This window comes from Rubrivivax gelatinosus (assembly GCF_004340905.1).
GTDB classification, from domain to species: Bacteria; Pseudomonadota; Gammaproteobacteria; order Burkholderiales; family Burkholderiaceae_C; genus Rubrivivax; species Rubrivivax gelatinosus.
In genome coordinates, this window is record NZ_SLXD01000011.1 from 1 (window position 1) to 56,170 (window position 56,170).

The 56,170-nt window shown below is 71.3% G+C and carries 51 protein-coding genes and 1 pseudogene (1 of these 52 cut by a window edge); 23 read left to right on the plus strand and 29 right to left on the minus strand.

Translation table 11 applies throughout. The features are described 5' to 3' along the window. The 6 genes from EV684_RS16675 to EV684_RS16700 all read left to right on the plus strand — a co-directional run. A partial coding sequence (locus EV684_RS16675; protein WP_165908517.1) for a proton-translocating transhydrogenase family protein occupies positions 1-129 on the plus strand: 129 nt, incomplete at its 5' end. Then, a complete protein-coding gene (locus EV684_RS16680) occupies positions 126-1,547 on the plus strand; it encodes an NAD(P)(+) transhydrogenase (Re/Si-specific) subunit beta (protein WP_132648425.1) in 1,422 nt (473 codons plus the stop codon). The genes EV684_RS16675 and EV684_RS16680, both read left to right, overlap by 4 nt. Before the next feature lie 133 nt (positions 1,548-1,680). Beyond that, positions 1,681-3,348 carry a long-chain-fatty-acid--CoA ligase gene (locus EV684_RS16685; protein ID WP_132648426.1) on the plus strand — a complete coding sequence of 556 codons (1,668 nt, stop codon included), beginning with the start codon at positions 1,681-1,683 and terminating at the stop codon, positions 3,346-3,348. A gap of 30 nt (positions 3,349-3,378) precedes the next feature. Beyond that, the gene (locus tag EV684_RS16690) at positions 3,379-3,867 is read left to right on the plus strand and encodes a hypothetical protein (protein WP_132648427.1); all 489 of its coding nucleotides are present in this window, start codon (positions 3,379-3,381) and stop codon (positions 3,865-3,867) included. Between the two features lie 49 nt (positions 3,868-3,916). After that, positions 3,917-4,645, plus strand: a complete 729-nt coding sequence (locus EV684_RS16695) for a 16S rRNA (uracil(1498)-N(3))-methyltransferase (protein ID WP_132648428.1) — start codon at positions 3,917-3,919, stop codon at positions 4,643-4,645. Between the two features lie 42 nt (positions 4,646-4,687). Further along, on the plus strand, positions 4,688-6,190 hold the full coding sequence (locus EV684_RS16700; protein ID WP_132648429.1) for an amidase: 1,503 nt from the start codon (positions 4,688-4,690) through the stop codon (positions 6,188-6,190). On the opposite strand, the gene EV684_RS16705 is transcribed toward EV684_RS16700, so the two are convergent. From EV684_RS16705 to argS, 8 genes are all read right to left on the minus strand, one after another. Further along, positions 6,191-6,829 (minus strand): DsbA family oxidoreductase, encoded by a 639-nt coding sequence (locus EV684_RS16705; RefSeq protein ID WP_132648430.1) that lies wholly within the window; start codon positions 6,827-6,829, stop codon positions 6,191-6,193. Next, positions 6,826-8,061 (minus strand): THUMP domain-containing class I SAM-dependent RNA methyltransferase, encoded by a 1,236-nt coding sequence (locus EV684_RS16710; RefSeq protein ID WP_132648431.1) that lies wholly within the window; start codon positions 8,059-8,061, stop codon positions 6,826-6,828. Before EV684_RS16710 ends, EV684_RS16705 begins: the two co-directional genes overlap by 4 nt. Positions 8,062-8,116: 55 nt before the next feature. Beyond that, entirely contained in the window at positions 8,117-9,619 is a 1,503-nt protein-coding gene (locus tag EV684_RS16715; protein ID WP_132648432.1) for an RNA polymerase factor sigma-54, read from the minus strand. Between the two features lie 10 nt (positions 9,620-9,629). Then, entirely contained in the window at positions 9,630-10,388 is a 759-nt protein-coding gene (lptB, locus tag EV684_RS16720; protein WP_132648433.1) for an LPS export ABC transporter ATP-binding protein, read from the minus strand. Continuing rightward, the gene (gene lptA, locus EV684_RS16725) at positions 10,388-10,966 is read right to left on the minus strand and encodes a lipopolysaccharide transport periplasmic protein LptA (RefSeq protein ID WP_243651197.1); all 579 of its coding nucleotides are present in this window, start codon (positions 10,964-10,966) and stop codon (positions 10,388-10,390) included. Before lptA ends, lptB begins: the two co-directional genes overlap by 1 nt. 157 nt (positions 10,967-11,123) lie before the next feature. Continuing rightward, complete coding sequence (locus tag EV684_RS16730) at positions 11,124-11,771, minus strand: thiol:disulfide interchange protein DsbA/DsbL (RefSeq protein ID WP_132648435.1); 648 nt, start codon at positions 11,769-11,771, stop codon at positions 11,124-11,126. A 64-nt stretch (positions 11,772-11,835) separates the two neighbouring features. Next, positions 11,836-12,453 (minus strand): SPOR domain-containing protein, encoded by a 618-nt coding sequence (locus EV684_RS16735; protein WP_132648436.1) that lies wholly within the window; start codon positions 12,451-12,453, stop codon positions 11,836-11,838. Beyond that, on the minus strand, positions 12,450-14,150 hold the full coding sequence (argS, locus tag EV684_RS16740; protein WP_132648437.1) for an arginine--tRNA ligase: 1,701 nt from the start codon (positions 14,148-14,150) through the stop codon (positions 12,450-12,452). The genes EV684_RS16735 and argS overlap by 4 nt, the downstream gene beginning before the upstream one ends. Positions 14,151-14,243: 93 nt before the next feature. On the opposite strand from argS, the gene EV684_RS16745 reads away from it, so the two are divergent. Then, on the plus strand, positions 14,244-15,599 hold the full coding sequence (locus EV684_RS16745; RefSeq protein ID WP_132648438.1) for a serine/threonine-protein kinase: 1,356 nt from the start codon (positions 14,244-14,246) through the stop codon (positions 15,597-15,599). A 39-nt stretch (positions 15,600-15,638) separates the two neighbouring features. Here EV684_RS16745 and EV684_RS16750 read toward each other — a convergent pair whose 3' ends face one another. Beyond that, positions 15,639-16,556 carry a sigma-70 family RNA polymerase sigma factor gene (locus tag EV684_RS16750; RefSeq protein ID WP_132648439.1) on the minus strand — a complete coding sequence of 306 codons (918 nt, stop codon included), beginning with the start codon at positions 16,554-16,556 and terminating at the stop codon, positions 15,639-15,641. 135 nt (positions 16,557-16,691) lie between these two features. On the opposite strand from EV684_RS16750, the gene EV684_RS16755 reads away from it, so the two are divergent. Continuing rightward, positions 16,692-16,979, plus strand: coding sequence for a PsiF family protein (locus EV684_RS16755; protein WP_132648440.1), 288 nt, complete (start codon positions 16,692-16,694; stop codon positions 16,977-16,979). Position 16,980: 1 nt separating this feature from the next. On the opposite strand, the gene EV684_RS16760 is transcribed toward EV684_RS16755, so the two are convergent. Continuing rightward, on the minus strand, positions 16,981-17,895 hold the full coding sequence (locus EV684_RS16760) for a LysR family transcriptional regulator (RefSeq protein ID WP_132648441.1): 915 nt from the start codon (positions 17,893-17,895) through the stop codon (positions 16,981-16,983). Positions 17,896-18,056: 161 nt separating this feature from the next. Between EV684_RS16760 and EV684_RS16765 the strand changes: the two genes are divergently transcribed. Beyond that, entirely contained in the window at positions 18,057-18,746 is a 690-nt protein-coding gene (locus tag EV684_RS16765; RefSeq protein WP_132648442.1) for a haloacid dehalogenase type II, read from the plus strand. 11 nt (positions 18,747-18,757) lie between these two features. After that, positions 18,758-20,947 carry a malate synthase G gene (locus tag EV684_RS16770; protein WP_132648443.1) on the plus strand — a complete coding sequence of 730 codons (2,190 nt, stop codon included), beginning with the start codon at positions 18,758-18,760 and terminating at the stop codon, positions 20,945-20,947. Positions 20,948-20,949: 2 nt separating this feature from the next. On the opposite strand, the gene EV684_RS16775 is transcribed toward EV684_RS16770, so the two are convergent. After that, positions 20,950-21,207 (minus strand): molecular chaperone DnaK, encoded by a 258-nt coding sequence (locus EV684_RS16775; RefSeq protein ID WP_132648444.1) that lies wholly within the window; start codon positions 21,205-21,207, stop codon positions 20,950-20,952. A gap of 31 nt (positions 21,208-21,238) precedes the next feature. On the opposite strand from EV684_RS16775, the gene EV684_RS16780 reads away from it, so the two are divergent. The 3 genes from EV684_RS16780 to EV684_RS16790 are packed head-to-tail and all read left to right on the plus strand — an operon-like array spanning position 21,239 to position 24,994. After that, positions 21,239-22,465 carry an NAD(P)/FAD-dependent oxidoreductase gene (locus EV684_RS16780; RefSeq protein WP_165908519.1) on the plus strand — a complete coding sequence of 409 codons (1,227 nt, stop codon included), beginning with the start codon at positions 21,239-21,241 and terminating at the stop codon, positions 22,463-22,465. A gap of 5 nt (positions 22,466-22,470) precedes the next feature. Then, on the plus strand, positions 22,471-23,238 hold the full coding sequence (locus EV684_RS16785) for a class II glutamine amidotransferase (protein ID WP_132648446.1): 768 nt from the start codon (positions 22,471-22,473) through the stop codon (positions 23,236-23,238). 58 nt (positions 23,239-23,296) lie between these two features. Further along, entirely contained in the window at positions 23,297-24,994 is a 1,698-nt protein-coding gene (locus EV684_RS16790; RefSeq protein WP_132648447.1) for a M14 family metallopeptidase, read from the plus strand. A gap of 79 nt (positions 24,995-25,073) precedes the next feature. Here EV684_RS16790 and EV684_RS16795 read toward each other — a convergent pair whose 3' ends face one another. The 5 genes from EV684_RS16795 to bchE all read right to left on the minus strand — a co-directional run bounded on the left by EV684_RS16795 (position 25,074) and on the right by bchE (position 32,628). Beyond that, positions 25,074-28,031: a PAS domain-containing hybrid sensor histidine kinase/response regulator gene (locus EV684_RS16795; RefSeq protein WP_132648448.1), complete on the minus strand. Its 2,958-nt coding sequence runs from the start codon at positions 28,029-28,031 to the stop codon at positions 25,074-25,076. Between the two features lie 15 nt (positions 28,032-28,046). Beyond that, positions 28,047-28,868, minus strand: coding sequence for an orotidine-5'-phosphate decarboxylase (gene pyrF / locus EV684_RS16800; RefSeq protein ID WP_132648449.1), 822 nt, complete (start codon positions 28,866-28,868; stop codon positions 28,047-28,049). Continuing rightward, positions 28,865-30,235 (minus strand): adenylosuccinate lyase, encoded by a 1,371-nt coding sequence (gene purB / locus EV684_RS16805; protein ID WP_132648450.1) that lies wholly within the window; start codon positions 30,233-30,235, stop codon positions 28,865-28,867. Before purB ends, pyrF begins: the two co-directional genes overlap by 4 nt. 141 nt (positions 30,236-30,376) lie before the next feature. Next, entirely contained in the window at positions 30,377-30,964 is a 588-nt protein-coding gene (gene bchJ / locus EV684_RS16810; RefSeq protein WP_132648451.1) for a bacteriochlorophyll 4-vinyl reductase, read from the minus strand. After that, entirely contained in the window at positions 30,961-32,628 is a 1,668-nt protein-coding gene (gene bchE, locus EV684_RS16815; protein WP_132648452.1) for a magnesium-protoporphyrin IX monomethyl ester anaerobic oxidative cyclase, read from the minus strand. Before bchE ends, bchJ begins: the two co-directional genes overlap by 4 nt. A gap of 200 nt (positions 32,629-32,828) precedes the next feature. Here bchE and EV684_RS16820 point away from each other — a divergent pair, with 200 nt between their 5' ends. Together EV684_RS16820 and EV684_RS16825 are read left to right on the plus strand one after the other, a co-directional pair. Next, positions 32,829-33,818 carry a BMP family protein gene (locus EV684_RS16820; protein ID WP_132648453.1) on the plus strand — a complete coding sequence of 330 codons (990 nt, stop codon included), beginning with the start codon at positions 32,829-32,831 and terminating at the stop codon, positions 33,816-33,818. A 114-nt stretch (positions 33,819-33,932) separates the two neighbouring features. Continuing rightward, the gene (locus EV684_RS16825; RefSeq protein ID WP_132648454.1) at positions 33,933-34,358 is read left to right on the plus strand and encodes a hypothetical protein; all 426 of its coding nucleotides are present in this window, start codon (positions 33,933-33,935) and stop codon (positions 34,356-34,358) included. 16 nt (positions 34,359-34,374) lie between these two features. On the opposite strand, the gene EV684_RS16830 is transcribed toward EV684_RS16825, so the two are convergent. Next, a complete protein-coding gene (locus EV684_RS16830; protein ID WP_242478673.1) occupies positions 34,375-35,328 on the minus strand; it encodes a DUF3667 domain-containing protein in 954 nt (317 codons plus the stop codon). A gap of 7 nt (positions 35,329-35,335) precedes the next feature. Here EV684_RS16830 and EV684_RS16835 point away from each other — a divergent pair, with 7 nt between their 5' ends. Genes EV684_RS16835 through EV684_RS16845 form a run of 3 tightly spaced genes read left to right on the plus strand, consistent with a single transcriptional unit; the run spans position 35,336 to position 38,815 of the window. Then, a complete protein-coding gene (locus EV684_RS16835; RefSeq protein WP_132648455.1) occupies positions 35,336-36,832 on the plus strand; it encodes an ABC transporter ATP-binding protein in 1,497 nt (498 codons plus the stop codon). Then, entirely contained in the window at positions 36,822-37,880 is a 1,059-nt protein-coding gene (locus tag EV684_RS16840) for an ABC transporter permease (protein ID WP_132648456.1), read from the plus strand. Before EV684_RS16835 ends, EV684_RS16840 begins: the two co-directional genes overlap by 11 nt. Beyond that, positions 37,880-38,815, plus strand: coding sequence for an ABC transporter permease (locus EV684_RS16845; protein ID WP_029718888.1), 936 nt, complete (start codon positions 37,880-37,882; stop codon positions 38,813-38,815). The genes EV684_RS16840 and EV684_RS16845 overlap by 1 nt, the downstream gene beginning before the upstream one ends. Before the next feature lie 181 nt (positions 38,816-38,996). On the opposite strand, the gene EV684_RS16850 is transcribed toward EV684_RS16845, so the two are convergent. From EV684_RS16850 to deoC, 4 genes are read right to left on the minus strand one after another with little or no spacing between them, the layout of a single operon-like run. Beyond that, positions 38,997-39,650, minus strand: a complete 654-nt coding sequence (locus tag EV684_RS16850; RefSeq protein ID WP_132648457.1) for a phosphoribosylanthranilate isomerase — start codon at positions 39,648-39,650, stop codon at positions 38,997-38,999. Next, positions 39,647-40,975: a thymidine phosphorylase gene (locus EV684_RS16855; protein ID WP_132648458.1), complete on the minus strand. Its 1,329-nt coding sequence runs from the start codon at positions 40,973-40,975 to the stop codon at positions 39,647-39,649. Before EV684_RS16855 ends, EV684_RS16850 begins: the two co-directional genes overlap by 4 nt. 11 nt (positions 40,976-40,986) lie before the next feature. After that, the gene (locus EV684_RS16860) at positions 40,987-42,660 is read right to left on the minus strand and encodes a bifunctional metallophosphatase/5'-nucleotidase (RefSeq protein ID WP_132648459.1); all 1,674 of its coding nucleotides are present in this window, start codon (positions 42,658-42,660) and stop codon (positions 40,987-40,989) included. Then, positions 42,660-43,400, minus strand: a complete 741-nt coding sequence (deoC, locus tag EV684_RS16865) for a deoxyribose-phosphate aldolase (RefSeq protein WP_132648460.1) — start codon at positions 43,398-43,400, stop codon at positions 42,660-42,662. Before deoC ends, EV684_RS16860 begins: the two co-directional genes overlap by 1 nt. Positions 43,401-43,920: 520 nt before the next feature. Between deoC and EV684_RS16870 the strand changes: the two genes are divergently transcribed. The 3 genes from EV684_RS16870 (at position 43,921) to EV684_RS16880 (ending at position 46,914) form a co-directional block, all read left to right on the plus strand. Next, the gene (locus tag EV684_RS16870) at positions 43,921-44,700 is read left to right on the plus strand and encodes a hypothetical protein (protein ID WP_132648461.1); all 780 of its coding nucleotides are present in this window, start codon (positions 43,921-43,923) and stop codon (positions 44,698-44,700) included. Between the two features lie 101 nt (positions 44,701-44,801). Beyond that, positions 44,802-45,398, plus strand: coding sequence for a hypothetical protein (locus tag EV684_RS16875; RefSeq protein ID WP_132648462.1), 597 nt, complete (start codon positions 44,802-44,804; stop codon positions 45,396-45,398). A 613-nt stretch (positions 45,399-46,011) separates the two neighbouring features. Continuing rightward, positions 46,012-46,914, plus strand: a complete 903-nt coding sequence (locus EV684_RS16880; RefSeq protein ID WP_132648463.1) for an amino acid ABC transporter substrate-binding protein — start codon at positions 46,012-46,014, stop codon at positions 46,912-46,914. A gap of 81 nt (positions 46,915-46,995) precedes the next feature. Here the strand turns inward: EV684_RS16880 and EV684_RS16885 are convergent, their stop codons facing one another. From EV684_RS16885 to EV684_RS16910, 7 genes and pseudogenes are all read right to left on the minus strand, one after another. Then, on the minus strand, positions 46,996-47,805 hold the full coding sequence (locus EV684_RS16885) for a purine-nucleoside phosphorylase (RefSeq protein WP_132648464.1): 810 nt from the start codon (positions 47,803-47,805) through the stop codon (positions 46,996-46,998). After that, positions 47,802-48,227: a cytidine deaminase gene (gene cdd / locus EV684_RS16890; protein ID WP_132648465.1), complete on the minus strand. Its 426-nt coding sequence runs from the start codon at positions 48,225-48,227 to the stop codon at positions 47,802-47,804. The genes EV684_RS16885 and cdd overlap by 4 nt, the downstream gene beginning before the upstream one ends. Continuing rightward, on the minus strand, positions 48,227-49,195 hold the full coding sequence (locus tag EV684_RS16895) for an ABC transporter permease (protein ID WP_132648466.1): 969 nt from the start codon (positions 49,193-49,195) through the stop codon (positions 48,227-48,229). The genes cdd and EV684_RS16895 overlap by 1 nt, the downstream gene beginning before the upstream one ends. Further along, complete coding sequence (locus tag EV684_RS16900; protein WP_132648467.1) at positions 49,188-50,288, minus strand: ABC transporter permease; 1,101 nt, start codon at positions 50,286-50,288, stop codon at positions 49,188-49,190. Before EV684_RS16900 ends, EV684_RS16895 begins: the two co-directional genes overlap by 8 nt. A gap of 550 nt (positions 50,289-50,838) precedes the next feature. Next, a complete protein-coding gene (locus EV684_RS24600; RefSeq protein ID WP_310733568.1) occupies positions 50,839-51,717 on the minus strand; it encodes an ATP-binding cassette domain-containing protein in 879 nt (292 codons plus the stop codon). A 141-nt stretch (positions 51,718-51,858) separates the two neighbouring features. Further along, positions 51,859-52,377 (minus strand): annotated as a pseudogene (locus EV684_RS24425) (ATP-binding cassette domain-containing protein); the annotation flags it as partial. Next, the gene (locus EV684_RS16910; protein ID WP_132648468.1) at positions 52,377-53,345 is read right to left on the minus strand and encodes a BMP family lipoprotein; all 969 of its coding nucleotides are present in this window, start codon (positions 53,343-53,345) and stop codon (positions 52,377-52,379) included. The gene EV684_RS16910 and the pseudogene EV684_RS24425, both read right to left, overlap by 1 nt. A gap of 107 nt (positions 53,346-53,452) precedes the next feature. On the opposite strand from EV684_RS16910, the gene EV684_RS16915 reads away from it, so the two are divergent. Then, positions 53,453-54,505 (plus strand): adenosine deaminase family protein, encoded by a 1,053-nt coding sequence (locus EV684_RS16915; RefSeq protein ID WP_132648469.1) that lies wholly within the window; start codon positions 53,453-53,455, stop codon positions 54,503-54,505. A gap of 97 nt (positions 54,506-54,602) precedes the next feature. Next, positions 54,603-55,631: an SGNH/GDSL hydrolase family protein gene (locus EV684_RS16920; protein ID WP_132648470.1), complete on the plus strand. Its 1,029-nt coding sequence runs from the start codon at positions 54,603-54,605 to the stop codon at positions 55,629-55,631. A gap of 15 nt (positions 55,632-55,646) precedes the next feature. On the opposite strand, the gene EV684_RS16925 is transcribed toward EV684_RS16920, so the two are convergent. Beyond that, on the minus strand, positions 55,647-56,170 hold the 3' portion of the coding sequence (locus EV684_RS16925; protein WP_132648471.1) for a BMP family lipoprotein. It continues 439 nt past the right edge of the window; only the last 524 of its 963 coding nucleotides appear in the window; the start codon falls outside the window, past its right edge; it ends in the stop codon at positions 55,647-55,649.

Genomic DNA, 56,170 nt, shown 5'->3' on the forward strand with positions numbered 1-56,170 from the left:
AAGACCATGGGCGTGCTGGCCGTGGCGCTGTGCGCGGTGAACGTCTTCGGCGGCTTCCTGGTGACCCGGCGGATGCTGGAGATGTTCAAGAAGAAAGACCGCAAGCCGGCGGCGGAGGCCAAGAAGTGAGCCTGAATCTCGTCACGCTGCTCTACCTCGTCGCGAGCATCTGCTTCATCCAGGCGCTCAAGGGCCTGTCGCACCCGACCACCTCGATCCGCGGCAACCTCTTCGGCATGGTCGGCATGACCATCGCCGTGCTGACCTCCGCGGCGCTGATCGTCAAGCTCGCCGGTTCGCCGCTGGGCATGGGCTGGGTGCTGCTGGGTCTCGTGATCGGCGGTGGCGCCGGCACGCTGATGGCCAAACGCGTCGAGATGACGAAGATGCCCGAGCTGGTGGCCTTCATGCACAGCATGATCGGCCTGGCCGCGGTCTTCATCGCCGTCGCGGTGGTGGCCGAGCCCTGGGCCTTCGGCATCATCAGCCGCGGCGAGCCGATTCCCGTCGGCAACCGCATCGAGCTCTTCCTGGGCGCGGCCATCGGCGCGATCACCTTCAGCGGCTCGGTCATCGCCTTCGGCAAGCTCAGCGGCAAGTACAAGTTCCGCCTCTTCCAGGGCGCGCCGGTCACCTTCAGCGGCCAGCACATGCTCAACCTGGTGCTGGGGCTGTCGACGGTCGGCCTGGGCCTGGCCTTCGCGGCCACCGAGAGCTGGCCGGCGTTCTTCGCGATGCTGGCGCTGGCCTTCGTGCTCGGCGTGCTGATCATCATCCCGATCGGCGGCGCCGACATGCCGGTGGTGGTGTCGATGCTCAACAGCTACTCGGGCTGGGCGGCGGCGGGCATCGGCTTCTCGCTGAACAACAGCATGCTGATCATCGCCGGCTCGCTGGTGGGCAGCTCGGGGGCGATCCTCAGCTACATCATGTGCAAGGCGATGAACCGCTCGTTCTTCAACGTCATCCTGGGCGGCTTCGGCGGCGAAGGCACGACGGTGGCGGCCGGTGGCCAGGCGCAGCGCAGCGTCAAGAGCGGCAGCGCCGACGACGCGGCCTTCATCCTGGGCAACGCCGAGACCGTGATCATCGTCCCGGGCTACGGCCTGGCGGTGGCGCGCGCGCAGCACGCGGTGAAGGAACTCGCGGCCAAGCTGACGGAGAAGGGCGTGACGGTGAAGTACGCCATCCACCCGGTGGCCGGGCGCATGCCGGGGCACATGAACGTGCTGCTGGCCGAAGCCGAGGTGCCCTACGACCAGGTCTTCGAGATGGAAGATATCAACGCCGAGTTCGGCCAGGCCGACGTGGCGATCATCCTGGGCGCCAACGACGTCGTGAACCCGGCCGCGCACGTCAAGGGCAGCGCGATCTACGGCATGCCGATCCTGGAGGCCTACAAGGCCAAGACGGTGATCGTGAACAAGCGTTCGATGGCCTCGGGCTACGCCGGCCTGGACAACGAACTCTTCTACATGGACAAGACCATGATGGTCTTCGGCGACGCCAAGAAGGTCGTCGAGGAGATGGTCAAGGCCGTCGAGTGACGGCCGTGCACGCCGGCCCCGCCCCGAGGCCGGCGTGCCCAGCACCCCCGGGGCAGGCGTGCCTGCTCGGAATCCCGGATAACGCGGACGTAAGGCAGCCGACAGAATCCCGCGTTCCACGGAGAAGAGGTGCATGGAGAAGATCTGGCTGAAGCAGTACCCGGCGGGCGTGCCCGCCGAAGTGAGCGTCGAGCTGTACCCTTCGCTCGTCGCGTTGCTCGAGGAGAGCTTCGGCAAGTATCGCGAGCTGCCCGCGTACAAGTTCATGGGTCGCACCGTGAGCTTCCGCGAGGTCGACGAGCTCTCGCGTGCCTTCGCCGCCTACCTGCAGTCGCTGGGGCTGGCGCGCGGTGACCGCGTCGCGATCATGATGCCCAACGTGCCGCAGTACCCGGTGGCCGTCGCGGCCATCCTGCGGGCCGGCTACGTCATCGTCAACGTCAACCCGCTGTACACGCCGCGCGAACTGGAGCACCAGCTCAAGGACTCCGGCGCCAAGGCGATCGTCATCCTCGAGACCTTCGCGGCCACGCTGCAGAAGGTCTACGACGCGGTGCCGACGAAGAAGGTGATCGTCGCGGCGATGGGCGACATGCTCGGCCTGATCAAGGGCGCGATCGTCAACCACGTCGTGCGCAAGGTGAAGAAGATGGTGCCGGCCTGGGACATCCCCGGCGCGGTGCGCTTCCCCGACGCGCTGGCGCGAGGCCGCAACAAGCCGCTGGCGACGGGCAAGATCGGCCCCGACGACATCGCCGTGCTGCAGTACACCGGCGGCACCACCGGCGTCAGCAAGGGCGCGATCCTGCTGCATCGCAACCTGGTGGCCAACGTGCTGCAGTCCGAGGCCTGGTACCAGCCGGCCTTGAAGAAGATCCCGGCCGGCGAGCAGGTCGTCACCGTCTGCGCGCTGCCGCTCTATCACATCTTCGGCTTCACGGCGAACATGATGCTGTCGATGCGCACCGGCGGCTGCAACATCCTGATCCCCAACGCACGCGACTTCCCGTCGACGCTCAAGGAGCTGTCCAAGCACCGCTTCCACAGCTTCCCGGCGGTCAACACGCTGTTCAACGCGCTGGCCAACCATCCTGACTTCGGCACCGTCGACTGGAGCCACCTGAAGATCAGCATCGGCGGCGGCATGGCGGTGCAGCACGCCACCGCCAAGCTCTGGCTGGAGAAGACCGGCTGCCCGATCTGCGAAGGCTACGGCCTGTCGGAGACCAGCCCCTCGGCGACCTGCAACCCGGTGGACACCGACGCCTACAGCGGCGCCATCGGCCTGCCGCTGCCGTCCACCGACGTCTGCCTGCTCGACGACGACGGCCGCGAGGTGCCGCCCGGCGTCGCCGGCGAGATCGCGATCAAGGGCCCGCAGGTGATGGCCGGCTACTGGCAGCGCCCCGACGAGACCGCCAAGGTGATGACCGCCGACGGCTTCTTCCGCACCGGCGACGTCGGCCTGGTCGACGAGCGCGGCTACTTCCGCATCGTCGACCGCAAGAAGGACATGATCCTGGTCTCGGGCTTCAACGTGTACCCGAACGAGGTCGAGGACGTCATCACGCAGATGCCCGGCGTGCTCGAGTGCGCCGCCGTTGGCGTGCCCGACGCCAAGGCCGGCGAGGCCGTCAAGGTGGTCATCGTCAAGAAGGACCCGGCGGTCACCGAGGCCGACGTGCGCGCCTACTGCGAGGCCAACCTCACCGGCTACAAGCGGCCGAAGGTGGTCGAGTTCCGCACCGACCTGCCCAAGACCCCGGTCGGCAAGATCCTGCGGCGCGAACTGCGCGGCTGACGCCATGGGCGCCGACCGCCGGGGCCTCGCGTGAGCGTGCGGCTGCAGCGCACCGACGCCGGGCGCGAGGCCATCCGCGCCCGCGACGGCCAGCTCTCGCGCGCCGCGCGCAACCTGCTGCTGATCGTCGACCCGTCGCGGCCGGCCGAGCAGTGGCTGGCTGCGGTTGCCGGCGCCCAGCCGGCGGACCTGGAGCGCCTGATCACGCTCGGCTACGTCGCCGAGAGCAGCCCGCCGCCCCGGCTGGCCGCCGCGGTCGTGGCGGCCTCGCGGGCGCGTGCCGCGGCGCTGGCCGCGCTGGCCGGCGCCGAGCCGCGTGCGCTGTACGACCTGCTGACCTCCGAGGCCCGCACGCGGCTGGGGCTGGTCAAGGGGTACCGCATGGTGCTCGACGTCGAGCGCAGCCAGGGCCTGGACGAGCTGCGCCAGCTCGCGCTGCGTTTCGTCGACGAACTCGAGGCCGCCGACGGCGAGGCCGAGGCGCTGGCTTTCTGCCGCCGGCTCGGCGGCACGCCCTGAGCGCCGGGGCGGCGCGCCGGTGGCCGCTTGCGGCACACTGCGCGCCGCGATGAGCACCCGTCTGTATCTCGAAACTCCCCTGGCCGCCGGCACGACGCTGGCGCTGCCGCCCGGCGCCGCGCGCCACGTCCAGGTGCGCCGGCTGCAGCCCGGCCACGCGCTGGTCCTGTTCGACGGCGGCGGCGCCGAATGGCCGGCCGAAGTCGTCGTGATGGGGCGCAGCGAGGTCACGGTGCGGGTCGGCGAGCCGCAGGCCGTCGAACGCGAGCTGCCGTTCGCGGCCACGCTGGCCGTCGGCATGCCGGCCAACGACCGCATGGACGCGCTGGTCGAGAAGGCGACCGAGCTCGGTGTCGCGGCGATCCAGCCGCTGGTCTGCGAACGTTCGGTGCTGCGCCTGGACGGCGAACGCGCCGAGCGCAAGCAGGCGCACTGGCAGGCGGTGGCCGTCGCCGCCTGCGAGCAGTGCGGGCGCACGCGTGTGCCCCGCATCGCGCCGGTGCGGCCGCTGGCGGCCTGGCTGGCGGCGCTGCCCTCGCAGCCCGACCTCGGCACCCGGCTGCTGCTGAGCCCGCGCCCGGGCGCCCGCCCGCTGGCCGAGCGGCTGCCGGCCGGTGCCGGCTTCTGCACGCTGAGCGGTCCCGAAGGCGGTTTGTCGCCGGCCGAGGAGGCTGCGGCCGAAGCCGCCGGTTTCGCCGCCGTCGGCCTGGGCCCGCGTGTGCTGCGTGCCGACACCGCGCCGCTGGCGGTGCTGGGCTGGGCCGGGTTGCGGGTCTGACCCGCTGCGCGGCGGCCGGTGCCGCCGCGAGAATGGCCGCCGATGCGGCACGACGAGTACCTGCGCCACGACGCCACCGCGCTTGCGGAACTGGTGCGCCGCGGCGAGGTCGCGGCGCCTGAACTGCTGGAGCTGGCGCGCGCCCAGGCCGAGCGTGTCCAGCCGCGCCTCAACGCCTTCACGCGCATGCTGCCGGCGCTGGCCGAAGCCCAGCTGGCGCGCGTCCCGGCCGGAGCGCTGGCCGGCGTGCCTTTCGTCGTCAAGGACAGCGTCGCCGACGTCGCCGGCCAAGCGACGAGCTACGGCAGCCGTGCGGGCGCACGCTTCGTCGCGCCGGTGCACGCCGCCGTGCTGCGCCGCCTGCTGGACGCCGGCGCCGTGGTCTTCGCCAAGACCAACCTGCCCGAGTTCGGGCTCAAGGGCATCAGTGACTCGCGCCGCTTCGGGCCGGTCTCCAACCCCTGGGACCCGACCCGCAACGCCGGCGGCTCCAGCGGCGGCTCGGCGGCGGCGGTGGCCGCGGGCGTCGTGGCCATGGCCGGCGGCAACGACGGCGGCGGCTCGCTGCGCATCCCGGCGGCCTTCTGCGGGCTGTTCGCGCTCAAGCCCTCGCGCGGGCGAATCTCCAACGGCCCCGGGCTGGGCGAGGTCTGGTTCGGCGCCTGCAGCGAAGGCGTGATCTCGCGCAGCGTGCGCGACAGCGCGCTGGCGCTGGACATCCTCTGCGGCCCCGAGCCCGGTGACCCGTTCAGCGGCGCGGCGCCGGCCGAGCCCTTCGTCGCCGCGCTGCGCCGGCCGCCGCCGAGGCTGCGCATCGCGTTCTCGACCGCCTCGCCGCTGGGCACCGAGGTTGACGCCGAGGCCGTGGCCGCGGTGCAGGCCGCCGCGCGCCGGCTCGCAGCCCTGGGCCACCACGTCGAGCAAGCCGCGCCGCCCATCGACGGCCACGCGGTCGCGGCGTGTTATCTGAAGCTCTATGCCGCCCAGGTGCCGGCGGTGATGGACCAGGCGCGTTCGCTGGGCGCGCGCGACAGCGAGTTCGAGCCGCTGACGCGTGTGATGGCGGCCTACGGTCGCCGCCTGGACGCAGCGGCGCTGACCCTCAGCCTGGCGCGCTGGAACGAGTTCGCCCGCACGCTGGGTGCATTCCTGGGCGCCTGGGACGTCTGGCTGACCCCGACGACGGCGCGCCCGGCGCTGCCCCACGGCCTGCTGGACCCGTCGCCGGCCGAAGCCCGCCTGACCGATGCGCTGCTGGCCTGCGGCCTGCTCGCGCCGCTGGCGCGCTGGGGCGCGCTCGACACGCGCGTGCAGCGCCTGTTCGTGCAGAACCTGGCGCCCTACCCGTTCACCCAGCTCGCCAACCTGGCCGGCGTGCCGGCGATGAGCCTGCCGCTGCACTGGACGCCCGAGGGCCTGCCGCTGGGCGTGCAGGCCCTGGGCCGCCAGGGCGACGAGGCGACGCTGCTGCAGCTGGCCGCCGAACTCGAGGCCGACACGCCGTGGTTCGACCGGCTGGCGCCGATTGCAGGCGGCGCCGGCTGATCAGCCTTCGGCGGCGATCTCGCGCAGCGCCTGCTCGAAGACCTCGGGCGGCTGGCCGCCGGAGATCAGGTGGCGCTCGTTGACGACGACACCCGGCACCGAGCGGATGCCCAGCGCCAGCCAGCGCTGCTCCTCGGCGCGCACCGCGTCGGCGAACTCGCCGCACTCGAGGACCTCGCGGGCGCGGGCCTCGTTCAGCCCGACGCCGGCCGCGACCTGGGCCAGCAGCTCATGGTCGCTGGGATTGCGGCCCTCGCCGTGGTAGGCGGCGAGCAGCGCACGCTTGAGTTCCAGCGCCCGGCCTTCGAGCCCGGCCCAGTGCAGCAGCCGGTGGGCGTCGAAGGTGTTCCAGATGCGCGTGCGCTCGCCGAAGCTGAAGCCGACCGCCGCGCCACGCTCGGCCAGCGTGCGCCGCCCCGCGGCGAACTGCTCGGGCGCGCCGCCGTACTTGCGCTGAAGATGCTCGGCTATCGCCTCGCCTTCGGGCGCCATGTCGGGGTTCAGCTCGAAGGGGCGGACCTCGATCTCGGCCTCGATCTCGCCGGCCAGGTTCTCCAGCGCCCGCTCCAGCGACGCCAGCCCGACGGCGCACCAGGGGCAGACGACGTCGCTGACGAAGTCGATGTGCAGGCGCTTCATTCGGCCTCCTTGTTCGAGCCGGCGACCATGTCGAAGCGGAACAGCCGGCATTCGATCGGCCCGTTCCACATCGGCACGCGCCGGCTCTCCTTCAGCCGCATCAGCGAGGGCAGCTTCATGTCCGGGCTCAGCACCCAGGCCGTCCAGCCGGCGTAGCGGCGTTTCCAGTGCCCGGCCAGCGCGCCGAAGAACTCGGCCGACGAGCCGCCGCCGTCGAAACCTTCACGCGCGCCGCCGTGTGCGTCGCCGCGCGCGCTGCCGCTGCCCTTGGGCGCGATGCGCTCGCCGTACGGCGGGTTGAGCATCAGCGTGCCGCGTTCGGCCGGCGCCGGGCGCTGCAGCGCGTCGGCGGTCTTGAAGGTGATGGCCTGGCCGACGCCGGCGCTGGCCGCGTTGCGGGCCGCGAAGTCGGTCATGCGGAAACTCACGTCGCCGGCGAAGACCGGCACCGCCGGCGCGTGCACACGCTCGCGTGCGGCCTGCTGCAGCTCGCGCCAGGCGCCGAGCTGGTCGCGGAAAGGCAGCAGACGCTCGAAGGCGAAGCGGCGCTTGATGCCCGGGGCGATGCCGCAGGCGATCTGCGCGGCCTCGATGGCGATCGTGCCGGCGCCGCAGCAGGGGTCGAGCAGCGCGCCGTCTTCCTCGCGCCCCTGCCAGCCGGCGGCGGCCAGCATCGCCGCGGCCAGCGTCTCCTTCAGCGGCGCCTCGCCCTTGACGCCGCCGGCACGTTCGTCGCGCCAGCCGCGTTTGAACAGCGCCTCGCCCGAGGTGTCGGCGTACAGCGTCGCGTGCTCGGGGCCGACGTAGAGCTGCAGCGACAGGTCGGGATGGCGGGTGTCGACGCTGGGGCGTTCGCCGGTGCTCTCGCGCAGGCGGTCGCAGACGGCGTCCTTCACGCGCAGCGTGGCGAAGTTCAGGCTCTTCAGCGGCGAACGCTGCGCCGCGACGTCCACGCGCAGCGTCTGGCGCGGCGTGATCCAGTCGTCCCAGGCCACGCGGCGCGCGAGTTCGTAGAGGTCGTGTTCGTCGCGGTAGGGGCCGTCGGCCAGCGGCCAGAGCACACGCTGGGCGAGCCGGCTTTCGAGATTCAGCGCCATCGCGGCGGCGGCGTCGCCGTCGACCCAGACGCCGCCGCGCGTGGCCTCGCTCGGGCGGCCGGTGATGCGGGCGGCTTCGTCCGCGAGCAGGGCCTCGACGCCGCCGGCGCAGGGAAGGAACAACGAGACAGTCATGATGGTGCGGCGCGGGCGGTGGAACGCCGCACTGTAGTGCAGCGTTGCGGTTGGATCAGATCGCGCGGCGCAGCGAGGCCGGCGCGATCTTCAGCGCCTCGCGGTACTTGGCGACGGTGCGGCGCGCGACCTGGATGCCCTGCTCCTCGAGCATCTGCGAGAGCTGGCTGTCCGACAGCGGCTTGGCGCTGTCCTCGGCCGAGACGAGCTGCTGGATCAGCGCGCGCACCGCGGTGCTCGACGCGTTGCCGCCGGCCTCGGTGTTCAGCGAGCTGCCGAAGAAGTACTTCAGCTCGAAGGTGCCCTGCGGCGTGGCCATGTACTTGGCCGTCGTCACGCGCGAGATCGTGCTCTCGTGCAGGCCGAGTTCGTCAGCGATCTCGCGCAGCACCAGCGGCTTCATCGCGATCGCGCCGTGGGTGAAGAAACCCTTCTGGCGCTCGACGATGGCCTTGGATACACGCAGGATGGTGTCGAAGCGCTGCTGGATGTTCTTCATGAACCAGCGCGCCTCCTGCAGCCGCGAGGACAGCCCGCCGGCGCTGCCGCGCTGGCCGCGGATCGCCTGGGCGTACAGGTCGTTGATGCGCAGCTTGGGCATCACGTCCGGGTTCAGCAGCACCTTGAAGCCGCGGCCCGCCTTCTGCACGACGACGTCGGGCACGATGATGTTGGACTCGGCCGGCGAGAACGGCCGCCCCGGCTTGGGCTCGCAGGCGACGATCAGCGCCTGCGCCTGGCGCAGCAGGTCCTCGCCGGCGCCGGTGGCGGCGGTGAGCTTCTTGACGTCGCGGCGTGCCAGCAGCTCCAGAGAGTGCTCGCAGATGCGGATCGCGACCTCGCGTGCCTCGCAGCGCGGCAGCGTGCGCAGCTGCAGCACCAGACACTCGGACAGCGAGCGCGCGCCGACGCCGGTGGGCTCCAGGCTCTGCAGCCAGCGCAAGGCGCACTGCAGGCGGTCGGCCAGGGCCTCGCGCTGCTCCTCGTCGTCCAGGTCCAGCATGTCGGCCAGGCGCGCGGCGATGTCCTCCAGCGGGTCGGCGAGGTAGCCGTCGTCGTCGAGCGACTCGATCAGCACGTTCAGCGCGGCGAAGTCCTCGGGCGACAGGCGCATGCCCGCCACCTGGGCGCGCAGGTGGTCCTGCAGCGTGCCGGTGCCGGCGCGGCGCTCGTGCGGGTCGAGGTCGTCGTCGCTTTCGGGCGCGGCCGAGGACGGCGTCTCGCGGATGCCGTCGAAGTCGTCGCGCTCGGTGCCGTTTTCCCAGTCGTCGCGTTCGGTGGTGCCGAACTCGGCGGCGTCGACCTCGGCCGGGGCGGCTTCGGCGGCGCCATCGGACTCCTCGCGCTCGGCGACACGGTCGACGGCGGCGCGTTCGGCCGGCGCGTCGAACGGCGTCGGTGACTCCTCGTCCATCTCCAGGAACGGGTTCTGCTCGAGCATCTGCTCGACTTCCTGGTGCAGCTCCAGCGTCGACAGCTGCAGCAGCCGGATCGACTGCTGCAGCTGCGGCGTCAGCGCCAGGTGCTGCGACAGGCGGACTTGGAGGGACGGCTTCATCGGCTGCGCGTCACATCTTGAAGTGCTCGCCGAGGTAGACCTTGCGGACCTGGGCGTCCTCGACGATCTCCTGCGGCGTGCCCTCGGCCAGCACGCTGCCTTCGCTGATGATGTAGGCGCGGTCGCAGATGCCCAGCGTCTCGCGCACGTTGTGGTCGGTGATCAGGACGCCGATGCCGCGCGACTTGAGGAAGGCGATGATGCGCTGGATCTCGATGACGGCGATCGGGTCGACGCCGGCGAAGGGCTCGTCGAGCAGGATGAAACGCGGCTGCGTGGCCAGCGCGCGTGCGATCTCGACGCGGCGGCGCTCGCCGCCGGACAGCGCCGGCGCCGGCGAGTCGCGCAGCTTCTCGATCGACAGGTCGTGCAGCAGCCGGTCCAGCAGCTCCTGGATCTGCGCCGGCTTCAGCGGCCGGCCGTCCGGGCCCTGCTGCAGCTCGAGCACCGCGCGGATGTTCTCCTCGACCGTCAGCTTGCGGAAGATCGACGCTTCCTGCGGCAGGTACGACAGCCCCAGGCGCGAACGCTGGTGGATCGGCAGGCGTTCGACGGGACGGCCATCGATGCGGATCTGGCCGTCGTCGGCACGCACCAGGCCGACGACCATGTAGAAGGTGGTGGTCTTGCCGGCGCCGTTGGGGCCGAGCAGGCCGACGACCTCGCCGGCGGCCACCGACAGATGCACGTCCTTGACGACACGACGTGCGCCGTAGCTCTTTTGCAGGTGCTCGGCCTCGAGCCGGCTGACCGCAGCCGCGGCGGGCATCAGCGCTGGCCCCCGAGCGTGCGCGCCGGGGCCAGCGGCGCGGCCGAGGCCGGCGCCGAAGGCGCCGGGGCGTTGCCGTCGGCACGCGGGCTCAGCACCGCACGCACGCGGCCGCTCGGGTTGGCGCTCGTCGTCTCGCCGCCGGCGACGCTGAAGGTCTCGGCGGTGTTGTCCCAGACGATCTGCGAACCGGTGATCTCGTCGGCGACGATCGCGCCACGCAGCCGGCGCACCGCGCCGTTGCCGATGAAACGCAGCGTGTCGGCGCGGCCGTCGTACTCGATGCGGTCGGCCACGCCTTCGACGATCTCGTCGACGCCATCGCGCTTCTGGCGGTAGCTCGCCGGGTGGCCGGGCATGCCGATCGCGGTGGCGGCGCGGTAGCCGTCGGTGGTCTCGCGCAGCTCGACGCGGTTGGCGCGGATGATCATCGTGCCCTGGGTGATGACGACGTTGCCGTTGAACTCGACGACCTGGCGCTGCAGGTCGACCGAGCCCGGGCGGTCGGCCTCGACCACCATCTGGCGCTCGCGGTCGGCGCGTTCGGCGGCGGCGGCGGCGCACAGCAGCGCCAGCACCAGGGGCGCGAAGCAGCGGAGGAGGGGGAAACGAGGCGTCATTTTCGGCACGAAACTTGCAATCATTCTAGCCACAAGTTCGTGCCGCCGGGCACGGCGCTCGGGCCCCGCGTTGCAGGCCCGATGCGCCGGATCAAGGTCCGGCGCCGCCCGCCTTTCAGGCGCCCTGGCGGGCGCGGCCGATCAGGTAGTCGGTGACCGCGAGCGCGCGGTCGTGGCCGCCGGCCAGCGCGCCGGAAGTGTAGTACCGGCCCTGGATGCCGAGCGCCGGCACGCCGTCGATCTTGTAGGCGTCGGCCAGCTGCTTGGCGCGGTTGGCCTTGGTCGCGACGCTGAACGAGCGGAAGGCGTTCGTGAACTGCGTGCCGTCCAGGCCGTTGGCGACCATGAAGTCGACGATGTCCTTCTCGGCCAGCAGGCGCTTGCCCTGCACGTGGATGGCGTTGAAGACCTTGCGGTGCACCGCGCCGACCTGGCCCATCTCCTCGAGGGCGTAGAAGATCTTCTGGCCGATCTGGTGGCGCGCCGTGAAGCCCACCGGCACGCGCCGGAACGCGACATCGGCTGGCACACGCTTGCTCCAGGCCTCCAGCTGCGGCTCGAAATTGAAACAGTGTCCGCACTCGTACCAGAAGAACTCGACGACCTCGACCTTCTTTCCCTCCGGGATCGAGGTCGGTGCGGCGGTCTGCAGCCGCACGTAATGCGTGCCCTCGACCGGCCCGCCCTGCGCATGGGCGGTGCCGGCGAGTGCCAGACCGAGACCCGTGCCGGCCAGGTGGATCGAGAAATCGCGCCGCTTCATGTGAGTCCTTTCGAGTGATCGTTGACGGGTCATGGACCGGCGCTGACGGTGCCGGGTTCCGTGATCACGGCTTCTCGGCGCGCACGAGCCGGGCGTCGATGCTGGCGGCCTGCAGCCGCCCCTGCACGGCTTCGGCGTCCTCGCGCGTGGCGTAGGGGCCGGTCCGCACCCGGTACATCGTCTTGCCGGCCTGCTCGCGTTCGCTCACCTTGGCCGCGTAGCCGAGCATCGCCAGGCGGGCGCGCTCCTGCTCCGCGTCCTCGGTGCGTGTGAACGCGCCGGTCTGCACGAAGTACACGAACGCTTCAGCAGCCCGGTCGGTGGACTGGCCGGCGAGGATGGCCGCCGGATCGCGGGTCGAGCCGGGCTGCGCGGCCGGGGCGCTGGCCGGCGTTCGGGCGGCCGTGGGGGCTGCCGCCGAGGCCGCGGGGGACGTGACCACCGGCGCCGAGGCCGCCGGCGCGGGCGGCGGCGGCTGCCTGCCGGCCAGCGGCGCGTTCGGGTCCCAGCGTCTGTTGCGTTCGACCTCGGCGCTGTCCTGCTCGGCGGTGCGCTGCGGCACCTTGTCGATGAAGGGCACCGGGGCCTTGGTGATGTAGAGCGCCACGCCGAGCGCGATCGCCAGGCCGGCGAGCAGGCCGACGACGAGGCCGAGCGCGAAGCCGCCGCGCTGGCGCTTCACGCCTGCACCTCCGCCGCGGCGTCGCGCGCCATCGACGTCGGCGCCGACACGCCCAGCATGCCCAGTGCGTTGCGCAGCACCTGGGCGGTGGCCGCCAGCAGCGCCATGCGCGCACGCGCCAGCGCCGGGTCGTCGACGAGGAACCGTTCGTGGGCGTAGTAGCTGTGGAAGGCGGCCGCGAGGTCGCGCAGGTAGAAGGCGACGTCGTGCGGCGCGAGCTCGGCCGCGGCGCGTTCAAGCATCGTCGGGTAGGCCGCGAGCTGCAGCATCAGCGTGTACTCCGAGGGCGCCACCAGCAGCGACAGGTCGGCGCTGTCGAAGTCGGCCTCGCCCTGGTACTGCGCCAGCACCGAGCAGATGCGGGCGTGCGCGTACTGGACGTAGAAGACCGGGTTCTCGTCGTTGGCCTTGAGCGCCAGGTCGACGTCGAAGACGAACTCGGTGTCGGCCTTGCGGCTGATGAGGAAGTAGCGCACCGCGTCGCGGCTGGTCCAGTCGATCAGGTCGCGCAGCGTCACGTAGCTGCCGGCGCGCTTGGAGATCTTCACCTCCTGGCCGTCCTTCATCACCGTGACCATCTTGTGCAGCACGTAGTCGGGGTAGCCGGCGGGGATGCCGACGCCGGCGGCCTGCAGCCCGGCGCGCACGCGCGCGATCGTGCCGTGGTGGTCGCTGCCCTGGACGTTGATGACCTTGGTGAAGCCGCGCTCGAACTTGGCGATGTGATAGGCGACGTCGGGCACGAAGTAGGTGTAGCTGCCGTCGGACTTGCGCATCACGCGGTCCTTGTCGTCGCCGTACTCGGTGCTGCGCAGCCACAGCGCGCCGCCGTCCTCGAAGGTCTTGCCGGCGGCGACGAGGCGGCGCACGGTGTCCTCGACGCGGCCGTCGGCGTAGAGGCTGGACTCGAGGTAGTAGTTGTCGAAGCGCACGCCGAAGGCCTGCAGGTCCAGGTCCTGCTCGTGGCGCAGGTAGGCGACGGCGAACTGGCGGATGCCGTCGACGTCGTCGGCGTCGCCCGAGGCGGTGAAGGCGCGGTCGTCGGCGTGCACCGTCTTCTTGGCCGCGAAGTCGGCGGCGATGTCGGCGATGTAGTGGCCGTTGTAGGCCGACTCGGGCCAGCCTTCGTCGCCGGGCTCCAGGCCCTGCAGCCGGCAGCGCGTGGACGTGGCGAGGTTCTGGATCTGCACGCCGGCGTCGTTGTAATAGAACTCGCGCGTCACGTCCCAGCCCTGCGACTCGAACAGGCGGCAGATCGAGTCGCCCAGCGCCGCCTGGCGGCCGTGGCCCACGTGCAGCGGGCCGGTCGGGTTGGCCGACACGAACTCGACCATCAGCTTGCCGGCGCCGGCCGGCTTGCGGCCGAAGGTCTCGCCGCCTTGCAGCACCTCGGCGACGACGGCCTGGCGCGCCGCGGGCTTCAGGCGCAGGTTGATGAAACCCGGGCCGGCGATCTCGAGGGCCTGCACCCAGCGCTCGAAGGCCGGCTGACGCCCGAGCAGCTCGACGAGCTGCTGGCCGAGCTCACGCGGGTTCTTCTTCAGCGTTCGCGCCAGCCCCATCGCGGCGGTGATCGCGAGGTCGCCGTGCGCGGCCTGCTTGGGGGACTCGAACGCGGCCGCCGGGGCGGCACCGGGGGCCAGTTCGGCCAGCGCCGCGGCCAGCGCCTGCAGCAGCTCTTGCTTGGCTTGGATCATCGGCCGATTCTACTTTTGGGCCCCGCATCGGCGCCGGGCTCGCGGGCCGGGCGTGATGGTGGCAACATCGGCCGGCCCGATCCGGCTGTGACGATGACCGACGCCCCGACCACGAGCTTCCCCCCGCTCGACCCCGAACTGCCCGAGCGCATCGGCAAGTACCGCGTGCTCGAACGCCTGGGCGAGGGCGCGACGAGCGAGGTCTTCCGCGCCCGCGACGACTTCCGCGAGGAGGACGTGGCGATCAAGCGCGTGCGCCCGGCGCTGGCCGCCGACTCGCGCGAGAGCCACTTCCAGCAGCGTTTCTTCGCCGCCGAGGCGGCGCTCGTCGGCCGGCTGCAGCACCCCAACGTCGTGCGCATCCTCGACGCGGTGGCCGACGGCCAGGCCCCGTACCTGGTGATGGAGTACGTGCCCGGCGTCACGCTGCGCCGCTACTGCCGCGCCGACGCGCTGCTGCCGCTGGACCAGATCGTCGAGATCGGCTTCAAGTGCGCGATGGCGCTGGACTACATGTACCGCCAGGGCCTGATCCACCGCGACGTGAAGCCGGCCAACCTGCTGGCGGTGCTCGACGGCGACCAGGTCGTCGACGTCAAGATCACCGACTTCGGCAGCGTCTTCAACTTCGACACCGAGCGCACGCAGATCTACCGCGTCGGCTCGCTGGCCTACATGTCGCCCGAGCAGCTCGACGGCGACACGCTGGACTGCCGCGCCGACATCTATTCGCTGGCCGCGGTGCTATTCCACCTCATCGCCGGGCGCCCGCCCTTTGACGCCCAGCAGCAGCCGGCGCTGATGCACCAGATCTACCGCGCCGAGCCGCCGGCGCTGAGCCTGCTGCGCGAAGGCGTGCCGCCGCGGCTGGAGGCGCTGATCCTGCGCGCGCTGGCCAAGAAGCGCGACGATCGCCCCGCCGACTGGAGCGCGTTCGCGCAGGCGCTGTCCGAGCTGGTCGCCAACCGCGAGGTGACGCACGGCCACGCCCAGAACGTGCTCGACTCCGAGCGTTTCAACCTGCTGCGCAAGCTGGAGTTCTTCTCGCGTTTCGGCGACGTCGAGCTCTGGGAGGTGGTGCACCGCGCGAAGTGGCAGCGTTTCTCCTACGGCCACGCGCTGTTCCGCAAGGGTGACACCGGCAACGCCTTCCACATCGTGGCGGCCGGGCAGGTGGACGTCTACCGCGACGGCCAGCGCGTCGCGCGCCTGGGCATGGGCACCTCGGTCGGCGAGATGGCCTATCTGGCGCCCAGCGAGGAGCTGCGTGTGCACAGCGCCGACATCCTGGTGTCCGAGCCGCTGACCAGCATCTCGTTCACGCCCGAGACGCTGGTGCAGCTGTCGATGGACACGCGCCACCGCTTCGACCAGGCCTTCATCGGCGTGCTGGTGCGCCGGCTGCACGCCGCGCACGAGGCGCTGGCGCATCCGCGCCGCATCATGTAGCCGCGCCGCGCCGGCCCGCGCGGCGGGGCGCGCACGGGACTACCAGCGCGTGCCTTCGGGCACGTCGATGCGCACGCCGAAACGTTCGGCCGGGGAGACGAGCACGTCTTCCATCATCTCGCCCCATGGCCCGGCTTCCGGTTGCGCCTGCAGCTCGCGTTCGCGCTGCACCACCAGCGCTTCCATGTCGGCGCGGCTGGGCCGGCGCGTGCGGTCGGTCGCACGCTGCTGCGGCGCGGTGCCGAAACGCACCGCCATGCGCCGCAGCAGCCCGTGGTACATCTGCGAGACGCGCGACGGCGTCACCTTCAGCGACGCCGCCAGCTCCACCGGCGACATGCCGATGCCGAGGTAGGCGTCGATCACCCGGCGCTCGCGCTCGGGCAGCTGGGCGAAGAAGGTCTCCAGGTGACGCAGCACGATCGCGGTGTCCACACGCGCCTCGACCTCGTCCTTCTCGGTGGCCGGGTGGTGGCGCTCGGCGAACTCGTGCTCGTCGTCGTCGCCGCCGGAGCTGCTGCGCTGCTGGCTCGCCTGGGCGAGCTGTTCGAGCAGCGCGATCTCCTCGACGTCCATCTTGCACAGCCGCGCCAGCTCGGCGAGGCCCGGCTCGGTGCCGTTCTTGGAGCGCCAGCGTTCGCGCGCGATCTGCATCACCTTGATCTTGCGGCGCTGGGCGCGCGTCAGCACGTCCATCTGGCGCAGCTCGTCGATCATCGCGCCGCGCACGCGCTGGCGGGCATAGCGCGCAAAGGCCTCGCGCCCTTCCTCGGAGTCGGGGTCGCCCTCCCAGACGAAGCTGAGCGAGGCCTGCGCGACCGCGATCAGCCCGACCTGGATCAGGTCGGCCTTCTCGACATTGGCCGGCAGATGCCGCACCAGCGACTGCGCCTGCTGCCGCACCCAGCTCTGATTGCGGGCCACCAGGGCCGACGGCACCCCCTCCAGCGAGATCATGGGTGCCTATCTTCGGGGGCGGGCGCGGATGTCACAAGCGCCGACACGGAAATTCGGCACGATTGCCCCTGGCCCGCCGCGGGGCGCTCTGATCCAATCGACGCCGGCCCCGGAGGGCATGCAAGGAGATACGACATGAAGAACACCATCATCGCCGCGGTGCTGGCCAGCGTGCTGGCCAGCGGCCCGGCGCTGGCTGCCGAGACGGCCCAGCAAAGCAAGATGAAGACCTGCAACCAGGACGCCGGCGAGCGCAAGGGCGACGAACGCAAGGCCTTCATGAAGGAGTGCCTGTCGGCCAAGCCGGCCAAGGCCACGCCGCAGGAGCGCATGAAGGCCTGCAACGCCGAGGCCACCGGCAAGACCGGCGACGAGCGCAAGGCCTTCATGAAGGAATGCCTGTCGGCCAAGGCGGGCTCCTGATTCAGCCGGCGGCCCGGGCCCAGTAGCCCGGGTCGCCGTAGCTGTGTTTGACGAAGTCGATCCACAGGCGCACGCGCAGCGGCAGCAGCCGGCGTTGCGGGAACAGCGCGTAGATGCCGTTGGGTGGGGCGGCGTAGTCCTCCAGCACCGCCACCAGATGGCCGGCGGCGATGTCCTGCTGCACCTCCCAGGTGCTGCGCCAGGCGATGCCCAGGCCCGCCCGGCACCAGGCGTGCAGCACCTGGCCGTCGCTGCAGTCCAGCCGCCCGCTCGGGCGCAGATGTTCCACCTGGCCGTCGGCCAGGAAGGCCCAGCCGCGCGTCTGGCTGGCGTCAGAGGACAGCGTCAGGCATTCGTGGCGCGCCAGATCGGCCGGTGTCCGGGGCACGCCGGCACGTTTCAGGTAGCCCGGCGTCGCGACGCACAGCCGGCGGTTGTCGGCCAGGCGCACGCTGACGAGGCTGGAGTCGGCCAGGTCGCCGACCCGGATCGCGCAGTCGAAGCCTTCGTTGACGATGTCCACGACGCGGTCGCTGAGGTTCAGCGACAGGCTGACGTCCGGGTGTTCGGCCAGGAAACTCGGCACCAGCGGCGCGACATGGCGGCGGCCGAAACCCGCCGGCGCCGTGATGCGCAGATGCCCGCTGGCCTTGACGCCGCCGGCGCTGACGCTGGCTTCGGCGTTGCCCAGGTCGGCCAGCACCTTCTGGCAGTCCTCCAGGAAGGCGCTGCCTTCGTGCGTCAGCGTGATGCGCCGCGTGGTGCGCAGCATCAGCTTGACCCCCAGCCGCTCTTCCAGCGCGTCGATGCGCCGGCCGATCACCGCGGGCGCCACGCCTTCGGCATTCGCCGCGGCGGTCAGGCTGCCCTTGGTCGCGACGGCGACAAAGGATTCGATCTGCTTGAGGCGCGGCATGGGCGCGATTCGTGACGCTGGAGGTGGAAGTCGGCGGCGATCTTACGGTTGTTCTATGACGAGAGGGTTCGAATCGGCGGTGTTTCATGCATCCAGAGCACAGGACTCCGAACCCTGGTGTACGCAATCGGCGCCGCGTACCCGATTAGATTCACCCGATCATGGTCGCCCGTCCGCCTGTCCCGCCCCGCGCCGTCGTCTTCGACGCCTACGGCACGCTGTTCGACGTCTACAGCGTCGGGCTGCTCGCCGAGCAGCTGTTCCCGGGCCACGGCGAGGCGCTCGCGCGGCTGTGGCGGGACAAGCAGATCGACTACACACGGCTGGTGTCGATGAGCGGCCGCTACCGCCCGTTCTGGGACCTGACACGCGCCGGCCTGCGCTACGCCGCGCAGCGCCTGGGGCTGGCGCTGGACGCTGCCGCCGAAGACCGGCTGATGAACCAGTACCGGCACCTGAGCGCCTTCCCCGAGAACCGCGAGGTGCTGGAGGCGCTGAAGGCACGCGCCATCCCGGCGGCCATCCTCAGCAACGGCGACCCCGAGATGCTCGCCGTCGCGGTGCGCAGCGCGGGCTTTGCGCCGCTGCTGCAGCACGTCATCAGCGTCGAGCCCGTGCAGCGCTACAAGACCGACCCCGCCGCCTACGCGCTGGCGCCGGCGGCGCTGGGCCTGGCGGCACGCGAGATCCTTTTCGTTTCCAGCAACGGCTGGGACGCACTCGGCGCCACCTGGTACGGCTTCACGACGCTGTGGGTCAACCGCGCCGGCCTGCCGCCCGAACCCTTAGCCACGCCTCCCACGCGCACCGGCACCAGCCTGCGCGACGTCCTGTCCTTCTTCCCTTCCTGAAACGCCTCCTCATGCGCACGACCTTCCACCGACTGCACGTCGACACGCTGCTGGCCCGCTTCATCGAGGACCAGGTGCTGCCCGGCACCGGCATCGAGCCCGCCGCCTTCTGGGCCGGCTTCGACGCCATCGTCGCCGACCTGGCGCCGAAGAACGCCGCGCTGCTGGCCGAACGCGAGCGCCTGCAGACCGAGCTCGACGCCTGGCACGCCAAGCATCCGGGCCCGATCAAGAACATGGCCAAGTACCGCGCCTTCCTCGAGAAGATCGGCTACCTGGTGCCGGTGCCGGCCAAGGTGAAGGCGACGACGAAGAACGTCGACAGCGAGCTCGCGCTGCAGGCCGGCCCGCAGCTCGTCGTGCCGATCACCAACGCGCGCTACGCGCTCAACGCGGCCAACGCACGCTGGGGCTCGCTGTACGACGCGCTCTACGGCACCGACGCGCTGCCCGAGACCGACGGCGCCACACGCGAGGGCGCCTACAACCCGGTGCGCGGCGCCAAGGTCGTCGAATACGCGCGCCACGTGCTCGACCGCACCGTGCCGCTGGCCAAGGGCTCGCACATCGATTCCACCGGCTACCGCGTCGAAGGCGGCCAGCTGGTCGTGGCGCTGAAGGACGGCAGGACGGTGGCGCTGAAGAAGCCGGCGCAGTTCGTCGGCTTCCAGGGCGAAGCCGCCGCGCCCTCGGCGGTGCTGTTCGTGCACCACGGCCTGCACCTGGACCTGCGCATCGACCGCGGCACGACGATCGGCGCGTCCGACCCGGCCGGCGTCTGCGACCTGGTCGTCGAATCGGCGCTGTCGACCATCCTCGACCTGGAAGACTCGGTGGCCGTCGTCGACGGCGCCGACAAGGTGCTGGCCTACTCCAACTGGCTGGGCATCCTGAAGGGCACGCTGACCGAGCAGGTCACCAAGGCCGGCAAGACCTTCACGCGCGGCCTGAACCCCGACCGCCGCTACAGCGGCCCGACCGGCGAGGAGGTCGTGCTGCACGGCCGCTCGCTGCTCTTCGTGCGCAACGTCGGCCACCTGATGACGACGCCGGCGGTGCTGTTCGGCGACGACGAACGCGAGATCCCCGAAGGCATGCTCGACGCCGTCGTCACGACCGCGATCGCGCTGCACGACCTGCAGCGCCATGGCGCGAACGGCATCGTCAACTCGCGCGCCGGTTCGATCTACATCGTCAAGCCGAAGATGCACGGCCCGGCCGAGGTGGCCTTCGCCAGCGAGCTGTTCGGCCGCGTCGAGGCGCTGCTGGGCCTGCCCAAGGCCACCGTCAAGCTCGGCATCATGGACGAGGAGCGCCGCACCAGCGTCAACCTCAAGGCCTGCATCGCCGCCGCCGCCGAGCGCGTGGCCTTCATCAACACCGGCTTCCTCGACCGCACCGGCGACGAGATGCACACCGCGATGCAGGCCGGCGCGATGCTGCGCAAGGGCGACATGAAGGCCACCGCCTGGATCCAGGCCTACGAGCGCCAGAACGTGCTCGTCGGGCTGGAGTGCGGCCTGCGCGGCAAGGCGCAGATCGGCAAGGGCATGTGGGCCATGCCCGACCTGATGGGCGCGATGCTGCAGCAGAAGATCGCCCACCCGATGGCCGGCGCCAACACCGCCTGGGTGCCCAGCCCGACCGCGGCGACGCTGCACGCGATGCACTACCACCAGGTCGACGTCTTCAAGATCCAGAAGACGCTGGAGAAGACCGACGTCGACGCCGAGCGCGAGGCCCTGCTCGAAGGCCTGCTGACGGTGCCGGTGGTCAAGAAGGCCAAGTGGAGCGAGGCCGAGATCCAGCAGGAGCTCGACAACAACGTGCAGGGCATCCTGGGCTATGTCGTGCGCTGGGTCGACCAGGGTGTCGGCTGCTCCAAGGTGCCCGACATCCACGACGTCGGCCTGATGGAAGACCGGGCGACGCTGCGCATCTCCAGCCAGCACATCGCCAACTGGCTGGAGCACGGCGTCGTCGACAAGGCGCGTGTGCGCGCCACCTTCAAGCGCATGGCCAAGGTCGTCGACGCGCAGAACGCCGGCGACCCGGCCTACCGTCCGATGTCCGGCCGCGCCAAGGACAGCGCCGCGTTCCAGGCCGCCTGCGATCTGGTCTTCAAGGGCACCAAGCAGCCCTCGGGCTACACCGAGCCGCTGCTGCACGCCTGGCGGCTGAAGGTGAAGGCCGCGGCCTGACGCTAGCGCGAGGGCTGGCGTTCGCGCCGGCTCTCGCAGGCCACGCAGCGTTGCGCCCAGGGTTCGGCCTTCAGCCGGCGCAGCGCGGTGCTGACCTCGCCGAGTTCGCGCAGCTCCAGGTCGGACAGCGCCATGTCGACGTCGCGCTCGTCCTCGCGCTGCCGCAGCTCGTCGTGGTCGTCGCGCATCTCGTGCGCGTGTTCGGCGCGCGACAGGCCCTGGTGGTGCTCTTCGAGCCGGCGGTCGAGCTGGTCCGTCAAGCCGCGATCCGCCGCGGTGGCGCTCCCTACAATGGCTCGCGTGTCGCCCTCCGTGCTTCCGGCTGCCTGCGAAGTGCTCGTCGTCGGCGCCGGCCCGGCCGGCAGCGCCTGCGCACGCACGCTCGCCCGGGCCGGGCGCGACGTGCTGCTCGTCGACCAGCACGAGTTCCCGCGCGACAAGGTCTGCGGCGACGGCCTGATCCCCGACGCCCACGCCGCGCTGCGTGTGCTGGGCGTGCACGACGAGGTCATGGACCGCGCCTTGCGCGCCGCGCACGTGCGCTGCGTCGCGCCGCGCGGCGGCCACGTCGACGTGCCCGGCACGCTGGCCGTGCTGCCGCGGCGCGAGCTCGACGACATCGTCTGCCGCGCCGCGCGCGAGGCCGGCGCACGTTTCGCCGCGCCCTGGCGTTTCGTCGCGCCGCTGCTCGACGGCGAACGCATCGTCGGTGCCCGCCTGAGGGGCTCCGAAGGTGAACACGAGGTCGCCGCGCCCTGGGTCGTGCTGGCCACCGGCGCTTCGGTGCCGCCGCTGGTCGCCGCCGGCGTCTGCGAACGCCGTGCGCCCAGCGGCGTCGCGCTGCGCGGCTACGTTCACCACCCGGACCTGGCGCGCACGCTGCGCGAGCTGCAGATCGTCTGGCACCCGCGGCTGTCGGGCGGCTATGGCTGGATCTTTCCCGGCCCGGGCGGCGTCTTCAACGTCGGCGCCGGGCTGACCGGCAGCCACGCGACCGAAGCCGGTGGCCGCGCCTCGATGCGCGACGTCAACCTGCGCCAGATGCTCGAAGCCTTCGCCTCGGTGCACGCGCCGGCCGCCGAGCTGCTGGAACGTGGCGAGCTGCGCGGCGACTGGAAGGGCGCGCCGCTGCGCTGCTCGCTGGGCGGCGCGCGCTGGTCGCGCCCCGGGCTGCTGGTCACCGGCGAGGCGGCCGGCAGCACCTACGCCTTCTCCGGCGAAGGCATCGGCAAGGCGCTGGAGACCGGCCTGCTGGCAGCCGCCGCGCTGGTCGAAGGCGGCGACGACGCCGCCGTGCGTGCCCGCCACGAAGCCGCGCTGGCCGGCCTGAAGCCGCGTTTCGCGCTCTACGAGAAGGCCGGGCAGGTCAACCACCGGCCCTGGCTGGCCGACCTCGTCGTCTGGCGTGCACGCCGCAGCCCGCGCATCCTGCGGCGCATGAGCGCGGTGCTCGAGGAGCGCCAGAATCCCGGCCGCCTGCTCAGCTGGAGCGGCCTCACCAAACTGATGTTCGAGTAGCCACGATGTGCCAGTTGCTGGGCATGAACGCCAACACGCCGACCGACGTGATGTTCAGCTTCGCCGGTCTCGCCTGCCGCGCCGACGAGCACAAGGACGGCTTCGGCATCGGCTTCTTCGAGGAGCGCGGGCTGCGCCACTTCATCGACCACCACGGCGCGCGTTCGAGCCCGGTGGCCGAGCTGGTCAAGCGCTACCCGATCAAGAGCCTCAACGTCGTCGCCCACATCCGCAAGGCGACGCAGGGCCGTGTCGCGCTGGAGAACACCCACCCCTTCGTGCGCGAGCTCTGGGGCCGCTACTGGGTGTGTGCGCACAACGGCGACCTGAAGGACTTCGCGCCGCGGCTGCACGGTGCCTTCCGCCCGGTGGGCGACACCGACAGCGAACGCGCCTTCTGCTGGCTGATGCAGGAGCTGGACAAGGCGCATGCCGACCTGCCGAGCATCGACGAGCTGAGCTGCACGCTGGCCGAGCTGCTGCCGCAGCCGGCGCGCCACGGCACGTTCAACCTGCTGCTGTCCAACGGCCAGGCGCTCTGGGCGCACGGCTCGACCAAGCTGCACTCGCTGGAGCGCCGCCACCCCTTCGGCGCCGCCACGCTGGCCGACGAGGACCTGACCGTCGACTTCGCCGCGCTCACCCAGCCCGGCGACCGTGTCGCCATCGTCGCCACCGAGCCGCTGACCGCCGGCGAGCCCTGGTCGGCGTTCGCGCCCGGCGAACTGCGTGTCTTCGTCGACGGCGAGTGCCGGCTGCAGCGCCGCAGCTGATCCCCGCGCGCGCCCTGTGCGGGCCACAATCGCCGCGGTCTTTCGCCGCGACGACACCATGGCCGCCATTCCCGTTCCCCGTTTCGACGTCTTCTACCGCCACGCCGAGCTTTCGCGCCTGCTGGCCGACTACGCCGCCGCCTGCCCCGGGCTGCTGCGGCTGGAGTCCATCGGCAAGAGCCACGAGGGCCGCGACATCTGGCTCGTGGTGCTGACCAACCCCGACACCGGCGCCGACGTCGACAAACCCGCGTTCTGGGTCGACGGCAACATCCACGCCGCCGAACTCACCGCCAGCACCGCCTGCCTGTACTGGCTGCACCAGCTCGTCACCGGCTATGAGGCCGGCGACGCCAAGGTCCGCCAGCTGCTGGACACACGCACCGTCTACCTCTGCCCGCGGCTCAACCCCGACGGCGCCGAACTGGCGCTGGCCGACCGGCCGCGCCACATCCGCTCGTCGACGCGGCCCTACCCGTATGCCGAGGAGCCGGTCGACGGCCTGACCGTGGAAGACGTCGACGGCGACGGCCGCATCCTCTACATGCGTGTGCCCGACCCGCACGGCCCGTGGAAGAAACACGCCGACGAGCCGCGGCTGATGGTCGCGCGCGAGCCCGGCGAGTTCGGCGGCGAGTACTACCGGCTGATCCCCGAAGGCACGCTCAAGCATTTCGACGGCGTGCGCATCAGCGCCAACCGCGACGTCGAGGGCCTGGACCTGAACCGCAACTTCCCCGCCTACTGGCGCCAGGAGTTCGAGCAGATCGGCGCCGGCCCCTACCCGGCCAGCGAGCCCGAGGTGCGCGCGATGGTCGACTTCCTCGTGCGCCACCCCAACGTCGGCGCCGCGGTCAGCTTCCACACCCACAGCGGCGTCATCCTGCGGCCGATGGGCACCCAGTCCGACGACGACATGACGCCCGAGGACCTGTGGATCTACAAGCGCCTGTCGGACCTCGGCGCCAGGCTCACCGGCTACCCGGCGATCAGCACCTTCCACGACTTCAAGTACCACCCCAAGGAAGTCATCACCGGCACCCAGGACTGGGTCTACGAGCACCTCGGCGCGCTGTTCTGGACGGTCGAGATCTGGGCCCCGAACAAGGAAGCCGGCATCACCGACTACAAGTGGATCGAGTGGTACCGCGACCACCCGGCCGAGGACGACCTGAAGCTCCTGAAGTGGAGCGACGAGCAGTGCGGCGGCCAGGCGCACGTCGACTGGTACCCGTTCCGCCACCCGCAGCTGGGCATGGTCGAGCTCGGCGGCTGGGACCGCATGAACTACTGGCGCAACCCGCCGCCGGCGCTGCGCGAGCGCGAGGCGGCGCGTTTCCCGGCCTGGCTGACGCAGCTGGCGCTGTCGCTGCCCAAGCTGGAGCTGCTGCGCGCCGAGGTGCGCGCGCTGGGCCCGGACACCTGGCGCGTGCGCCTGGCCGTCGGCAACGCCGGCTACCTGCCGTCGAACATCAGCAAGCGTGCGATCGAACGCAAGACGGTGCGCGGCACGGTGTTCCAGATCCACCTGCCGCCCGAGTGCACGCTGATCTCGGGCCGCGAGCGCGTCGAAGGGCCGCACCTGGAAGGCCACGCGCCGCGCCAGTCGCTGCAGGCCTTCCTGCCGCAGCGCGAGATCACCGCCGACCGCGCCGTCGTCGAGTGGGTCGTCCAGGGGCCGCGCGGCGCGGCGATCGGGCTGGTGGCCTGCGCCGACCGCGCCGGCACGGTGCGCACCGAGGTGACGCTGGACTGAGTCCGGACGGGCCAGGCCGGAAGGCCATGCTCGGCCGGACCCAGGCCCGAGCGTGATTCCACGCGCGAGGGCTGACGCCTCAGGCCGCCGTCCTCAACCACCGCACGAGCGTCTCGCGCAGCTTGTCGGCGTCGATCGGCTTGGTCAGGAAGTCGTCCATGCCGGCGGCGATCGCGGCCTCGCGTTCGCTGACCAGCGCCGCGGCGGTCAGGGCGATGATCGGCAGGCGCCGGCCGGCCTCGCGGTAGCGCAGCGTGCGCGTCGCCTCGTAGCCGCTCATCACCGGCATCTGCACGTCCATCAGCACGGCGTCGAAGGGCCGGCCGCTGGCGGCGGCACGCTCCACCGCCTCGACGGCCTGGCGGCCGTCGACCGCCTGCTCGACTTCCAGCCCCCAGCGCTCCAGCAGCGCGACGGCGATCATCATGTTGACCGGGTTGTCCTCGGCCATCAGCACGCGCGCACCGGCCAGTTCACGCGGCGCCGCGGCAGCCGAGGCCGGGGCCGCGGCGGCGACGGCCGCCGGTGTCGACGCCGCCGGCGCCAGGCTGCGCGGCAGCGGCAGCACGGCCCAGAAGACGCTGCCGCTGCCCGGATGGCTGTCGACGCCGACCTCGCCGCCCATCAGCGTCGCCAGCTCGCGGCAGATCGACAGCCCGAGGCCGGTGCCGCCGAAACGCCGTGTCGTCGACTCGTCGGCCTGGGTGAAGGGGCGGAACAGCCGCGCCTGCGTCGCCGGGTCGATGCCGGGGCCGCTGTCGTGCACCTCCAGCCGCACGCGGCCGCCGGGCGCACGCCGCGCGACGACACGCACGCCGCCGTCGGCGGTGAACTTCAGCGCGTTGCCGAGGAAGTTGGTGACGATCTGGCGCACGCGCAGCGGGTCGCCGACGACGGTGCCGTCCAGCCCCGGGCCGATGTCGAACTCCAGCGTCAGGCCGCGCGCCGCGGCCATCGTCGCGTAGACACGCTGCGCGCCGCGCAGCAGCTCGACGAGGTCGAAGGGCTCGCTGGCCAGCTCCATCCTGCCGGCCTCGATCTTGGAGACGTCCAGGATGTCCGAGACGATCGCCGCCAGCGACTGCGCGCTCTCGGCGATGTGGTCCAGGTACTGGCGGCGCAGGTTCTCGTCGAGCTTCGGGTCGCGCGCCAGCTTGGCGAGGTTGATCATCCCGTTGAGCGGGTTGCGCAGCTCGTGGTTGGTGTTGGCCAGGAAGGCGCTCTTGGCGCGGTTGGCGGCCTCGGCGGCGTCGCGTGCGGCGGCCAGCCGGCGCTCGAACTCGCGGCGTTCGGTGACGTCCTCGACGATCCACACCGCGCCGCCGCGTGCCGGGTCCACCGGGTCCACGGCCTTGACGACGACGCGCGCGAGGAAGCTGCTGCCATCGCGGCGCTGGGCGTGGCTTTCGAGCTCGAACGGCTCGCCGCGCGCCAGCGCGGGCAGCGTGCCGCGTGCGATCTCGACGATCTCGTCGTTGCCCGGCCAGACCGCCGCCGCGGGCCGTTCGACCAGGCCGCCCGGCGGCCAGCCGAACATCTGCTCGAAGCGCCGGTTGGCGAGCATGAAGCGGCCGGCGCGCGTGACGGCGATGCCGATCGACGCGTTCTCCAGGATCGCCTCGCGCTCGCGCCGGCTGCGTTCGGCCTCCGTGACGTCGCGCGCGTTGACGACGAGATAGTCGTGGCCTTCGACGCTGAAACGCGTGCCCGAGACCAGCACCGACAGCACGCGGCCGTCGCGTGCACGGAACTCGGCCGGCATGTCGGTGGCGGTGCCGGCGCGCTGCATCTGGTCGGCGAACTGGCGCCGCTGCTCGTCGTGCAGCCACAGCCCGAGTTCGATCGCGGTGCGGCCGGCGACGTCGGCGGCGGCGAAGCCGGTGGCGCGCACGAAGGTGTCGTTGGCCATCGTGAAACGCCCGGTCGCCAGATCGGTCAGCGTGATCAGCTCGGGGCTGCTGGCGAACAGGTGCCCCAGCACCGCCTCCGAGCGGCGCAGCGTCTGTTCGGCGGCCAGGCGGTCGGTGTCGTCGGCATAGATCGACAGCGTCGCGGGGCCGCCTTCGGCCTCGATGCGCACCGAGATCGCACGCACCGACAGGCGTTCGCCGCCGCGCGGCTGCAGCCGGAAGTCGGCGATCGCCAGCGCGTGGCCGACCTCGGCGTCCTCGAGTTCGTCGAAACGCCGGCGTTCGCGTTCGCGCGACTCGCCGGCCTCGTAGGCGCCCAGCAGGTCATGGCCGGCCAGCGTCTCCAGCGCGTCGCAGCCCAGCAGCACCAGCGCCGCCGGGTTGGCGTCGAGCACACGCCCGCGCCGGTGCAGCACCAGCGGTGTCGGGATGCGGGCGAACAGCTCCTCGTAGCGGGTCTCGGTGGCGGCGAGCGCCCGCCGTGCCGCCATCTCGGCGCTGACGTCGCGGGCGACACCCCAGAAGCCGACGAAGCTGCCGCGTTCGTCGCGCCGGGGCTCGCCGCTGATCAGCAGCGACCGCGGCCGGCCCTCGCGGCCCAGCCAGTGCACCAGCCGGTCGCGGAACGGGGAGCGGGCGTCCAGGTCGGCGCGCAGCAGGTCCAGCGTCTCGTCGTCGCAGCCGAAGGGCGGCAGCTCCCAGGGCGGGCGCCCCAGGCTGTCGGCCGGCGCCGGCTCGTCGCCGTTGTGGCGGCGGATGGCGACGAGGCGGTGTTCGGCGTCGAGTTCCCAGCAGGCGTCGGCGGCCAGCGCGAGCAGCGTGTGTGCGCGGCGTTCGCGCGCCGCCATCGCCTGGGCCTGGTGCCGGGCCTGGCGCGCCAGCCAGACGCCGGCGGCCGCCAGCAACGCCGCCAGCGCCAGCGCCGCGGCCAGCGGCAGGCGCAATGCCGGCGCGATCGGCAGGGGTGCCGCCAGCGTGGCGCCCGCGGCCACGGCCACCCCGAGCCCCGCGGCCGTCAGCGCGTGCGTGGCGCCCGGGCCGGGCAAGCCCCGCGTCGTGCCCGGGCCACCGGCCGGACCGCGCCGCGGCGTGCGCGGCGCGTGGTCGTCGGGCGGGCTCGGGACCAAGGCGGGACCTGGGGGCTACGAGCCGCGTTCGCGCTGCAGCAGCTCGCGGGTGCTCTCGGCCACCCGCCGAGCCGCGGCGGCGAAGTCCTCGCCCGCGCTCGCGTACAGCACGGCACGCGACGAGTTGACGATGATCGGCCCGTCGGGCCGCCAGCCGGCACGCACCGTCGCCGCCGCGTCGCCGCCCTGCGCGCCGACGCCGGGGATCAGCAGCGGCACCGTCGGCGCGATCGCCCGCACGCGCGCGATCTCCTCGGGGAAGGTGGCGCCGACGACGAGGCCCAGGCGGCGGTCGCGGTTCCAGGGCCCCGCCGCCAGGCGCGCGACGCGTTCGTACAGGCGTTCGCCGCCGTCGAGCCGCTGGTTCTGCAGGTCGCTGCCGCCGGGGTTGGAGGTGCGGCACAGCAGGATCAGGCCGCGGCCGTCCCAGCGCAGATAGGGCTCGATCGAGTCGAAGCCCATGTACGGCGACAGCGTCACCGCGTCGGCGTCGTAACGCTCGAAGGCCTCGCGTGCGTACTGCTCGGCGGTCGAGCCGATGTCGCCGCGTTTGGCGTCCAGGATCACCGGCACGCCCGGGGCGACGCGGCGGATGTGGGCGACTAGGCGTTCGAGCTGGTCCTCGGCGCGGTGCGCGGCGAAGTAGGCGATCTGCGGCTTGAAGGCGCAGACCAGGTCGTGCGTGGCGTCGACGATGGCGGCGCAGAAGTCGTGGATGCGCGCCGCGTCGCCTTTCCAGGCGCCGGGGAAACGCGCCGGCTCGGGGTCGAGCCCGACGCACAGCATCGACGCCTGGCGCGCCGTCGCGTCGGCCAGCCTGTCGATGAAAGGGCTCATGCCTTGTGCGCCAGCTGCACCGCCCGGCCGATGTAGTTGCCCGGCGTCATCGCCTTGAGCCGTTCGCGTTCGCCTGCGGGCAGCGCGTCCAGGCCGTCGATGAAGGCGTGGAAGGTCTCGCGGGTGACGGCGCGGCCGCGTGTCAGCTCCTTGAGCTGCTCGTAGGGGTTGGGCAGGCCGTGGCGGCGCATCACCGTCTGCACGGCTTCGGCCAGCACTTCCCAGGCGCTGTCCAGGTCGGCGGCGAGCGCGGCTTCGTTGAGCTCGAGCTTGTCCAGGCCGCGCAGCAGGCTGTCGTGGCCCAGCACCGCGTAGCCCAGCGCCACGCCCATGTTGCGCAGCACCGTGCTGTCGGTCAGGTCACGCTGCCAGCGGCTGATCGGCAGCTTCTGCGACAGGTGCGTCAAGAGCGCGTTGGCCAGCCCGTAGTTGCCTTCGGCGTTCTCGAAGTCGATCGGGTTGACCTTGTGCGGCATCGTGCTCGAGCCGATCTCGCCCGCCTTGGTCTTCTGCTTGAAGTAGCCCAGCGAGATGTAGCCCCAGACGTCGCGCGCGAAGTCGATGAGGATGGTGTCGCAGCGCGCCACGGCGTCGAACAGCTCGGCCATGTAGTCGTGCGGTTCGATCTGGATCGTGAACGGGTTGAACACCAGGCCCAGGCGCTGCTCGACGACCTGGCGGCTGAAAGCCTCCCAGTCGAAGGTCGGCCAGGCGGCGATGTGGGCGTTGTAGTTGCCCACCGCGCCGTTCATCTTGGCGCGCATCGGCACCGCGGCGATCACCTCGCGGGCACGCGTCAGCCGCGCGACGACGTTGGCGATCTCCTTGCCGACGGTCGTCGGGCTGGCGGTCTGGCCGTGGGTGCGGCTGAGCATCGGCACCGCGGCGAAGCCGTGCGCCATCTTGCGCAGGCGTTCGATCAGCGCGTCGATCGCCGGCAGCAGCACGGTGTCACGCGCGGCCTTCAGCATCAGCGCATGGCTGGTGTTGTTGATGTCCTCGCTGGTGCAGCCGAAGTGCACGAACTCGCCCGCCGACTTCAGTTCGGGCTCGTGTTCGATGCGCGACTTGATCCAGTACTCGACCGCCTTGACGTCGTGGTTGGTCGTGCGCTCGATGTCCTTGATCGCCTGGGCGTCGGCCTCGCTGAAACGCAGCGCCAGGCTGCGCAGCAGGCCGCGTGCGGCTTCGGACAGCGGCTTGAATTCGGCGAAACCGGCGTCCGACAGCGCGATGAACCACTCGACTTCGACCTGCACGCGGCGGTGCATCAGGCCGAATTCGCTCAGCAGCGGGCGCAGGGCGGCGAGTTTGGCGGCGTAACGGCCGTCGAGCGGCGAGAGGGCGGTCAGGGCGGTCAAGGTCATCACGTGCGCCGGGGGATGGCGGAAATGGCGGCGGCCGTCGTGTAGACGGCCGGACGTCCCCCATCAAGGGGTCTTGCAGATTCTAGGCCGTGTCCCGTGACACCTTGGCGCGCTTTTCGCCGCGCGAGGGCCGCGCGCCGTCTACCAGGTGATCTCGAAGCGGCACGCGGGGGCGCCGCAGGCCTCGCAGGCGCTTTCGTGCACCTGCGCATTGCGGTGCACGAGCACCGTGAAGAGGCGCTCGAAGGTGCCGGTGTAGAAGTCGCAGGCGGGCTCGTCGGCCTGCCAGCCGCGGCACAGCGGGTTGTCGCGGATCGTCAGCACGCAGGGGCGGCCGACGACGTAGCTGAAGTGGCCGCTGCCGGCGAAGGTCCAGGAATTGCGGCCGATCGCGGTGAGCAGCACACGCGCGGCCAGCGGCGCGGGCAGGATCTTCAGCAGCGCCTGCACCGGCTTGGGGATGCGCCGCGCGAGCAGGTAGTCGGCGGTGCGCACGCCGGCGGCGTGCGCGATCTCGCGTGCCGCCGCCGGGCCCAGCGACTCGCGCAGCACGCCGTGCAGGCGGCGCACCTCCGCCTCGTCCACCATGGACTCGGGCGGGGCGGTCAGGTAGTTCACCAGGCCGGCGCGGTCGAACAGCCGCCGCGTCAGGTCGGTGCCGACCCGCGAGGGCAGCACCTCCGCGACGCGGATGATGGCGTTCGGACCGATGCGGCCGGCGACGTTCACGACGCGCGCACCTCCGTGGCGGCCTGCTGCTCTTCGGTCAGCTGCTCGGTGCCGCCGCCGCAGGCCATCGCGGCCTTGGCGATCTCGAAGTTGTCGTCGCCCTTGCGGCGGCGCATCTCGATCTTCGGCCCGTGCATCGTGACCCAGCCGTCGTCGACGCGCGAGAGCTCGTCGGCGGTCTGGGCGTCGATGCGGCGCTCCTTGTCGAAGCTGAAGTTGACCGCCTTCTTGGACTGCGGGCCCCAGTAGCCGACGCGGCCCAGGTCGTAGAACTTGCGCTCGAAGCCGCTCTTCAGGAATGCCTTCAGGCAGCCCATCAGGTACTTGCGGCGCAGCTTGTCCTTCGTGAACGGGTACTGCAGGAACGCCTTGTTCATGAAGAACCGGCGGTAGTTGTTCATCACCCGGTCGAGCAGCTCGCCGCGGTCCATCGCGTCGGGCTTCATGATCGGGGTCACGAAGTTGTACTTCTCGAAGTCGAAGACCTCGACCTTGTCGCCCAGCTCCTGGAACAGGTCGGAGAACGGCCAGGGCGTGTACATCGCCCAGTTGGCCATGTCCGGGTTCCAGTCGCGCGCCATCCGGTAGGTCTCTTCCAGCGTCTCGGCGGTCTCGTTCTCGAGGCCGACGATGAACTGGGCTTCGGTGACGATGCCGTTGTCCTTCAGGAGCTGGATCGCGCGCTTGTTCTGCTCGATCGTGGTCTCCTTGTTGAACATGTCGAGCTTGAGCTGCGCGGCGGCCTCGGTGCCCAGCGAGACGTGGATCAGGCCGGCCTTGCGGAACAGCGGCAGCAGCTTCTCGTCGCGCAGGATGTCGGTGACGCGGGTGTTGATGCCCCACAGCACGCCGAGGTCGCGCTTGATCAGCTCTTCGCAGAACTCGATGAACTTCTTGCGGTGGATCGTCGGTTCCTCGTCGGCGAGGATGAAGAAGCCGACGTCGTGCTGCTTGACCAGGACCTCGATCTCGTCGACCACCTTCTTCGGGTCACGGATGCGGTAGTCGCGCCAGAACTTCCACTGGCTGCAGAACGAGCAGGTGAACGGGCAGCCGCGCGCGAAGTTCGGGATCGCGACGCGCTTGTTCATCGGGATGTAGATGTACTTGTCCCACTCGAGGATGCCCCAGTCCGGCGTGATGCGGTCCAGGTCCTCGATCGGGGGCTCGGCCGGCGTGGCGACCACCTTGCCGTCGGGCGTCGCGTAGGCGATGCCGTTGACGCAGTTGCGGTCGGCCATGAAGCGGCCCTGGTCGACGGCGGTCACCAGGTTCAGCATGACCTGCTCGCCTTCGCCGCGCACGATGGCGTCGATCCACGGCGCTTCCTTGAGCACCTGCGGATACATGAAGGTGCCGTGGATGCCGCCCAGCACCGTGACGATGTCGGGGTTGATCTCCTTGACGATCTGCAGCGTGCGCTCGGCCTTGTAGATCGCCGGCGTGATCGCGGTGCAGCCGACGATGTCGGGCTTGAGCGCGGTGATCTTCTCGCGGACCTGGTCTTCGCTCAGGTCGTTGGTCATCGCGTCGACGAAGATGACGTCCGTGTAGCCGCCCGCCTTGAGGTAGCCGGTCAGGTACGCCACCCACGCGGGAGGCCAGTTGCCGGCGATCTCGGCACCGCCGGAGTGATAGTTGGGGTGGATGAACAGCACACGCATGGAAACGGCTCCTCGCGATTCGGACTCGCACGGTAGGCGGGCACCCTGAATTCAGTTTTGCCCTAAGTCAATGACGTGTGACAGCCCCACTGACAACCGGGCCTGACACTCTTGGCTGCTGTCAAGTGCGCCGGGGCACGGGGCTTGCTAAAGTGCCCCGCTGCTGCCGTAACACCCCGATACAGCCCCCAGGAGCCCCGATGAGAACCACCCGCCGCATCACCCTGCTCGCCGCCGCCACGCTGGCGCTCGGCTTCGCCGTCCCGGCCTTCGCGCAGTCCAAGCTGAAGGTCGCCGCGATCTACACCGTGCCGGTGGAACAGCAGTGGGTCAGCCGCATCGACAAGGCGCTGAAGGCGGCCGCGGCGCGTGGCGAGGTCGAGTACGTGTTCAGCGAGAACGTCGCCAACGCCGACTACGAGCGCGTGATGCGCCAGTACGCCGAGGCCGGCAACGTGCTGATCCTCGGCGAGTCCTTCGCCGTCGAGACCGCCGCGCGCAAGGTCGCCAAGGACTACCCGAAGGTCTCGTTCCTGATGGGCAGCTCGGGCAAGCCGCAGGCGCCCAACTTCAGCGTCTTCGACAACTACATCCAGGAGCCGGCCTATCTGAGCGGCATGATCGCCGCCGGCATGAGCAAGAGCGGCAGGATCGGCATGGTCGGCGGCTACCCGATTCCCGAGGTCAACCGCCTGATGAACGCCTTCATCGCCGGCGCCAAGGAAGTGAACCCGAAGGTCGAGTTCTCGATCAGCTTCATCAACAGCTGGTTCGACCCGCCCAAGGCCAAGGAAGCCGCCTTCGCGATGATCGACAAGGGCGCCGACGTGATGTACGCCGAGCGTTTCGGCGTCAGCGACGCGGCCAAGGAGCGCAAGGTGCTGGCCATCGGCAACGTCATCAACACCCAGGCGCAGTACCCCGACACGGTGGTCGCCTCGGCGCTGTGGAACATGGAACCGACCGTCGACGCCGCGATCAAGGCGGTGAAGGCCGGCGCCTTCAAGGCCGAGGACTACGGCCGCTACTCGACGATGAAGTTCAAGGGCTCCGAGCTGGCGCCGCTGGGCAGCTTCGCGAAGAAGGTCCCGGCCGATCTCGTCGCCAAGGTCCAGGCCAAGGAGAAGGCCATCCTCGCCGGCAGCTTCGTCGTCAAGGTCGACGACAGCCAGCCCAAGGCCGGGAAGTGACGCGTTTCGGGGGCAGCGCACGCTTTCCCCGCCGCGTTCGCGCTTAGCATGCCGGCCGGGCGCCCGCCGCCCGCCGGCCCCCGCCTTTCATCGCCAACAAGACGAAGAAGCACCATGACCCGTGCCCTGCTCTGTGCCGCCGTTCTCGCCGTCGCCGCGCCCGCCGCGTCGGCCGCCGCCCCGGCCTACGACATCGAGGACTTCTCGACCGCCGCCCTGATCGACAAGCCCACCGTGATGGCGGCCTGGAAGGAAGCGCTGCCCACCGAGCGCCTGGCCAAGCTCTACCCGAAGGCCAAGTGGGGCTTCCTCAGCCAGGTCGAAGGCGGCGTCGTCGACGGCAAGCTGTGTGTCGTCACCGCGCGCGTGACGCTGCTGCCCAAGACCACGCCGACGCGGCGTTTCGTCTGGGAGCCGGCGAAGAGCTCGACGGTCTTCGACGGCCGCCCGGTGACCACGCCCGCCGAGTGCGGCGCGCTGGCGCAGGAGCGCCTGAAGGACGCGCTGCGTTCGCTGGTCTCCAGCCTGGTGAAGAACTGAGCCGGGCGCTGCGGCCTCAGGCCAGCAGCGCCCACAAGGCTGCGATCACCATCGCGGCGACCATCGTCGTGAAGTACAGCGTCGCGACGACGCTGCTGCGCAGCGCCTGCGTCCACCAGCGCCCGCCGTACACACGGCGCATCGCCAGCCAGGTGTAGACCGGCACGACGAGCCAGGCCAGGCCTTCGAAGCCGCCCAGCGGCAGCAGCGTGATGCCCAGCATCGCGAACCAGAACGCGTGCACGTGCAGCGCGAAGACGAGGTGCTCGGTGTAGCGCAGCCGCCGGTTGCGGTAGGCCAGCGCCAGCCAGGCCGCGAAACCCGGCAGCAGCACGAACATCGCCGGGCCGACGGCGTCGACCAGCCGGGCCTTCAGTCCGCGCGTGTCGTTGGCCAGCGCCTCGGGCCCCGTGCCCAGGCGCTGCTCCAGCCGCTTGCAGACCCAGGCCGGCAGGTTCTCGCACTCGAAACCCTTGCCGTCGGGCTTGAAGCCGAACTGCACGCTGGCGCCGCCGATCTTCAGCTCGACCTTCGGCGGCTCGTCCTTGTCCAACTGCACCGCCGGCTGCGGCTGGCCGGCGTCGAGCAGGTTGGACAAACGCAGCGCCAGCAGCACCAGCACGCTGATCGTCAGGTACAGCCGCAGCGGCAGCACATAGTGCTTGCGCCGGCCGCGCAGGTACTGGCGCGTCAGCTCGCCGGGGTGGCGAAACAGCTGCGCCAGCGTGCGCCCCATCGCGCCCTCGGTCGACAGGTAGGCGCCGCCGAACTGCTGCACGAACTCGCCGACGGTGGGCGCGCGCACCCGCGTCTCCTGGCCGCAGTGCGGGCAGAACTTGGGCGTCGGCTCGGGCAGCGGCTGCTCGCAGTTGGGGCAGGAGTCCAGGATGCGTGTTTCGGGTGGCGGGCGGTCGTGATGGTAGCGGCAGCTCCGGGTTCCCCCTGGGCTGGCGCGCTTCGTGCGTGACAATCCCGCGATGTCTGCGAGTCCCCCGGTCCTGCGCCTCCGAGGCGTCACCAAACGCTTCGGCCCCCTGGTCGCCAACGACGGCATCTCGCTGGACCTGGACCGCGGCGAGGTGCTCGCGCTGCTCGGCGAGAACGGCGCCGGCAAGAGCACGCTGGTGTCCATCCTCTTCGGCCACTACGTCGCCGACGAAGGCTCGATCGAGGTCGACGGCCGCACGCTGCCGCCGGGCCAGCCCAAGGCGGCGCTGGCCGCCGGCATCGGCATGGTGCACCAGCACTTCACGCTGGCCGACAACCTGAGCGTGCTCGACAACGTGATGCTCGGCACCGAGCCGCTGTGGCAGCCGTTCACGCGCCGCGGCGACTGGCGCCGCCGCCTGCTCGACGCGGCGCAGCGTTTCGGCCTGCAGGTCGACCCCGACGCGCGCATCGCCGAGCTGTCGGTGGGCGAGCGCCAGCGCGTCGAGATCCTGAAGGCCCTGGTGCGCGGCGCGCGCATCCTGATCCTCGACGAGCCGACCGCGGTGCTGACGCCGCAGGAGAGCGAGTCGCTGTTCGCGACGCTGGCGCAGATGGTCGATGGCGGCCTGTCGATCATCTTCATCAGCCACAAGCTCGACGAGGTGCTGCGTGTCAGCGACCGCATCGCCGTGCTGCGCGGCGGCAAGCTGATCGCCGTGCTGCCGGCCGAAGGCGCGAGCAAGGCCGACCTCGCCGAGGCGATGGTCGGCCGCACGGTGGCGCCGGCGGTGAAGACGCGCCACGAACCCGGCCCGGTGGTCTGCGAGCTGCCCGGCACGACGCTGGCCATCCGCGCCGGCGAGGTCTTCGCGGTCGCCGGGGTCGCCGGCAACGGCCAGCAGGCGCTGGCCGAGGCGCTGTGCGGCGAACACGCGCCGCCCGGCGGCGCCGTGCGGCTGGACGGCCGCGAACTGCCGGCCGCGCCGCGGCGCTTCGTCGAAGCCGGCGTCGCGCGCATTCCCGAAGACCGCCACGCCGTCGGCGTCGTCGGCGACCTGCCGATCTGGGAGAACGCGGTGCTCGAGCGCCACGCCAGCCCGGCCTTCGCACGCTGGGGCGTCGTGCGCCGCGGCGCCGCACGCGCCTTCGCACGCGAGGTCGTCGAGCGCTTCGACGTGCGCGGCGGCGGCCTGGACACGACGACCCGCTCGCTGTCCGGCGGCAACATGCAGAAGCTGATCCTCGGCCGCGCGCTGCGGGGCAGCGGCACGACGCCGCGGCTGGTGGTCGCCAACCAGCCGACCTGGGGCCTGGACGTCGGCGCCGTCGCCTACGTGCACCAGCAACTGCTCGACGCCTGCGCCGCCGGTGCCGCGGTGCTGCTGATCAGCGAAGACCTGGACGAGATCTTCGCGCTCGCCGACCGCGTCGCCGTGCTCTACCACGGCGTGCTCGGCGCGCCGCGTGCGACGGCCGACTGGACGCTGGCCGACATCGGCCTGGCGATGGCCGGTGCCGGCCGGGAGGTGGCGCATGCGGCTTGAACGACGCACCGAGGTGCCGCGGGCGCTGCTCGTCGCCGCGCCGCTGGCGGCCGTGGCCTTCACGCTGCTCGTGACCTCGCTGCTGGTGGCCTGGGCCGGCGCGCCGGTCGGCCGGGCCTACGCGCTGCTGCTCGAAGGCGGCTTCGGCTCGCGCTTCGCGATCACCGAGACGCTGACACGCGCCACGCCGCTGATCTTCACCGGCCTGGCCGCCGCGGTCGCGTTCCGTGCCCGGCTGTTCAACATCGGCGCCGAGGGCCAGCTCTACGCCGGCGCGCTGGCGGCGGTGGCCGTCGGCGGGCTGCACGACGGCGTCGGCTACGAGATCGCGCCGGCGCTGCTCTTCGTGCTGATGTTCGCCGCCGCCGCGCTGGCCGGCGCATTGCTGCTGCTGGGCCCGGCGCTGTTGAAGAGCCGCTTCGGCGTCGACGAGGTCGTGACGACGCTGCTGCTGAACTTCATCGTGCTGCTCTTCGTCTCGGCGATGCTCGACGGCACGATGAAGGACCCGATGGCCATGGGCTGGCCGCAGAGCGTGGCGCTGCAGGACGCGCTGCAGCTGGACAAGCTGCTCGAACGCAGCCGCGTGCACACCGGCCTCGTCGCCGCCGTCGTGCTGGCCGTCGCGCTGTGGGCGCTGCTGAAGACCACGACGCTGGGCTTCCAGATCCGCGCCGTCGGCGCCAACCCGCGCGCCGCGCGTTTCGCCGGCATGCCGGTGGGCTGGACGACGGTGAAGGTGGCGCTGCTGTCGGGCGCGCTGGCCGGGCTGGCCGGCGCCGTGGAGGTGGCCGGGCGCACCGGCTACGTCACCCTGGACATGAGCCCGGGCTACGGCTACAGCGGCATCGTCATCGCGATGCTGGCGATGCTCAACCCGCTGGCCGTCGTCGCCGCCGCGGTCTTCGTCGCCGGCATGCTGGTCGGTGCCGACAGCATGAGCCGCGCCGTCGCCGTGCCGACCTACATCGCCGACGTCATCGTCGCCGTGTCGCTGATCAGCGTGCTGGTGGCGACGATGCTGACCCAATACCGGATCCGCCGCTGATGAGCGATACGCTTGATTTGCTGATGGCCGCGCCCTTCTGGGTGGCGGTGCTGCGCATCGCGACGCCGCTGGTGCTGGGCACGCTGGGCGTGCTGATGTGCGAACGCGCCGGGGTGCTGAACCTCGGCATCGAGGGGATCATGGTCGCCGGCGCCTTCGCCGGCTGGCTGGCGGTCTACCAGGGCGCCGGGCTGTGGACCGGCGTCGCCGTCGCGGCGGCGGTCGGCGCCGTCTTCGGCCTGCTGCACGGCGGCCTGACCGTCGTGCTCGGGCTGTCGCAGCACGTCGCCGGGCTGGGCATCACGCTGCTGGCGACCAGCCTGGCGAGCTTTGCCTACCGCGTCGGTTTCCCCAAGGTCGAGACGCCGCCGACGATCCAGCCCTTCGAGCCGATGTCCTGGCTGCCGATCCCCGTGCTCAACGAGCAGACGCCGCCGGTGCTGTTGGCGCTGCTGCTGGTGCCGGCGATCGCCTGGTTCCTCTACCGCACGCCGCTGGGGCTGGCCGTGCGCATGGTCGGCGAGAACCCGGCCGCCGCCGAAGGCCAGGGCCTGAACGTCGTGCGCCTTCGCCTGGGCGCGGTGGCCGCCGGCTCGGCGCTGATGGGCGTGGCCGGCGCCTTCCTGACGCTGTCGGCCTTCAACGCCTTCTACTTCAACATGGTCAACGGCCGCGGCTGGGTCTGCGTGGCGCTGGTCGTGTTCGCGTCCTGGCGGCCGGGCAAGGCGCTGGCCGGCGCGCTGCTGTTCGCCTTCTTCGACGCGCTGCAGCTGCGGCTGCAGCAGGCCGGCGGCGGCGTCTTCGGCGTCGAGCTGCCGTACCAGGTCTACCTGATGCTGCCCTACGCGATGGCGATCGTCGCGCTGGTCGTGATGGCGCGGCGTGCCGCGTATCCGCAGGCGCTGATGAAGCCTTATCGCCAGGGCGAACGCTAGGAGTTCGCGCGGCGGCGCGAACTCCTAGCCTGCGGCTGAACCTTGGGCTCCCCCGAGCCCCCTCCGGGAGGGTGCTCCCGCTCGTTCGACGGCTCCCTCCAGCCTCCCTCCGAGAGGGAGGCTCCAGTCAGTCTGACGAGGGGAGGCGCTCGTCGGCCTGCTCTTGCGTTCCCATGCCGGTCTAATCTTCCAGCGCGGCGAAGAACGCGGCCAGCTTGCGGTCGTCCAGTTCGCCGTTGCAGCGCACGCCGCTGCACAGGTCCAGGCCGTAGGGCTGCACGGTCTCGACGGCCTGGCGCACGTTGGCCGGGTTCAGGCCGCCGGCCAGGAACAGCGGCAGCGGGCCGATCGCGTCGCGGATGCGGCGGCTGATCGCCCAGTCGTGGCGCCGGCCGGTGCCGCCCAACTCCTTGACCGCCAGCGCCGGGTTGCCCGAGTCGAGCAGGATCGCGTCGACATAAGGCTCCACCGCCACCGCCTCGGCTATCGACGCTTCGCCGGTGACGTGGATGACCTGCACGATCTCGACGCCCGGGCACAGCCTGCGCAGCGCCTGCAGCTCTTCGACGGCCACCGCGTCCACGAGCTGCAGCGTCGTCGTGCCGGCGGCGGCGTGCTGCGCGGCGATCGAGGCCGCGTCGGTGCGGCAGGTCAGCAGGAACGTTCGCGTCGGCGGCGGCACCGCGGCGGCGATCTCGGCGATCGTCGCGTCGGCGATCACGCCGGGCCCGCTGGGCATCGCCGACACCAGGCCCAGCGCCGAGGCGCCGGCCGCGACCGCGCGGCGCGCTTCGTCGACGCTGGCGATGCAGCAGATCTTGACCACGGGCTTCATGCAATGTCTCCGTCGATGCGTTGATGCAGCCAGGGTGGCGGTGGCGGCGCGCTGTCGGCCAGCGTGACGGCGGCCTGCACGGCGGCCACGGCACGCGCGGCGCCGGCCTTGTCGGCCGCATGCACGCGCGCCAGCGGCTCGCCGGCGCGGCGGGTCTCGCCCAGCGCGACCATGGCGTCCAGGCCGACACGCGGGTCGACGACGTCGCCGCCACGGCGCCGGCCGCCGCCCAGTTCGACGATCGCGTATCCCAGCGCGCGGGCGTCGATGGCGGCGACGACACCGTCGCGCGGCGCCGGCACCTCGGCGATGACCGGCGCGCTGGCCAGCCGCGCATCCTTCAGCACGTCGCCCGGGCCACCGAGCCCGGCGACCATCGCCGCGAAACGTTCGGCCGCCGCGCCGCTGGCCAGCGCTTGGCGCGCCGCGGCCAGCGCCGCCGGCTCGTCGGCCTGCAGCCCGCCCAGCACCAGCAGCCGCGCCGCCAGGCCCAGCGTGACCTCGACCAGGCGCGCATCGCCCGGCTCGCCACGCAGCAGCGCCAGGCATTCGGCGACTTCCAGCGCGTTGCCGGCGCTGCGGCCCAGCACCTGGTTCATGTCGGTGACCAGCGCCGCCGCGGCCAGCCCGGCGCCGCGTGCGGTGTCGACCAGGCTCGTGGCCAGCGCCTGCGCCGCTGCCGCGTCGCGCATGAAGGCGCCGCTGCCGAGCTTGACGTCGAGCACCAGCGCGTCCAGCCCGGCCGCCAGCTTCTTGCTGAGGATGCTGGCGGTGATCAGCGGCAGCGACTCGACGGTGGCCGTGACGTCGCGGATGGCGTAGAGCCGGCGGTCGGCCGGCGCCAGGCGCGCGGACGCGCCGACGATGGCGCAGCCGGCCGTGCGCAGCACCGTGTGCAGGCGTTCGGGCGACGGGTCGACGCCGTAGCCGGGCAGCGATTCCAGCTTGTCCAGCGTGCCGCCGGTATGGCCCAGGCCGCGGCCGCTGATCATCGGCACCAGGCCGCCGCAGGCGGCGACGATGGGCGCCAGCAGCAGGCTGGTCTTGTCGCCCAGGCCGCCGGTGCTGTGTTTGTCCAGCACCGGGCGGCCGAAGCCGGCCCAGCGCAGGCGCTCGCCGGAATCGGTCATCGCCTGCGTCAGCGCCACGGTCTCGGCGCGGTCCATGCCGCGCAGCAGCACGGCCATCGCCAGCGCGGCGACCTGGGCGTCGCTCCAGCGCGCCTCGCCTTCGGGCGCGGTCAGGCCGGCGACGAAGGCGCGGATCTCGTTGCCGGACAGCGCACGGCCGTCGCGCTTGTTGGAGATCACTTCGGCAGCCAGCATCGTCACCTCGTTCAGCGGCGGCGCACGGCACGGGCATCCTGCGGCGGCTGCAGCCCGGGGTGGCGGCCCAGGTAGTCGGCCAGCGCGTCGGCGTCGCCGATGCCGACGACACGCTCGCGGCCGTCGCGCAGCATCGGGAACCGGTCGCCGCCCTCGGCGAGGTAGCTGTTGACCGTCAGGCGCACGGGCTGCCCGGGCGTGACCGGCTGGCCGTCCAGCGTCAGCGAGCCCGGCAGCAGCCGCGCGCCGGGCGGGCGCGTGGCGTCCCACTCGTAGCGCAGGCCGCGCGAGGCCTGCAGCACACGCGGGCGCTCGCCGGCGAACTGCTGCTCCAGCAGCGCCGCCAGCTGCGCGCCGCTGATCGTCATCGTCACCAGGCGGTTGCCGAAGGGCTGGGCCTCGAACACGTCCTCGTAGCGCACGCGGCCGTCGGCGGGTTTGAGGATCGGGCTGCGCAGCCCGCCGGGGTTGGTCAGCGCGAGTTGGGCGCCGGCGGCGCGCGTGGCGTCGAGCTGCGCGTCGGCGACGACGCGCCCCAGCACCGACTCGCCCGAGTCGTCGGGCTCGCGTGTCAGCGACGCGGCGATCGTGCCCACCACGCGCTTGGCCAGCGGCGCGGCCAGGCGTTCGTAGGCGGCGATCAGCGCCGTCTGGCCGGCGTCGGGCGCGAAGCGGCGCGTGTCGACGACGACGTTGCGCGCCTGCGAGCGCAGCACCTCGCCGCTGGCGCGGTCGAGCTCCAGGTCGATGGCCGTGACCAGCGTGCCGTAGCGGTCGCCGCTGGTGACCAGCCGCCCGTCGACGCGGCAGACGTAGGCGCGGTGCGTGTGGCCGCTGACGACGACGTCCACCGCCGGGTGCAGCCGCGGCACGATGCGCGTGATGGTGCCGCGCAGGTCGTCGCAGCCGTCGCGCCCGCCGTCGGCCTCCCCGCCTTCGTGCAGCAGCACGACGATGGCCTGCACGCCCTGGCGCTGCAGCTCGGGCACCAGCGCGTTGACGGTCTCGGCCTCGTCGCGGAACTCCAGCCCGGCCACGCCGCCGGGAGACACGATCTGCGGCGTGCCCTTCAGCGTGAGGCCGACGAAGGCCACCGGCACGCCGTCGAAGCGGCGGATGGCGTAGGGCGGCAGCAGCGTCTGGCCGGTGGCGCGCACGACGGTGCTGGCCGCCAGGTACTGGAAGCCGGCGCCGGCGAACGGCTTGGGCCCGCGGCAGCCGTCGGCCGGGTGGCAGCCGCCGCGCTGCAGGCGCAGCAACTCGTCGGCGCCGTCGTCGAACTCGTGGTTGCCGACGGCGGCGTAGGCCAGGCCCATGGCCGACAGCGACTCGACTGTCGGCTCGTCGTGGAACAGCGCCGACAGCAGCGGCGACGCGCCGACCAGGTCGCCGGCGGCGACGAAGACGTGGTTCGGGTACCCGGCCGCCAGCTCGCGCACCGCGCTGGCCATGGCCGCGGCGCCGCCGGCCGGGATGCTGCGGCTGCGCGACGGGTCGGCCGGGTCCGCCTCGCGATAACCGCCGGGCGGCGGCAGCAGGTGGCCGTGGAAGTCGTTGATGGCCAGCAGGCGCAGCGGCACGGTGGCCGCGGGGGCGGTGGCGGGCGGGGCGGCGGACGGCGCCGCGGCGCAGCCGCCCAGCAGCGCGGCGGCCAGCGCCAGCGACGCCGGCAGTCGCGCCGCCATCAGTAGCTGCCGGCCGCAGCCGGCCGCGCCGTGCCGCCGATCACGGCCTGCAGGTCGTCGAGCAGGCTGCTGGCGCCGATGCGAAAGCGCGCCGGCGTCGGCTGGCCGATGGCCGCACGCGCCAGGTAGACGTAGTTCTGCGCCTGCTCGGCGGTGCGGATGCCGCCCGAGACCTTGAGCCCCACCTGGCGGTAGCCGCCGCTGGTGATGGCGGTGAGCAGCAGGCGCGCGGCGTCGATGGTGGCGCCGTTGGGCGTGCGGCCGGTGCTGGTCTTCAGGAAGTCGGCGCCGGCGTCGAGCGCGATGCGGGCGGCGTTGCGGATCAGCAGCGGGTCGCGCAGTTCGCCGGTCTCGAGGATGACCTTCAGCGTGCGGCCGCGCGTTTCGCGCCGCACCTGGGCGAGCAGCGTGCGCGCCTGGTCCAGCGCCTGCCAGGGCATCACGACGTCGACCTCGTCGCCGCCGGCGGCCACGATCTCGGCCGCTTCGCGCACGGCGCGTTCGACATCCGTGCTGCCGTCCGGGAAGTTGGCCACCGCCGCCACCTTGACGGCCGGCGGCAGCGCCGCGCGGGCCTGCGCCACGAACCGCGGCCAGACGCACACCGCCGCCACCCGCCCCTGCGGCCCCTCGGCGCGCCGGCACAGGCGCTCCACGTCAGCCGCCGTGTCGGCGTCGTTCAGGCTCGTCAGGTCCAGACAGGCGAGCGCGGTGCGGGAGGTGGCGATCAGGTCTTTCATTTCGGGTGGGCGGGCGGGGATGGGTGTCGGGGTGGAGTTTGACACCGGGGTGTGGGGCGGTGGTTGATGGCGCCTGTAGTTGTCGCCGGCTTGCCTTTTGTTTGGTTGCGCGTGGCGTTGCGTCGGTGCTTATCGCGTGCGAGCGCCGAGGCGTGCCACGGCCGCCGGGTGGCCGGTTCCGGTCATGTCCCCCGGCCCGGCTGCGCCGGGCCTCCTCCTAATACTTCCCTACACCGGCCACCCGACGTCCGCGGCAGGGCGGTGCGGGGCTGTGCGCCTTGCCCGGTTCCTCCCCTCGAAAGCGGGTGGCGAGCTTGGGGCGGTCAACGGGCGCGCTCAGAATGATCTGTAACCGGCGCCGCTTTCAGTGCGTCTGTTATCTGTGGGGCTGGCGACTCCCGCGGAAAACTCTGATGCGACAACAACTTGTACGTTCAGCGCTGCGCTCTGTTATGCGGGTGGTGGGCGTTATAAGAGGCGCGAGAGTGCCGTATACAACACGTTAGAAATCTTCATTCCCATGGCACAAGACACTGAGAAAAAAGAACCTGAAAAGAAGAGGCCCGATAACCGTTGGTGGGAGTTCTACTTTGTTCGCTACTTCGTCGGCACGGCTCTTGGGGCGATTGTTGTGCTTTTCCTTGCCTCCGCTAACAGCCCAGTTTTCGCCAGCCAAGGCGAATTGGCGACCATCCTAAAAACACTCAAACCCGAGAAATTTGAGTCGGGATACATCGCCGTGCTAGCAACAGTAGGCTTGGCATTCTGCTATGTCGCCAGTGCTCCTATTTTGGTGCTCCATGCTGTACGCGGCTCCCTTCTCAGGGTTCGTAGTAGCGCAAACTGGAAGTTAATCGCATTTTTGTCGGCGGCTGTAATTGCTATCTCTGGTGCGCAAGGTTATGTGCTTTGGTTGGCGCTAAGGATTAAAGGCAATCCTTGGGTTTCGCAAGATTTCTACGCCGGCACAGTTTTTTTGTTCTTGGTTTCCGTTATTTTTGTTGGGCAACTAGTTTTGCTCTGGCTCGCAATGTCCGGAAGAGAGCAACACGCTTTCGAGTACTATGACCAACTCGTGCAGCGTCGCGCATCAGCTAGCAATGCAGGGAACGAATACGTTGAGTCCTATCGCCATCTGAGGGAGCATGGAAACGCTTTTTTTATTGCTCTGCTTGAGTTGTTACTTGGTGCTGCGTTGTTCTACTCACCTGTGCCATGGGCCATAATACTCATGCTATGGATATTTCCTGCTGCTGGTGTGTGGTTCTTCGGAACGTTTCTGGAGAGTAGAAACTTCTAACATCTCAATCCACTGGACCGTCAAATAGCTACGCTTTCTGCCGCTTAGTTATTTCAAACGTGGGCTCGGTAGTTCACTGAACAACCACAAGATCACTATCTATGAATAAGGTTGCACTTAGACAGGCATGGGAGAGATTGCATAAGGCAGAGGCGGCTTTAACGGCAATTCGGGATGCAAACTCCATTCACCACATCGCCTCGGCTTGGTCAGACTTTCTCTCTGCAAGCGCCACGATATTCAGCAAGCTGGAGAAAGGATCTAAGGGTAACAATAGAGCGGAGCCTTGGTTCGGTAGGATAAAGAGTGAGCGCAAGACGGATGAATTGCTTCGCTATATTCATCACGCGAGAAATTCGGACGAGCACGGGATTGCAGAGGTCGTTCAAAAGTCTATGGGCTCTTGGGCAATCAAGGGCGATGTACACATCGAAAGGCTTGAAACCGATGAGCACGGCAATGTCAAGATCGGAAGAATCAGAGGGCTTAACCCTCAACGTCCACCGGAGTTAGTTGTTGTGCCTGCCGCGGTCAAGCTCTTGCCTGTGCACGACGATCGGTTCAATGACACCTTTGAACCTCCGACCTCTCATTTGGGAGCGCAGCTTGAGTCAGGATCGCTTCTTGAGGTTGCCGAAAAGGCCTATGTATATATGCATCGAATGCTTAAAGATGCGGGGCAGTTTTCGGATGGCTAGACTCGCCGCCAAATTTCAACTAACAAAACCATCAGGCTCTGCCAGCTCAACCCATTCCACTACGTTCCCCAGTCTAGCTGGGGGTTCAACGCGGACGCCGACATGGGCCATCGCTTCGCGATTCTGATGGCCCGTGTCGGCGCCCTCCGCACTTCGTGCTCCGGCGCCGGTTAACCAAGCGTTGGGCGTCATGAAGGTCACCTGCAATAAGTCCGATGCTGCTACTCGGCAGCTTGATGTGGCAATCGGTTTGTTGTTCACCGATGGCGACCCTTTAGCCGTGCGGACGCTAGCTGGATCGGCATCCGGCATTTTGGCCCCTTGTCGCGCCGCACATCCGCCTCGCCAGCCGGTCGTCGGGGCGTGTCCCGGAGTGAAGTATTAGGAGGAGGGCGGGCGCAGCCCGCCCGGGGGACATGAACGCAGGGACACGCCCCGGCGGCCGGCCCCCGCCGACGCCAGCGGACGTGCACCACAACGACGCAGCCCAGCCGAGCAATCGGTCACACCCCGCCGAACCGACAACGACACAGCACCCCCTGCTGGTCATGGGATAGACGCCGCCTGAGATTTACCATATCGCCCTCCCCGATCCCCCGAAAGACGGCCCCCCATGGCGTCCCTGCGTTTCGGCCGGCTGGCAGTCATCACGCTGCTGGCGGCCTGCGGTGTTGCGAGTGCCCAGACCGCGGGCGACACGATCAGCCGCATCAAGTCCACCAAGACCATCACCCTGGGCGTGCGCGAAGCGGCGCGGCCCTTCTCGTACCTCGACGAGAACAAGCGCCCGGTCGGCTACTCGGTCGACCTGTGCCTGGCCGCCGTCGAAGAGCTCAAGCGCGAGCTGAAGCTGCCCGAGCTGCAGGTCCAGTACAAGGTGGTCAGCGGCGCCGAGCGCATCCCCAAGCTGCTGGCGCGTGAGATCGACCTGGAGTGCGGCTCCACCACCAACACCAAGGCGCGGCAGGAGCAGGTGGCGTTCAGCTACACGATGTTCGTCGCCCAGATGCGCGTGCTGACGCCCAAGGACACGCCGGTCACGTCGCTGAAGGACCTGGACGGCCTGCCGCTGGCGCTGAGCAAGGGCACCACGTCCGAGAAGCTCTTCACCCGCCTGGCCGAGACCGAGGTGCAGCTCAAGCTGCAGGTCTTCCCGAACAACAACGAGGCCTACGCCGCGCTGAAGGCCGGCAAGGTGCGCGCCTTCGCGCAGGACGACTCGCTGCTGCAAGGCCTGGCCTCGGCCGACGGCTCGGCCGACAAGTTCCAGCTCAGCACGCTGGCGCTGTCGGTCGAACCTTATGGCGTCATGGTGCGCAAGGAAGACAAGGCGCTGCTCGCCACCGTCGACCGCACGCTGGGCCGCCTGTACGCCAGCGGCGAGGCCGACACGCTCTATCGCAAGTGGTTCGTCGGCGACAAGCTGGCCATCCGGATGAGCCGGATGACGCGCGACAGCATCGTGCGGCCCAACAAGGAAGCCGGGGTCGCGATGGTGCTGGGTTACCAGCTCTGAGGCGGGACGTGCAGCGCCGGAAGGCGCTGTGCGCCAGCCTCAGGCCCGAGCGCGATTTCACGCGCGAGGGCTGAAGCCGTTTCAGGCCGCCGCCAGCACCGGCAGCAGCGCCGCCAGCAGCCGCGCCGCGTCGGCTGCGCCGCCGCGCGCCACGGCCATCGTGTGCTCGTGGCTCAGCGTCTCGGCCGACAGGCCGGCGGCCATGTTGGTGAACATCGACAGCCCCAGCACGCGCAGCCCGGCGTGGCGCGCCAGGATGGTCTCGGGCACGGTGCTCATGCCCACCGCCTGCGCGCCCATCGCCGCCAGCATGCGGATCTCGGCCGGGGTCTCGAACTGCGGCCCCAGCACCCAGGCGTAGACGCCTTCGGGCAGCGTGATGCCCTGGCCTGCGGCCACCTGGCGCGCCAGCTCGCGCAGCGCCGGGTCGTAGGCGCGGCCCATGTCGACGAAACGGTCGTTGCCCGGCTCGCCGTGCAGCGGCGTGCGCTGCACGACGTTCAGGTGGTCGGCGATCAGCATCAGCGAGCCCGGCGGCATCGCCGCGTCCAGGCTGCCGGCGGCGTTGCTCAGCACCAGCGTGCGGCAGCCGGCGGCGGCCAGCGTGCGGATGGCGCCCTTCATGCCCGCCGCGTCGCCGTCTTCGTAGGCATGCTTGCGCCCGCGTAGCAGCCACACCGGCGTGCCGCCCACGCGCCCGGCGCGCAGCACGCCGGCGTGGCCGGCCACGCTCAGCCGCGGGAAGGCGGGCAGCTCGGCATACGGCACGTCGACCGGGTCGTCGACCAGCGCGGCGATGCCGTCCCAGCCGCTGCCCAGCACGACGGCGACGGCGGGCGCCGGGCCCAGCGCGGCCAGGCGCTGCACGCTGGCGGCGATGCTCTCGTTCATGGCGTGTTCTCCTGCAGATGGTCGGGCCCGAAGGCCGCGGGCAGCAGCGCGCCCAGCGTGTGGCGGGCGGTGATGCCGTGTTCGTCGGCGCTCCAGACGGGGCAGTCGTCGGCGGCGAACTCGCGCAGCTTCTGGCGGCAGCCGCCGCAGGGCGTCAGCGGCCGCGGCCCGGCGCCGGCGACGACGACCGCGCGCACGCGCCGGCCGCCGGCGGCCACCATCGCCGCCAGCGCCGAGGTCTCGGCGCACCAGCCCTGCGGGTAGGCGGCGTTCTCGACGTTGGCGCCGGCGTGCACACGGCCTTCGGCGTCCAGCAGCGCGGCGCCGACGGCAAAGCGCGAGTAGGGCGCGTAGGCGTTCAGGCGCACCGCACGCGCGGCGTCGACCAGGCGCTGCATCGTCTCGTCGTCGGGGGTGTGCATCAGCGCTCCTTCACGTAAGGCCGGCCCAGCGCCGCCGGCGCGCGCGAGCGGCCGATGAAGCCGGCCAGCAGCACCACCGTCAGCAGATAGGGCAGCGCCTGGATGGCCTGCACCGGCACCGTGCCGACCAGCGGCAGCTCGGCGCCCTGCAGCCGGATCGACACCGCGTCGAGAAACCCGAACAGCAGGCAGGCCGCCAGCGCGCCGGCCGGGTGCCACTTGCCGAAGATCATCGCCGCCAGCGCCATGTAGCCGCGGCCGGCGGTCATGTTCGGGATGAACGACGGGTTCTGCGCCAGCACCAGCGAGCAGCCGGCCAGCGCCGACAGCAGGCCGTTGAGCGCCAGCGCCTGGTAGCGCAGCCGCGCGACGCCGACACCGGCGGCGTCGACCATCGCCGGGTTCTCGCCGACGGCGCGCAGCCGCAGCCCGAAACGTGTGCGCCACAGCAGCCACCAGACGGCGGCCACCAGCGCCAGCGCGCCGTAGACCAGCGCCGTGTGGCCGAACAGCGCCAGCGCCAGCCCCGGGCCGATGCCGGGCAGCCGCGCCACCTGCTCGCCCAGCGCGCTGAACCACGGGCCCAGGCGCACCGTGTCGTCCAGCGGCGGCGTCTGCCCGCCCTGCTGAAACCAGGCCAGCCCGAGCACGACGGTGGCGCCGGCGGCGGTCATCGTGATCGCCATGCCGAACACGACCTGGTCGCCGCCGTGCGTGACGCAGGCGTAGCCCTGCAGCATCGACAAGGCCAGGCCGACGGCCAGCGCCACGGCCAGCGCCGCCGGCAGCGACTGCGTCACCGCGCCGGTGGTGGCGGCGGCGAAGGCGGTCGCGAGCATCTTGCCTTCGAGGCCCAGGTCGATGACGCCGGCCCGTTCGGACAGCAGCCCGGCCAGCGCGCACAGGATCAGCGGCACCGACACCCGCAGCGTGCTCGCCACCAGCGAGCCGATCGCCAGTTCATCCACGTGCCGGCCTCCCGAACAGCCGCGCCAGCGCCGGCGCGCCGATGCGCGACATCGCCCCGGCGAACAGCACCACCAGCCCCTGCAGCAGCACGACCATGTCTCGCGAGAAACCGGGCAGCTCGAAGGCCAGCTCGGCGCCGCCCTGGTACAGCGCGCCGAACAGCAGCGACGCGAGCACGATGCCCAGCGGGTGGTTGCGCCCGATCAGGCTGACGGCGATGCCGACGAAGCCGGCGCCGGCGACGAAGTCGGGGATCAGCCGGCCGTGCACGCCGGCGATCTCGTTGACCCCCACCAGCCCGGCCAGCGCACCCGAGATCGCCATCGCCAGCAGCACCGTGCGCTGGGGCGCGATGCCGGCATAACGCGCCGCCTCGGGGGCGAAGCCGACGGCGCGGATGGCGTAGCCGGCGCGCGTCTTCCACAGCAGCGCCCAGACGCCGACGGCGGCGGCCGCGGCGAGCAGCAGCGACAGGTTCAGCGGCGTCTTCGGCCACTCGACGCCGATCCAGCCCAGCGCCTCGTGCAGCCCCGGCAGGTGCGCCGAGTCGGCGAAGGCGGCGCTTTCGGGTGTCATGTTGCCGGGCTCCTTCAGCGGCCCGACGAGCAGCCAGCCCAGCAGCGCCGCGGCGACGAAGTTGAACATGATGGTCGTGATGACGACGTGGCTGCCGCGCCAGGCCTGCAGCGCGCCCGGCACCGCCGCCCAGGCGCAGCCGCCGGCGGCTGCGGCCACCACCATCAGCGGCAGCATCACCCAGGCCGGCAGCACGCTGGAGGCGGCCAGCGCCACCAGCCCGGCGCACAGCCCGCCCAGCATCGCCTGGCCTTCGCCGCCGATGTTGAACAGCCCGGCGTGATAGGCCACGGCCACCGACAGCCCGGTGAAGACGAAGGTCGTCGCGTAGTACAGCGTGTAGCCCCAGCCGATGCGGCTGCCGAAGGCGCCCTGCGCCAGCAGCTTCATCACCTGCAGCGGCTCGAAGCCCACCAGCGCCATCACGCCGCCGGCCACCAGCAGCGCCGCCGCCAGGTTCACCAGCGGCAGCACGGCGACGTCGACCCAGCGGGGGAGGTCGGGGGTGCGGGTCATGCAGTGGCTCCAGTCGACTGCCGCGCATTCATGCATCGGCGCGTCCGCAGGCCTTCGATGCCAGAGGACACGGCAAGACCGCCCGCCACCGCTGGCGCGAGAGCCGGCCGCCGGGGCGTGCCCCTGCGTTCATGTCCCCCGGGCGGGCAAGCCCGCCCTCCTCCTAATACTTCACTCCGGGACACGCCCCGACGCCCGGCTCCGACACGCTGTAGCGCGCGAACCGTGGGCACGCCACCACCGTGGTGGGCACGGCAGGGGGCCGCCGTTGGGGGCGACTTTCGCGGGTGAGCAGCGGAGGATTCGGGGTCGGCGCGCGCAGCGCGCATCGTGATCTGACTCGCGGCCGACTGTTTGAGCGGAGCGAACGAAGTGAGCGCAGCGAGTTGGGCCGCGCGACCCCGAATCCGAGCAGCGCAACGAAGCCGGCGCGCAGCGCCGGTCCGCGAGCCGGAGCCCCCGGCGGCGGCCCCCTGCCGTGCCTCGCGCCAATGCAGGCGAGCGATCCCTGCGCCCGCGCGCCGATGCCGGAGAACGACACCTACGAGCGTCACGAAGCTGCTCCCCCCATCAACCGCCCCAACACCGCCTCATTGCACTCCGACACCGGCAGCTCCCCGACGACCCGGCCGCCGGCCATCACCAGCACCCGATCCGCCAAGGCCAGGATCTCGTCGAGTTCGGAGGACACGACCAGCACCGCCGCGCCACCGTCGCGCAGCGCACGCAGGCGGCCGTGGATGAACTCGATGGCACCGATGTCGACGCCGCGCGTCGGCTGGCCGACGAGCAGCACCTTCGGGCCGCCCCAGGTCTCGCGCGCCAGGATCAGCTTCTGCTGGTTGCCGCCGCTGAAGCTGGACGAACGCAGCACCGGGTCGCGCGGGCGCACGTCGTAGCGTTCCATCATCGCCGCGCAGTCGGCGCGCATGCGGCCGCCGTCCAGCCAGCCGGCGCGTGCGTAGCCGGCCTCGTGGCCCAGCGCCGCCGACTCCCACATCGGGAAGGGCATCACCAGCCCGCGTGCGTGGCGGTCTTCGGGCACGTGGGCGAGTTTCAGCGTGTGCGCCGTCGCCGGGTCCAGCCAGCGCGCCGGCGTGAAGCGCCGGCCGCCGAGCGCCAGTTCGCCTTCCTGCGGCGCCTGCAGCCCGGCCAGCGCGTCCAGCAGCTCGCCCTGGCCGTTGCCGGCGACACCGGCCACGCCGACGATCTCGCCGGCACGCAGCGACAGCGACACGCCGTCCAGCCGCGGCACGCCCAGTGCGTCGCGCCAGCGCAGACCGTGTGCGGCCAGCAGTTCCTCGCCCGGCGCCGCGCCAGCGTCGACACCACGGCCCAGCTGCACGCGCCGCCCGACCATCGCCTCGGCCAGGCCGTCCAGCGTCATGCCGGCGATCGGGCCGTCCAGCACCACGCGGCCGGCGCGCATCACCGTCACCGCGTCGCACAGCGCCAGGATCTCCTTCAGCTTGTGCGTGATCAGCAGGATCGTCGTGCCGCGTTCTCGCAGCCGGCGCAGCGTGACGAAGAGCTGCTCGGTCTCCTGCGGTGTCAGCACCGCGGTCGGTTCGTCCAGGATCAAGCAGCGCGCGCCGCGCACCAGGGCCTTGAGGATCTCCAGCCGCTGGCGCTCGCCGACCGGCAGCTCGGCCACCGTCGTGTCCAGGCGCACCACGAGGCCGGTCTCGGCCATCAGCGCCTCGAGCCGCGTGCGCAGCGCGGCGCGCGCGCGGCCCAGCTGCCAGCCGTCTTCGGCGCCGAGCAGCACGTTGTCCAGCGCGCTCAGGCTGTCCACCAGCATGAAGTGCTGGTGCACCATGCCGATGCCCAGCGCGATCGCGTCGCGCGCGCTGCCGATCGTCACCTCGCGGCCGTCGACCTCGATCGTTCCCTAGTCGGCCGGGTGGAAGCCGTAGAGGATGGCCATCAGCGTGCTCTTGCCCGCGCCGTTCTCGCCGACGATGCCGTGCACGCGGCCCGGCGCCACCGTCAGGTCGACGCCGTCGTTGGCCTGCACCGCGCCGAAACGTTTGCGGATGCCGCGCAGGCGCACCGCGGCGCCGCGCGTCTCGGTCCCCGTCGTCGGCATCAGCGGCAGGCGTTGTTCGCCATGTAGTCGACGACCTTCAGCTTGCCGGCCACGATGTCGGCGCGCGCCTGCTCGAGCCTGGCCTTCATCGCCGGCGTCACCAGCCTGGCGTTGTGCTCGTCGATGGCGACGTCGACGCCGCCTTCCTTCAGCCCCAGCGCCGAGACACCCGGCTGCACGCCCTGGAAGGCCTTGTAGACCGCGACGTCCACGCGCTTGACCATCGACGTCAGCATCGTGCCGGGGTGCAGATGGTTCTGGTTGCTGTCGACGCCGATCGCCAGCTTGCCGGCGTCGCGTGCGGCCTGCAGGATGCCGACGCCGGTGGCGCCGGCCGCGGCGAAGACGACGTCGGCGCCCTGCGAGAACTGCGCGCGTGCGAGCTCGGCGCCGCGTGCCGGGTCGTTCCAGGCCGCCGGCGTCGTGCCGGTCATCGCCGCCAGCACCCTGGCCTTGGGGTCGGCGTGTTTCACGCCCTGCTCGTAGCCGCACTGGAACTTGCGGATCAGCGGCACGTCCATGCCGCCGACGAAACCGACGCTGCCGGTCTTGCTGGCCGTGGCCGCCATCAGGCCGACGAGGAAGCTGCCCTCGTGTTCCTTGAAGACGATGCTCTGCACGTTGGGCAGCGTGACGACGGCGTCGACGATGACGAAACGCTGCTGGGGGAAGTCGCGCGCCACCTTGTCGATCGCGCTGCCCTGCGCGAAGCCGATGCCGACGATGGGATCGGCGCCGCGTTCGGCCATGCGCCGCATCGCCTGCTCGCGCTGCGCCGGGTTGGTGACGACGAACTCCAGGTAGGGCTGGCCGGTCTCGCGTTTCCAGCGCTCGGCGCCTTCGTAGGCCGACTGGTTGAACGAGCGGTCGAACTTGCCGCCCATGTCGTAGACGACGGCCGGGGCGGCCCAGGCGGCCTGCACGGCGGCGACGCAGGCCGCGAGTGCGGCGAGGGTACGGAGCGGCATGGCGCGACGACGGTGGGGAATGGGGCGGTCAGGATACAAGACGTCCTGTAGCAAAAGCCGAGCCTCGCCGGGCCCAAAGCGGCACGGGGCTTGCTGAATCCGCCGTGATGCACGACCCCGACACCCCGCTGGCCCACGCGCTGCCCAAGGTGCTGCTGCACGAGCATCTGGACGGCGGCTTGCGTGTTGCCACCCTGCACGAGCTGCTGCAGCAGCGCGGCCTGCCGTCACCGGCGCCCGACGTCGCCGCGCTGGACGCCTGGTTCGACGCCAACGCGCACGCCGGCAGCCTGCCCAAGTACCTCGAAGGCTTCGCCTTGACGGTCGCGGCGATGGCCACGCCCGAGGCGCTGGCGCGTGTCGCCTACGAAGCCGCCGAGGACGCCCGCGCCGACGGTGCGCTGCTGGCCGAGTTCCGCGTCGCGCCGCTGCTGTTCGAGGCCCACGGCGTGGCCGGCGACGCCGCGGTCGAAGCCATCGTCGACGGCCTGAAGCGCAGCGCGCTGCCGTCGGGCCTGATCGTCTGCGCGATGCGCCAGCTGCCCGAGGTGCAGACCTTCCGCGCGCTGGAGCTGGCGCTGCGCTGGGCCGGCCGCGGCGTCGTCGGCTTCGACCTCGCCGGCCCCGAGCACGGCCACCCGCTGACCGACCACGCCGACGCGCTGGCCGCGGCACGCGCCGCCGGGCTGCCGCTGACGCTGCACGCCGGCGAGGCCGACGGCGCCGAACGGGTGCTCGAGGCGCTGCAGCTCGGTGCGCGCCGCGTCGGCCACGGCGTTCGCGTGGTCGATGTGCTGTCCGACCCGGCGCGCGTCGAGATGCTGGACCGCGTGCGCGACGCCGGGCTGCACCTGGAGGTCTGCCCGACCAGCAACGTGCACACCGGCGCCGCGCCGTCGGTGGCGGCGCACCCGATCACCGCGCTGTGGCGTGCCGGCGTGAGCCTGAGTTATCACACCGACAACCGGCTGATGTCCTGCCTGAGCCACTCGTCGGAAGCGGCGGCGCTGCTGCGCGAGACTTCGCTGGGCACCGCCGACCTGCTGGCGATGACGCTGCAGGCCGCGCGCCACTCCTTCCTGGGCGAGCCCGAGCGCGCGGCGGCCGAAACCGTGGTGCGCGCGCACGCGGCGGCGCTGGGCCATCCTCTGCCGGACTGATGCCCCCCTAGGTGGCGGCTTCGCGCCCGGCCCGGGCGCCGCTAGGCTGCGCCGCCCGCCGCAGGCGCTCTGCGGCCTTTCTTGCCTTCTCTCCCTCATGCGAGTCGCAGTTCTCGGCGCTTCGGTCAGCGCGCAGTCCGTCCACCACCAGACCCGGGCCGTCACCGGCTATGTCGAGGTGCTGCGGCGCGAGCTTGCCGGCACGCTGGGCATCGCCGAGCTGCGCGGCTTCACCTTCGCCGGCAACCGTCTGTCCGACGGCGGCCTGATCCAGGCCCAGGCGGTCGCGGCCTGGGCGCCCGACCTGTGCATCGTCGAGCCGCTGGTCGAGGACACCAGCCGGGGCCAGGCCGCCGACGAGCCGGAGGTCAGCTTCGTCTACGAGACGCTGCTCAAGGCCGGCGTCGCGCCGGTGGCGCTGTTCCTGGCCAACGCGCAGCACCCGACGCCCAACGCCATGCCCGGCTTCGCGCTGCACCAGCGTGTGTGCCAGCGCCTGGGTGTGCCGGTCGCCGCGCTGGATCTGCGCAAGGTGCCCGAGCGCGGCACGCTCTTCGAGGGCGTGCACACCACGCCGCCGGGGGCGCGCTACGTCGCCGGCGTGCTGGCCGATGCGCTGCGCCGCCAGACGCCCGGCTGGATGACCCGGCTGGTCGCCGAGCGGGCGCCCTCGGCGCCGCCGGCGGTGTCGGTGACGCGGCTGCCGGTGCCCGCGCGCACCGGCCTCACCCACCTCGTCCTGCGCTGCGAGCGCGAGGACGAGGGCGACCTCGGCGTGCGTGTCGTGCAGCCTCAGCGCATCGGCCCGCACTCGCCGGTGCTCGACCTGGCCTGGGAGATCGGCCCGCAGGGCGAGGCCGGCCGCGAGACGCAGCAGATCAGCGTCTGGGACCCGTACTGCCACTACGAGCGCAGTTCCTACGTCGTGCTCTGCCCGCGCCGGCCGCTCGTCGGCCGCGAGGCGGTGCTGACGATCACGCGCTCGCAGGCCTCGCCCGACTACGCACGCTGCCGCCGCCCGGTCGAGGCCTGGCCGGCGCCGCAGGAGCGCACGCTGCGGCCCACCGGCGACCTGTACCTGGTCTCGCGCGGCGGCGTCCGGGTGAGCCTGCTGGACTACCGCTAGCCGGCGCCCGCCGCCTCAGCGGCAGGCGTTGGCCGCGGTGTAGTCGATGACCTTCAGCCGGCCGGCGACGATGTCGGCCTTGGCCTGGTCGACCCGGGCCTTCATCGCCGGCGTGATCAGCTTCGCGTTGTATTCGTCGAGCGCGTAGTCGACGCCGCCTTCCTTGAGCCCCAGCACCGTCACGCCCGGCTGCACGCCCTTGAAGGCCTGGTAGACCGCCAGGTCCACGCGTTTGACCATCGAGGTCAGCATCGTGCCCGGGTGCAGGTGGTTCTGGTTGCTGTCGACGCCGATGGCGTAGATGCCGGCGTCCTTGGCCGCCTGCATGATGCCGAAGCCGGTGGTGCCGGCGGCGCTGAAGACGACGTCCACGCCCTGGGCGATCTGGGCCTTGGTCAGCTCGGCGCCGCGCGGCGGGTCGGTCCAGGCGGCGTTGGTGGTGCCGGTCATCGCCGACAGCAGCTGCACCTTGGGGTTGGCGTACTTCGCGCCCTGCTCGTAGCCGCAGAGGAACTTGCGCACCAGCGGGATGTCCTGGC

Bases quoted from the DNA above. Each gene is read 5' to 3' on its own strand.
- EV684_RS16685 (WP_132648426.1), top strand. From the start codon at position 1,681: ATGGAGAAGATCTGGCTGAAGCAGTACCCGGCGGGCGTGCCCGCCGAA.
- EV684_RS16695 (WP_132648428.1), top strand. From the start codon at position 3,917: ATGAGCACCCGTCTGTATCTCGAAACTCCCCTGGCCGCCGGCACGACG.
- EV684_RS16700 (WP_132648429.1), top strand. From the start codon at position 4,688: ATGCGGCACGACGAGTACCTGCGCCACGACGCCACCGCGCTTGCGGAA.
- EV684_RS16705 (WP_132648430.1), bottom strand. From the start codon at position 6,829: ATGAAGCGCCTGCACATCGACTTCGTCAGCGACGTCGTCTGCCCCTGG.
- EV684_RS16710 (WP_132648431.1), bottom strand. From the start codon at position 8,061: ATGACTGTCTCGTTGTTCCTTCCCTGCGCCGGCGGCGTCGAGGCCCTG.
- EV684_RS16715 (WP_132648432.1), bottom strand. From the start codon at position 9,619: ATGAAGCCGTCCCTCCAAGTCCGCCTGTCGCAGCACCTGGCGCTGACG.
- lptB (WP_132648433.1), bottom strand. From the start codon at position 10,388: ATGCCCGCCGCGGCTGCGGTCAGCCGGCTCGAGGCCGAGCACCTGCAA.
- EV684_RS16730 (WP_132648435.1), bottom strand. From the start codon at position 11,771: ATGAAGCGGCGCGATTTCTCGATCCACCTGGCCGGCACGGGTCTCGGT.
- argS (WP_132648437.1), bottom strand. From the start codon at position 14,150: ATGATCCAAGCCAAGCAAGAGCTGCTGCAGGCGCTGGCCGCGGCGCTG.
- EV684_RS16745 (WP_132648438.1), top strand. From the start codon at position 14,244: ATGACCGACGCCCCGACCACGAGCTTCCCCCCGCTCGACCCCGAACTG.
- EV684_RS16750 (WP_132648439.1), bottom strand. From the start codon at position 16,556: ATGATCTCGCTGGAGGGGGTGCCGTCGGCCCTGGTGGCCCGCAATCAG.
- EV684_RS16755 (WP_132648440.1), top strand. From the start codon at position 16,692: ATGAAGAACACCATCATCGCCGCGGTGCTGGCCAGCGTGCTGGCCAGC.
- EV684_RS16760 (WP_132648441.1), bottom strand. From the start codon at position 17,895: ATGCCGCGCCTCAAGCAGATCGAATCCTTTGTCGCCGTCGCGACCAAG.
- EV684_RS16765 (WP_132648442.1), top strand. From the start codon at position 18,057: ATGGTCGCCCGTCCGCCTGTCCCGCCCCGCGCCGTCGTCTTCGACGCC.
- EV684_RS16770 (WP_132648443.1), top strand. From the start codon at position 18,758: ATGCGCACGACCTTCCACCGACTGCACGTCGACACGCTGCTGGCCCGC.
- EV684_RS16780 (WP_165908519.1), top strand. From the start codon at position 21,239: ATGGCTCGCGTGTCGCCCTCCGTGCTTCCGGCTGCCTGCGAAGTGCTC.
- EV684_RS16785 (WP_132648446.1), top strand. From the start codon at position 22,471: ATGTGCCAGTTGCTGGGCATGAACGCCAACACGCCGACCGACGTGATG.
- EV684_RS16790 (WP_132648447.1), top strand. From the start codon at position 23,297: ATGGCCGCCATTCCCGTTCCCCGTTTCGACGTCTTCTACCGCCACGCC.
- pyrF (WP_132648449.1), bottom strand. From the start codon at position 28,868: ATGAGCCCTTTCATCGACAGGCTGGCCGACGCGACGGCGCGCCAGGCG.
- purB (WP_132648450.1), bottom strand. From the start codon at position 30,235: ATGACCTTGACCGCCCTGACCGCCCTCTCGCCGCTCGACGGCCGTTAC.
- bchE (WP_132648452.1), bottom strand. From the start codon at position 32,628: ATGCGTGTGCTGTTCATCCACCCCAACTATCACTCCGGCGGTGCCGAG.
- EV684_RS16820 (WP_132648453.1), top strand. From the start codon at position 32,829: ATGAGAACCACCCGCCGCATCACCCTGCTCGCCGCCGCCACGCTGGCG.
- EV684_RS16825 (WP_132648454.1), top strand. From the start codon at position 33,933: ATGACCCGTGCCCTGCTCTGTGCCGCCGTTCTCGCCGTCGCCGCGCCC.
- EV684_RS16835 (WP_132648455.1), top strand. From the start codon at position 35,336: ATGTCTGCGAGTCCCCCGGTCCTGCGCCTCCGAGGCGTCACCAAACGC.
- EV684_RS16840 (WP_132648456.1), top strand. From the start codon at position 36,822: ATGCGGCTTGAACGACGCACCGAGGTGCCGCGGGCGCTGCTCGTCGCC.
- EV684_RS16845 (WP_029718888.1), top strand. From the start codon at position 37,880: ATGAGCGATACGCTTGATTTGCTGATGGCCGCGCCCTTCTGGGTGGCG.
- EV684_RS16850 (WP_132648457.1), bottom strand. From the start codon at position 39,650: ATGAAGCCCGTGGTCAAGATCTGCTGCATCGCCAGCGTCGACGAAGCG.
- EV684_RS16855 (WP_132648458.1), bottom strand. From the start codon at position 40,975: ATGCTGGCTGCCGAAGTGATCTCCAACAAGCGCGACGGCCGTGCGCTG.
- EV684_RS16860 (WP_132648459.1), bottom strand. From the start codon at position 42,660: ATGGCGGCGCGACTGCCGGCGTCGCTGGCGCTGGCCGCCGCGCTGCTG.
- deoC (WP_132648460.1), bottom strand. From the start codon at position 43,400: ATGAAAGACCTGATCGCCACCTCCCGCACCGCGCTCGCCTGTCTGGAC.
- EV684_RS16870 (WP_132648461.1), top strand. From the start codon at position 43,921: ATGGCACAAGACACTGAGAAAAAAGAACCTGAAAAGAAGAGGCCCGAT.
- EV684_RS16875 (WP_132648462.1), top strand. From the start codon at position 44,802: ATGAATAAGGTTGCACTTAGACAGGCATGGGAGAGATTGCATAAGGCA.
- EV684_RS16880 (WP_132648463.1), top strand. From the start codon at position 46,012: ATGGCGTCCCTGCGTTTCGGCCGGCTGGCAGTCATCACGCTGCTGGCG.
- EV684_RS16885 (WP_132648464.1), bottom strand. From the start codon at position 47,805: ATGAACGAGAGCATCGCCGCCAGCGTGCAGCGCCTGGCCGCGCTGGGC.
- cdd (WP_132648465.1), bottom strand. From the start codon at position 48,227: ATGCACACCCCCGACGACGAGACGATGCAGCGCCTGGTCGACGCCGCG.
- EV684_RS16900 (WP_132648467.1), bottom strand. From the start codon at position 50,288: ATGACCCGCACCCCCGACCTCCCCCGCTGGGTCGACGTCGCCGTGCTG.
- EV684_RS24600 (WP_310733568.1), bottom strand. From the start codon at position 51,717: ATGCGCGCCGGCCGCGTGGTGCTGGACGGCCCGATCGCCGGCATGACG.
- EV684_RS16910 (WP_132648468.1), bottom strand. From the start codon at position 53,345: ATGCCGCTCCGTACCCTCGCCGCACTCGCGGCCTGCGTCGCCGCCGTG.
- EV684_RS16915 (WP_132648469.1), top strand. From the start codon at position 53,453: ATGCACGACCCCGACACCCCGCTGGCCCACGCGCTGCCCAAGGTGCTG.
- EV684_RS16920 (WP_132648470.1), top strand. From the start codon at position 54,603: ATGCGAGTCGCAGTTCTCGGCGCTTCGGTCAGCGCGCAGTCCGTCCAC.